General features: G+C 63.9%; 48 protein-coding genes and 5 tRNA genes (2 of these 53 running past the window's edge). 38 read left to right on the top strand and 15 right to left on the bottom strand.

The features are described from left to right. Both miaB and BJL86_RS08930 read left to right on the top strand, forming a co-directional pair. On the top strand, positions 1-1,428 hold the 3' portion of the coding sequence (gene miaB, locus BJL86_RS08935) for a tRNA (N6-isopentenyl adenosine(37)-C2)-methylthiotransferase MiaB (RefSeq protein ID WP_067471298.1). Its footprint begins 75 nt before the window's first position; the window shows 1,428 of its 1,503 coding nt (coding positions 76-1,503); the start codon falls outside the window, past its left edge; it ends in the stop codon at positions 1,426-1,428. 62 nt (positions 1,429-1,490) lie between these two features. Beyond that, the gene (locus BJL86_RS08930) at positions 1,491-2,135 is read left to right on the top strand and encodes an Rv2732c family membrane protein (protein WP_067470929.1); all 645 of its coding nucleotides are present in this window, start codon (positions 1,491-1,493) and stop codon (positions 2,133-2,135) included. 111 nt (positions 2,136-2,246) lie between these two features. On the opposite strand, the gene BJL86_RS08925 is transcribed toward BJL86_RS08930, so the two are convergent. Beyond that, complete coding sequence (locus BJL86_RS08925; RefSeq protein WP_067470931.1) at positions 2,247-3,623, bottom strand: DUF349 domain-containing protein; 1,377 nt, start codon at positions 3,621-3,623, stop codon at positions 2,247-2,249. A 1,015-nt stretch (positions 3,624-4,638) separates the two neighbouring features. Between BJL86_RS08925 and miaA the strand changes: the two genes are divergently transcribed. Further along, a complete protein-coding gene (miaA, locus tag BJL86_RS08920; RefSeq protein ID WP_067471299.1) occupies positions 4,639-5,577 on the top strand; it encodes a tRNA (adenosine(37)-N6)-dimethylallyltransferase MiaA in 939 nt (312 codons plus the stop codon). Further along, positions 5,574-6,320: an IclR family transcriptional regulator gene (locus BJL86_RS08915; protein WP_075844926.1), complete on the top strand. Its 747-nt coding sequence runs from the start codon at positions 5,574-5,576 to the stop codon at positions 6,318-6,320. The genes miaA and BJL86_RS08915 overlap by 4 nt, the downstream gene beginning before the upstream one ends. A 102-nt stretch (positions 6,321-6,422) precedes the next feature. Here the strand turns inward: BJL86_RS08915 and BJL86_RS08910 are convergent, their stop codons facing one another. Continuing rightward, positions 6,423-8,621, bottom strand: a complete 2,199-nt coding sequence (locus BJL86_RS08910) for a malate synthase G (protein ID WP_067470933.1) — start codon at positions 8,619-8,621, stop codon at positions 6,423-6,425. 195 nt (positions 8,622-8,816) lie between these two features. Here BJL86_RS08910 and dapF point away from each other — a divergent pair, with 195 nt between their 5' ends. Both dapF and hflX read left to right on the top strand, forming a co-directional pair. Then, complete coding sequence (dapF, locus tag BJL86_RS08905) at positions 8,817-9,695, top strand: diaminopimelate epimerase (RefSeq protein WP_067471301.1); 879 nt, start codon at positions 8,817-8,819, stop codon at positions 9,693-9,695. 19 nt (positions 9,696-9,714) lie between these two features. Next, entirely contained in the window at positions 9,715-11,109 is a 1,395-nt protein-coding gene (gene hflX, locus BJL86_RS08900; RefSeq protein ID WP_331710362.1) for a GTPase HflX, read from the top strand. On the opposite strand, the gene lexA is transcribed toward hflX, so the two are convergent. Next, complete coding sequence (gene lexA, locus BJL86_RS08895) at positions 11,106-11,804, bottom strand: transcriptional repressor LexA (RefSeq protein WP_197487503.1); 699 nt, start codon at positions 11,802-11,804, stop codon at positions 11,106-11,108. The two genes, hflX and lexA, sit on opposite strands and share 4 nt — an antisense overlap. A 273-nt stretch (positions 11,805-12,077) precedes the next feature. Between lexA and BJL86_RS08890 the strand changes: the two genes are divergently transcribed. Together BJL86_RS08890 and nrdR are read left to right on the top strand one after the other, a co-directional pair. Further along, positions 12,078-12,563, top strand: a complete 486-nt coding sequence (locus BJL86_RS08890; RefSeq protein WP_156515168.1) for a hypothetical protein — start codon at positions 12,078-12,080, stop codon at positions 12,561-12,563. Positions 12,564-12,752: 189 nt separating this feature from the next. Next, a complete protein-coding gene (gene nrdR, locus BJL86_RS08885) occupies positions 12,753-13,211 on the top strand; it encodes a transcriptional regulator NrdR (protein ID WP_067470940.1) in 459 nt (152 codons plus the stop codon). Between the two features lie 43 nt (positions 13,212-13,254). On the opposite strand, the gene hrpA is transcribed toward nrdR, so the two are convergent. Genes hrpA through BJL86_RS08870 form a run of 3 tightly spaced genes read right to left on the bottom strand, consistent with a single transcriptional unit; the run spans position 13,255 to position 18,592 of the window. Next, entirely contained in the window at positions 13,255-17,202 is a 3,948-nt protein-coding gene (gene hrpA / locus BJL86_RS08880) for an ATP-dependent RNA helicase HrpA (protein ID WP_082908267.1), read from the bottom strand. A gap of 12 nt (positions 17,203-17,214) precedes the next feature. Then, positions 17,215-17,895 (bottom strand): potassium channel family protein, encoded by a 681-nt coding sequence (locus tag BJL86_RS08875; protein ID WP_067471304.1) that lies wholly within the window; start codon positions 17,893-17,895, stop codon positions 17,215-17,217. 28 nt (positions 17,896-17,923) lie between these two features. Beyond that, positions 17,924-18,592 (bottom strand): potassium channel family protein, encoded by a 669-nt coding sequence (locus tag BJL86_RS08870; RefSeq protein ID WP_067470942.1) that lies wholly within the window; start codon positions 18,590-18,592, stop codon positions 17,924-17,926. 79 nt (positions 18,593-18,671) lie between these two features. On the opposite strand from BJL86_RS08870, the gene BJL86_RS08865 reads away from it, so the two are divergent. The 3 genes from BJL86_RS08865 (at position 18,672) to BJL86_RS08855 (ending at position 23,932) form a co-directional block, all read left to right on the top strand. Continuing rightward, complete coding sequence (locus BJL86_RS08865; protein ID WP_067470944.1) at positions 18,672-20,675, top strand: APC family permease; 2,004 nt, start codon at positions 18,672-18,674, stop codon at positions 20,673-20,675. Continuing rightward, on the top strand, positions 20,672-22,030 hold the full coding sequence (locus BJL86_RS08860; protein ID WP_067470946.1) for a class I SAM-dependent RNA methyltransferase: 1,359 nt from the start codon (positions 20,672-20,674) through the stop codon (positions 22,028-22,030). Before BJL86_RS08865 ends, BJL86_RS08860 begins: the two co-directional genes overlap by 4 nt. A gap of 87 nt (positions 22,031-22,117) precedes the next feature. Beyond that, positions 22,118-23,932 (top strand): 1-deoxy-D-xylulose-5-phosphate synthase, encoded by a 1,815-nt coding sequence (locus BJL86_RS08855; RefSeq protein ID WP_067470948.1) that lies wholly within the window; start codon positions 22,118-22,120, stop codon positions 23,930-23,932. Here the strand turns inward: BJL86_RS08855 and BJL86_RS08850 are convergent. Continuing rightward, entirely contained in the window at positions 23,929-25,158 is a 1,230-nt protein-coding gene (locus tag BJL86_RS08850) for an HRDC domain-containing protein (RefSeq protein WP_067470950.1), read from the bottom strand. The genes BJL86_RS08855 and BJL86_RS08850 overlap by 4 nt on opposite strands. A gap of 59 nt (positions 25,159-25,217) precedes the next feature. Beyond that, complete coding sequence (locus BJL86_RS08845; protein WP_082908270.1) at positions 25,218-25,817, bottom strand: DUF3000 domain-containing protein; 600 nt, start codon at positions 25,815-25,817, stop codon at positions 25,218-25,220. Between the two features lie 110 nt (positions 25,818-25,927). Between BJL86_RS08845 and hemE the strand changes: the two genes are divergently transcribed. Genes hemE through hemQ form a run of 3 tightly spaced genes read left to right on the top strand, consistent with a single transcriptional unit; the run spans position 25,928 to position 29,154 of the window. Next, positions 25,928-27,016 carry a uroporphyrinogen decarboxylase gene (gene hemE / locus BJL86_RS08840; RefSeq protein ID WP_067470951.1) on the top strand — a complete coding sequence of 363 codons (1,089 nt, stop codon included), beginning with the start codon at positions 25,928-25,930 and terminating at the stop codon, positions 27,014-27,016. A 4-nt stretch (positions 27,017-27,020) separates the two neighbouring features. Further along, positions 27,021-28,478: a protoporphyrinogen oxidase gene (hemG, locus tag BJL86_RS08835; RefSeq protein ID WP_067470953.1), complete on the top strand. Its 1,458-nt coding sequence runs from the start codon at positions 27,021-27,023 to the stop codon at positions 28,476-28,478. Further along, the gene (hemQ, locus tag BJL86_RS08830; RefSeq protein ID WP_067470955.1) at positions 28,459-29,154 is read left to right on the top strand and encodes a hydrogen peroxide-dependent heme synthase; all 696 of its coding nucleotides are present in this window, start codon (positions 28,459-28,461) and stop codon (positions 29,152-29,154) included. The genes hemG and hemQ overlap by 20 nt, the downstream gene beginning before the upstream one ends. Positions 29,155-29,270: 116 nt before the next feature. On the opposite strand, the gene msrB is transcribed toward hemQ, so the two are convergent. Genes msrB through BJL86_RS17850 form a run of 4 tightly spaced genes read right to left on the bottom strand, consistent with a single transcriptional unit; the run spans position 29,271 to position 33,291 of the window. Beyond that, positions 29,271-29,705 carry a peptide-methionine (R)-S-oxide reductase MsrB gene (gene msrB / locus BJL86_RS08825; RefSeq protein WP_067470957.1) on the bottom strand — a complete coding sequence of 145 codons (435 nt, stop codon included), beginning with the start codon at positions 29,703-29,705 and terminating at the stop codon, positions 29,271-29,273. 34 nt (positions 29,706-29,739) lie between these two features. Continuing rightward, positions 29,740-30,945: a glycosyltransferase family 87 protein gene (locus tag BJL86_RS08820; protein ID WP_231887080.1), complete on the bottom strand. Its 1,206-nt coding sequence runs from the start codon at positions 30,943-30,945 to the stop codon at positions 29,740-29,742. A 56-nt stretch (positions 30,946-31,001) separates the two neighbouring features. Continuing rightward, positions 31,002-32,522, bottom strand: a complete 1,521-nt coding sequence (locus BJL86_RS08815) for a hypothetical protein (RefSeq protein WP_067470962.1) — start codon at positions 32,520-32,522, stop codon at positions 31,002-31,004. Continuing rightward, positions 32,515-33,291, bottom strand: coding sequence for a dihydrofolate reductase family protein (locus tag BJL86_RS17850; protein ID WP_067470964.1), 777 nt, complete (start codon positions 33,289-33,291; stop codon positions 32,515-32,517). Before BJL86_RS17850 ends, BJL86_RS08815 begins: the two co-directional genes overlap by 8 nt. Positions 33,292-33,429: 138 nt before the next feature. Here BJL86_RS17850 and zapE point away from each other — a divergent pair, with 138 nt between their 5' ends. Next, the gene (gene zapE / locus BJL86_RS08805) at positions 33,430-34,449 is read left to right on the top strand and encodes a cell division protein ZapE (protein ID WP_067470966.1); all 1,020 of its coding nucleotides are present in this window, start codon (positions 33,430-33,432) and stop codon (positions 34,447-34,449) included. Between the two features lie 27 nt (positions 34,450-34,476). On the opposite strand, the gene BJL86_RS08800 is transcribed toward zapE, so the two are convergent. Further along, the gene (locus BJL86_RS08800; RefSeq protein WP_082908272.1) at positions 34,477-35,058 is read right to left on the bottom strand and encodes a GNAT family N-acetyltransferase; all 582 of its coding nucleotides are present in this window, start codon (positions 35,056-35,058) and stop codon (positions 34,477-34,479) included. Between the two features lie 38 nt (positions 35,059-35,096). Next, positions 35,097-35,171, bottom strand: a tRNA-Val gene (locus tag BJL86_RS08795). A gap of 334 nt (positions 35,172-35,505) precedes the next feature. On the opposite strand from BJL86_RS08795, the gene BJL86_RS08785 reads away from it, so the two are divergent. From BJL86_RS08785 to BJL86_RS08675, 23 genes are all read left to right on the top strand, one after another. Further along, positions 35,506-35,578, top strand: a tRNA-Gly gene (locus tag BJL86_RS08785). 18 nt (positions 35,579-35,596) lie between these two features. Beyond that, a tRNA-Cys gene (locus tag BJL86_RS08780) sits at positions 35,597-35,667 on the top strand. A gap of 41 nt (positions 35,668-35,708) precedes the next feature. Next, positions 35,709-35,780 (top strand) — tRNA-Val (locus tag BJL86_RS08775). Between the two features lie 27 nt (positions 35,781-35,807). Next, positions 35,808-35,883, top strand: a tRNA-Gly gene (locus BJL86_RS08770). Positions 35,884-35,956: 73 nt separating this feature from the next. Then, positions 35,957-38,164 carry an MMPL family transporter gene (locus tag BJL86_RS08765; protein WP_082908273.1) on the top strand — a complete coding sequence of 736 codons (2,208 nt, stop codon included), beginning with the start codon at positions 35,957-35,959 and terminating at the stop codon, positions 38,162-38,164. Positions 38,165-38,307: 143 nt separating this feature from the next. Continuing rightward, positions 38,308-40,389, top strand: coding sequence for a threonine--tRNA ligase (gene thrS / locus BJL86_RS08760; protein WP_067470968.1), 2,082 nt, complete (start codon positions 38,308-38,310; stop codon positions 40,387-40,389). Positions 40,390-40,391: 2 nt separating this feature from the next. Beyond that, positions 40,392-40,976, top strand: a complete 585-nt coding sequence (locus BJL86_RS08755; RefSeq protein WP_067470970.1) for an ATP adenylyltransferase — start codon at positions 40,392-40,394, stop codon at positions 40,974-40,976. A gap of 56 nt (positions 40,977-41,032) precedes the next feature. Then, the gene (gene pgsA / locus BJL86_RS08750) at positions 41,033-41,686 is read left to right on the top strand and encodes a phosphatidylinositol phosphate synthase (protein WP_067470972.1); all 654 of its coding nucleotides are present in this window, start codon (positions 41,033-41,035) and stop codon (positions 41,684-41,686) included. Next, entirely contained in the window at positions 41,687-42,658 is a 972-nt protein-coding gene (locus tag BJL86_RS08745) for a phosphatidylinositol mannoside acyltransferase (protein ID WP_067470974.1), read from the top strand. It begins immediately after the preceding gene. After that, the gene (locus BJL86_RS08740; protein ID WP_067470976.1) at positions 42,658-43,878 is read left to right on the top strand and encodes a glycosyltransferase family 4 protein; all 1,221 of its coding nucleotides are present in this window, start codon (positions 42,658-42,660) and stop codon (positions 43,876-43,878) included. Before BJL86_RS08745 ends, BJL86_RS08740 begins: the two co-directional genes overlap by 1 nt. Then, positions 43,879-44,403: a LemA family protein gene (locus tag BJL86_RS08735; protein WP_067470978.1), complete on the top strand. Its 525-nt coding sequence runs from the start codon at positions 43,879-43,881 to the stop codon at positions 44,401-44,403. A 72-nt stretch (positions 44,404-44,475) separates the two neighbouring features. After that, the gene (gene pdxS, locus BJL86_RS08730; protein WP_156515170.1) at positions 44,476-45,381 is read left to right on the top strand and encodes a pyridoxal 5'-phosphate synthase lyase subunit PdxS; all 906 of its coding nucleotides are present in this window, start codon (positions 44,476-44,478) and stop codon (positions 45,379-45,381) included. Between the two features lie 18 nt (positions 45,382-45,399). Then, positions 45,400-46,221: an acyl-CoA thioesterase gene (locus BJL86_RS08725; protein ID WP_067470980.1), complete on the top strand. Its 822-nt coding sequence runs from the start codon at positions 45,400-45,402 to the stop codon at positions 46,219-46,221. A gap of 40 nt (positions 46,222-46,261) precedes the next feature. Further along, positions 46,262-46,900 (top strand): pyridoxal 5'-phosphate synthase glutaminase subunit PdxT, encoded by a 639-nt coding sequence (pdxT, locus tag BJL86_RS08720; RefSeq protein WP_067470982.1) that lies wholly within the window; start codon positions 46,262-46,264, stop codon positions 46,898-46,900. A gap of 147 nt (positions 46,901-47,047) precedes the next feature. After that, positions 47,048-47,800 (top strand): YebC/PmpR family DNA-binding transcriptional regulator, encoded by a 753-nt coding sequence (locus BJL86_RS08715; RefSeq protein WP_067470984.1) that lies wholly within the window; start codon positions 47,048-47,050, stop codon positions 47,798-47,800. A 30-nt stretch (positions 47,801-47,830) separates the two neighbouring features. Further along, on the top strand, positions 47,831-48,445 hold the full coding sequence (ruvC, locus tag BJL86_RS08710; RefSeq protein WP_067470985.1) for a crossover junction endodeoxyribonuclease RuvC: 615 nt from the start codon (positions 47,831-47,833) through the stop codon (positions 48,443-48,445). Positions 48,446-48,501: 56 nt separating this feature from the next. Beyond that, complete coding sequence (gene ruvA / locus BJL86_RS08705; RefSeq protein WP_067470987.1) at positions 48,502-49,113, top strand: Holliday junction branch migration protein RuvA; 612 nt, start codon at positions 48,502-48,504, stop codon at positions 49,111-49,113. Positions 49,114-49,121: 8 nt separating this feature from the next. Beyond that, complete coding sequence (ruvB, locus tag BJL86_RS08700; protein WP_067470989.1) at positions 49,122-50,222, top strand: Holliday junction branch migration DNA helicase RuvB; 1,101 nt, start codon at positions 49,122-49,124, stop codon at positions 50,220-50,222. A gap of 97 nt (positions 50,223-50,319) precedes the next feature. Then, positions 50,320-50,658, top strand: a complete 339-nt coding sequence (yajC, locus tag BJL86_RS08695; RefSeq protein ID WP_067470991.1) for a preprotein translocase subunit YajC — start codon at positions 50,320-50,322, stop codon at positions 50,656-50,658. A gap of 263 nt (positions 50,659-50,921) precedes the next feature. Continuing rightward, positions 50,922-52,529 (top strand): protein translocase subunit SecD, encoded by a 1,608-nt coding sequence (secD, locus tag BJL86_RS08690; protein ID WP_067471323.1) that lies wholly within the window; start codon positions 50,922-50,924, stop codon positions 52,527-52,529. Further along, a complete protein-coding gene (secF, locus tag BJL86_RS08685; RefSeq protein ID WP_067470993.1) occupies positions 52,529-53,602 on the top strand; it encodes a protein translocase subunit SecF in 1,074 nt (357 codons plus the stop codon). Before secD ends, secF begins: the two co-directional genes overlap by 1 nt. 50 nt (positions 53,603-53,652) lie before the next feature. Then, entirely contained in the window at positions 53,653-54,186 is a 534-nt protein-coding gene (locus BJL86_RS08680) for an adenine phosphoribosyltransferase (protein WP_067470995.1), read from the top strand. Between the two features lie 40 nt (positions 54,187-54,226). Continuing rightward, positions 54,227-56,557, top strand: a complete 2,331-nt coding sequence (locus tag BJL86_RS08675; RefSeq protein WP_067470997.1) for a RelA/SpoT family protein — start codon at positions 54,227-54,229, stop codon at positions 56,555-56,557. An 89-nt stretch (positions 56,558-56,646) separates the two neighbouring features. Here the strand turns inward: BJL86_RS08675 and BJL86_RS08670 are convergent, their stop codons facing one another. Next, positions 56,647-57,671: the 3' portion of a peptidylprolyl isomerase gene (locus tag BJL86_RS08670; protein ID WP_067470999.1), read on the bottom strand. Its footprint extends 1 nt past the window's final position; the window shows 1,025 of its 1,026 coding nt (coding positions 2-1,026); only part of the start codon is in view: it crosses the right edge, with 2 bases visible at positions 57,670-57,671; the stop codon is at positions 56,647-56,649.

The following is a 57,671-nucleotide window of genomic DNA, read 5'->3' as shown; positions in this document are numbered from 1 at the left end:
GTCTTGGACGAGGCCGGGTACGTTCCTTTCGAAGGCGAAGCGGATGAGGACGCTGGTGTGTTGCCGGATCTCGTCGTCTTCAACACGTGCGCGGTGCGCGAAAACGCCGACAACCGCCTCTATGGAACGCTGGGCAACATGCGTCCGTGGAAGGACGTCAACCCTCGACTGCAAATCGCCGTAGGCGGTTGCCTGGCGCAGAAGGATAAGGACGTTGTCGTCGATCGGGCGCCGTGGGTAGACGTCGTCTTCGGTACCCACAATCTGGGCCATTTGCCGTCGCTTCTCGATCGCTCCCGGCACAACGACGAAGCAGCAGTCGAGATCGCCGATTCGCTGCAGCATTTTCCCTCGAACCTTCCGGCGAAGCGCGATTCGTCCTATGCCGGATGGGTTTCGGTGTCAGTCGGGTGCAACAACACCTGCACCTTCTGTATCGTCCCGTCTCTCCGTGGCAAGGAAGTCGACCGCCGGCCCGGCGAGGTTCTGGCCGAGGTGGAGGCGCTGGTGGCCGAAGGCGTTCTGGAAGTCACGCTCCTTGGGCAGAACGTCAACGCATACGGTCGGTCGTTTATCCACCCAGACGAGCCGGCAGATAAAGGTGCTTTCGGAGAACTCCTCCGTGCGTGTGGGCAGATCGAAGGACTCGAACGAGTCCGCTTCACGTCGCCGCACCCGGCAGAATTCACCGATGACGTCATTGCGGCGATGGCGGAGACGCCGAACGTGTGCCCGCAGCTTCACATGCCCCTTCAATCCGGATCGGACAGAGTTCTGCGTTCGATGCGTCGTTCATATCGACAGAAGAAGTTCCTGGGCATCATCGAGAAGGTACGCGCGTCGATCCCGGACGCTGCCATCACCACCGACATCATCGTCGGTTTCCCGGGGGAGACCGAGGAAGACTTCCAACAAACCCTCGAGGTAGTCGAGAAGAGCCGTTTCACCAGTGCGTTTACGTTCCAGTACTCGCCTCGTCCGGGCACTCCGGCGGCTGAGATGGAGGACCAGGTTCCCAAGGCCGTCGTGCAGGACCGTTACGACCGGCTTCTGGAGCTTCAGGAGCGCATCACCCTCGAAGAGAACCGAAAGATCGTCGGCCGCTGCGTTGAGCTGCTCATCGTTGATGACTCCGGTCGGAAGAACTCGTCCACGTCGCGCATGAGCGGCCGGGCTCGTGATGGGCGATTGGTCCATTTCGATCCCAAACCGGCCACCGCGGGCGCAATCGATCGTTCGCTGCGTCCTGGTGACATCATCGAGGTCGACGTGACCGCAGCGGCACCGCACCATCTTCTCGCGGACTCCGGGGTCCTCTCGCATCGCCGTACCAAGGCGGGTAATCATTATGAAGCCGGGGTAGTGCCCACGACCGAGCCGGTTGGAGTCGGACTCGGTCTGCCCACCATCCGATCCGGCGCGGAGTAAAGACAGCGTCCGCCGTTCGTTAGGTCTATCAGCACAGTCAGCAGGAAGTGACGGCAAGAGCCTTGAGTTACGAAGACAATCGGAAAGATCCGATCCAACAGGTTCGCACCACTTTGGAAGAGGCGAAACTGGAGTCCCGGGAGACCGATGCGTTCTGGGCAGGACGCGTGGAAGTCGGACGTCCGTTTCTCGTAGCGCTCGTGCTCATCGTCCTTCTCGCGGGTGTACAGCTTCTTCCACACAGCGAGGGCGTGAGCGGCCTCGACGTATTGTTCTGGACTCAGGCAGCGCAGGATCAGGAAATGTCGCTGCCCTCCCGCGTATTCGTCACCCTGTTTTCGGTCGGCGTGATCATCTTCGGTGCCGTCACCATCTTTACCCAACGCTGGTGGGCCGCGGGCATTGCTTGGTGCACCTCCTGTGTGTCAGCCGTATATGGCGTGTTGGCCATTTGGCTGCGGCAAGATGGGCGAGGCCCGAACCCGGACTTTCAGAACTATGGCGGCCCCGGAATCGGCCTGTATCTTTCAGAAGTACTCGTCATCTGCTTGGCGGTGACGTTCTCGATACTCCTGTGGTCGAAGTCCGAGAAGCAGATCGAAGCCGAGGAGCTCGTCCGGGAGGAAAGTCGAAAGCTCAAGGAAGCAACCGAACGGCAAAGGGAAAGCCACCGCACCGACGGTGAAGGCGACAACTCGGGTCTGTAGACGATCTCTTCCCCGGGTTTCTACAGTTTCGGCGCTCACGGAACGAGTTCGGCCCCGCCATCCGTACCACGGAGGCGGGGCCGAATTATTGGGATCGAACGCTCTTGGCTCCTAGCGGTCTTCGACCGCGGTTTCCGCAGCCTGCGCCCACTCGCGCCATTGCTCGGCCTGTGCGCGGAACTTATCCGCGTCTTTCCTCTTGCCGGCGGCCTCAGCTTTGGCCGCCTGATCCTCGAACGCGGTTACTCGGTCCCAGAACTGCCCTGCACGCGCCTTGACCTCCGGATCATTTCGTCGCCACTGCGACTGTTCCTCGGCGTCGACGCGCTTTTCGAGCTCGCGAATCCGACCCTCGAATTCGGATATTCGACTACGTGGGACCTTTCCCGCGGCCTCCCACCGTTCCTGAAGCTCACGAAGGGCGCGCTTGGCGGAATCTAGCCCCTGTGCGGGGTCGATCTTGGAGTCGTATTCCGCCAGCAGAGCCTCCTTGGCCTTCGCGTTCGACTCGAATTCGGCATCGCGTTCCGCCGCGGCCGCATGTCGCGCATCGAAGAACGTGTCCTGAGCCTTCTTGAAACGGCCCCACAGTTGATTATCGGCCTCCCGCGGAGCCCGACCCGCGGCCTTCCACTCGTCCATAAGCTGCCGGAAAGCACGTGCGGTGTCGTTCCAATCGGTGTTGTTGGCCATCTTTTCCGCTCGCACAACAAGCTCTTCCTTGGTGTTGCGAGCCGTGGCCCGATTCCTATCGAGTTCGGCAAAGTGGGAGCCGCGTCGACGGTTGAATGCCTCGCGAGCTTTGGAGAACCGTTTCCACAGCTCGTCGTCGGTCTTGCGGTCGATACCGCGAATCGTCTTCCATTCGTCGAGAATCACCTTGAGCCGGTCGCCCGCGACCTTCCACTGCGTAGAGGACTCACCGATTTGCTCGGCCTCCGAGGCAAGCTCTTCCTTGCGAGCGATCGCAGTTTCGCGGTGAGCAGCCTTGTCCTTGCGGACCTGTTCCTCGACCTGGGACGAGAATTCGATGATCGCATGAAGGCGAGTTTCCAGCCCCTCGAGGTCTCCGACTACCTTGGCCTCGGGGACGGTTTCCACGAGAGCCTTAGCGGCAGAGCGCGTCTTGCGCGCGTCGGACGGGTGCGTCTCGAGGCGCTGCTCGAGTAGCACCACCTCGGTGGCGAGATCGTCGAATCGCCGCCCGAAATGGTCGAGTGCCTCGTCGGCATTTCCGGCCTGCCAGGAGCCGACCTGGCGATCGCCGGCGCTCGTGCGCACCCAGACCGCGCCGTCGTCATCGACGTGTCCCCACTTCTTCGGGTCACTCTTGGGGGCCGTAGGTGCAGCGTGCGGATGAACGTGCCCCGCCGAACTCTTCGACGCTACGGCTGCAGGAGAAGGGACACCAGGCTTCGGAGCCGCCGGCTTCGGCCGTGAATTGGCTCTAACCTTTGAAGCCTCCGAAATCTTGTCGACGTCAGACATTGCTCTCCTTGTTCCACCGCGCGAAGCGGATCTCCGACCGCGGTATGCGGCTTCGCCACCAAAATGCGTGCGACAACAGTCTCACGACTTTCCAGCCAATATTGCCTTGCACGACGGTGTGTTCGCAGGAGTTTCCCTAGAAGTGGGCATCGCGTCAGAGCTGCGATCCTCACCCACACGTGCGGAAGCCCAATTCAACGCGGCCAAGCTCGCCCGACGGAGGTTTCCACAGCGCGGCTAGTAATCTGGACGGGTGGCATCACAACTCGTCCTCCTACCGGGCGCGCCGGTACTCGTACCCGAACTGTCGGGAGCGGCATGGACGGACGTCTCTACGCTTGTTGACGCCGGTGTGGGCATGCTTCAAGACGCCGTCGCCACCGCCGATCGCAGGATCCTCGTCGTCGCCCAGGGCCCCCAAACAACCGAGCTCGCCTACAGTGCGCATGATCTTCGTCGTTGGGGCGCGCCTTCGGTCGCTGTGGGCTCATCACGCTCCGAACGAGAGTTGAACGATCCTTCTGGGATCCCCGGTGCTGTCCTTATGGCCTGGTGGTGGATTGCGCGAGCGGGCCTCGACGTGGATGTGAAGACTATGACGGTCAGCGCCACGGCGAATGAACTCACGGGCTCGGTCCCATCGGTACTGCGCACGATCCATGCACATGACGGCGTGGTGATGCTCATGGCCGATGGGCCCGCAGCTCTGGCCCCGAAGGCGCCGATCCCACTCGACGAATCAGCGGTAGAGCTGGATAGGAAGCTGACGGCTTTCGTCCAAGGAGAAGACGAACTTCCGTTATTGCAGCAAGACGCAGCGACGTCGATCGGCTGGTATTCGCAACCGATGTGGACGCTCCTTTCCGACTTCGTGGCAGGAGAACCGCCGATATCGGCGTCGCACGCCGCTCCTTTCGGTGTCGGCTATCACACCGCTCGCTGGGCGATCTCCTCCGAGAGGGTAGACCCTCTTCTCCATACGTCAGGATCAAACGGCGTGCCACACGACGAAGAGTTGTCGCGGCCAATCGTCATCGTCGGACCCACGGGGACCGGCAAGTCAGATCTAGCGTTGAACCTTGCCGAGGAACTGGGCGGCCAGATCGTGAACCTCGACGCGATGCAACTCTACAAAGGTATGAATATCGGCACGGCAAAAGTGCCGCAATACGAGCGTCGAGGGATCCCGCACCATATGTTGGATGTACTCGACGTCAACGAGACCGCGTCGGTAGCCGACTATCAGCGCGATGCCCGCGACATCGTCGAACGCATCAGAGCCAGCGGACAGACGCCCATAGTCGTCGGCGGCTCGATGATGTACTACCAATCACTCATCGACGAATGGAATTTTCCAGAGACCGATCCGTCGGTCAGGGCGCGTTACGAATCCAGGCTCGAAGAGATCGGAGTCCAGGCGCTACACGCGGAGCTGGCCGCGAAGGACCCCGAAGCGGCCAAGACAATTCTCGACACCGATCCACGCCGAACGGTTCGCGCTCTAGAGGTCATCGAACTGACCGGGAAGCCCTTTGCCGCGTCCCGGCCCACCATCGGGAAACCTCGTTGGGACGCGCACATTTTTGCTCTCGACATGGAGACCAGCGAGCTCGATTCGAGGTTGGAGCAGCGCACGAGAAGGATGTTCGAGCAAGGCTTTATCGATGAGGTACGACACCTCGTTCCCAAGGGGCTCAGAGATGGAGTCACGGCGAAACGAGCGATCGGATATTTGCAGGTGCTCGAGCTCCTGGACGAATTCGGGGACAGCGAACCAACGGCGAGCGCCGTCGAGGACGCTCTCGATCAAACATTCATCGGCACACGCCGCTACGTTCGGCGCCAGCGCTCATGGTTCAGGCGGGACGCGCGGATCCGATGGTTGGACGCAAACGCGGATGCGACTGGGTCTCTTGTGGACCAGGCACTTCGAACAGTGAGGAAACGCTCGTGAGTACTCGGGAAACGGTGCAGTCGGTTACACGCGCTGCGGCGATCATCGAAGCGGTCGTGTCCGAGGGCGGGATAGTCTCGCTCAAGACCATCGCCGAAAAGACCGGACTAGCCGCGGCGACCGTCCACAGATTGGCTTCGACTCTTGTAGAGACCGGTCTGCTACGGCAAGCTCCTGGCCGCGAATATGTCCTTGCCCCGACTCTCATGTGGGCCGGTGGCGCAGCGCAATCGGTAACCAAGCGCTGGGCCGTGCCCATCCTGCAGCAAGTTGTCGATGCGACTGGGGAGACTGCCAACCTCGCCGCGCGAGAAGGCGACAAGATCGTCTATCTTGCTCAGGTGCCGAGCCCGTATTCGATGCGGATGTTCACCGAAGTAGGCAGGCGGGTCGATCTCCACTGCACCGCAGTTGGTAAAGCACTGTTGGCTAATCGGGAAGATTCCGAGGTGCGTAAACTATTGGCGCGGACAGGGATGCGCCGGTACACCTCTTCGACGATTACCTCTCCTGACGAATTTATCACCGAACTCGATACCGCGCGAAAGAATGGTTTCGCCGGCGATGAATCCGAACAGGAAGAAGGCGTGCGATGCGTGGCGGTATCCCACGGTTCTGGGCGTTCTGCGATCGCGATATCGGTGTCAGGCCCGGAGGCGCGGTTCACCTACGACAAGCGTGAGGGCGCCGCTCAAACGATTGCCTCGGCCATTGCCGCGAGTCCGTTTCTTCCGCCGGACTGACCGGGGCGTCGCTTACTCTCGAACACGACGAAGCGCCCCGGAGAATCGCCATGGTGGACGATAGCTCGCGGGGCGCTGTGCCGCTCTGGTCACCAGCCGTTACTAGCCAAGCGCAGCGGTGTTGTTCGCGCCGTGCTTCGCCTTGAACTCGCGGCGTCGTGCATGCAGAATCGGCTCGGTGTAGCCGGAGGGCTGCTCGCCGCCCTTGAGAATCAGGTCACGAGCGGCGTTGAAGGCCACGGAGTCCTCGAAGTTCGGGGCCATGGGGTAGTAGTTCGGATCCCCCTCGTTCTGCCCGTCGACCAGCTGCGCCATGCGCTTGAGCTCCTCGATAAGGAACTCCTCGGTGATAACGCCGTGGCGCAGCCAGTTCGCGAGCATCTGGCTCGAGATTCGAAGCGTTGCGCGGTCCTCCATGAGGTTGACGTCATGGATATCCGGCACCTTGGAACAGCCGATTCCCTGGTCGATCCAACGAACGACGTAGCCGAGAATCGATTGGCAGGAGTTGTCGACTTCCTGCTTCTTTTCTTCCTCGGTCCAATCGGCAGACGGGGCCAACGGCAGCTCGAGGATGTCCTCGGGCTTGACGCGGCGTCCCGCGGAGCTCAGCTGCTCCTGGACCTCGAGGACGTTCACGCGGTGGTAGTGCGTGGCGTGCAGCGAGGCACCGGTGGGCGAGGGAACCCAAGCCGTGTTCGCTCCGGCCTTCGGCTGGCCGATCTTCTGCTCGAGCATTTCGGCCATGAGGTCGGTCTTGGCCCACATACCCTTACCGATTTGGGCGCGACCACGGAGTCCTGCGGCGAGCCCCTCGTCGACATTGTAGTTCTCGTACGCGGACATCCACGCCGCCGAGCGCATATCGCCCTTGCGGACCATGGGTCCGGCCTCCATCGAGGTATGGATCTCGTCGCCGGTGCGGTCGAGGAAGCCGGTGTTGATGAACACACAGCGAGTGTTTGCGGCCGCGATGGCGCGGGACAGGTTGGCCGAGGTGCGGCGCTCCTCATCCATGACGCCCATCTTGATGGTGTTCTCGGGCAGATCGAGGAGCTTCTCGACGCGGCCGAAGATCTCCGAGGTGAACGCGACCTCGTCAGGGCCGTGTTGCTTCGGCTTGACGATGTAGATCGAGCCAGAACGGGAGTTGCGGTGCGTATTGCCCTCGGCGATGCCGTGCAGCCCGCACAGCGAGGTGACAATGGCATCCATGATGCCCTCGGGGAGCTCATTGCCCTCGGCGTCGAGGATGGCCGGGTTCGTCATGAGGTGACCGACGTTGCGCACGAGCAGCATGGAACGTCCGTGAAGATTGAGCTCTCCGCCGTCAGGCGTGGTGTAGGTGCGGTCGTCGTTGAGGACACGCGTGATCGTCTTGCCGCCTTTTTCGAGCTTGTGGGCGAGGTCTCCGCGCATCAGGCCGAGCCAGTTGCGGTAGCCGTGCACCTTGTCCTCGCCGTCGACGGCGGCGATGGAGTCCTCAAAGTCCATGATCGTAGACACGGCGGACTCGACGACAACGTCGGAGATGCCGGCCGAATCGGATTCGCCTGACGGGGTCGAAGCATCGAAGACGATGTCGATGTGGAGCCCGTTGTTGACGAGAAGCACGTTGGTCGGGGACGCCGCGTCGCCGAGGTAACCGGCGAGCTTGTCCGGATCCGCCAGGCCCGTGGTCGAATCGTCCGCGAGGGTGACCTCCAGCTTGCCGTCCACGATGGCGAAGGATTTAGCGCCGACGTAGCTTCCCGATGCGAGCGGCACGACGTCGTCGAGAAATTCACGGACCCAGGCGATGACCTTGTCACCGCGGACCTTGTTGTATCCCTTGCCCTTTTCTGCGCCGCCATCCTCGGGGATGGCGTCCGTGCCGTACAGAGCGTCGTAGAGCGAGCCCCAGCGTGCGTTCGCCGCATTGAGGGCGAAGCGAGCATTGAGGATCGGCACGACGAGCTGCGGCCCGGCAATCGTAGCCAGCTCCGCATCGACGTTCTCGGTCGTGACCTTGGCGTTGTCGTCCTGGGGGAGGAGGTAGCCGATCTCGCGAAGGTAATCGAGGTACTTGTCCTGGTCGACTGCGCCCGGGTACTCGCGGTGCCAGTTGTCGAGCTTGGCCTGGAATTCCTCGCGGATATCGAGCAGTTCGCGGTTGCGCGGAGCGAGGTCGGTGAAGATCTCGGACACGCCCTGCCAGAACGAGTCGGCGTCGAGGCCGGTTCCGGTAATGGCCTCGTTGTTGACGAAGTCGTAGAGGACCTTGTCGATCTGGATATTGCCGACGGTAATGCGCTCAGTCATGTGCGCTGACCTCCCTGTAATTAGTGGGTTGGATCGCGATGTTCCTACCGCCGAGTTTAATTCGCGAGCTCTAGAGCATGGTAGGTCAGGTTCCGCATTGCGGAATTACTTTGGCCAGGCATTATCATCACGAATATGACGAGTTTCGACCCGAAAGCTATAGCATCGGCAGGCGCGACAGACGACGCGCGGGAGATCAAATTTCTCAAAGGCCACGGGACTGAGAACGATTTCGTGGTCGTTCTTGACGAGTCCGCGTCGCTACGGCTTTCCGAGGTATCGATTCGTTCGATCACGAACCGTCGTTCGGGCATCGGGGGCGATGGAATCCTCCGGGTCGCGCGGGCCGGCGACCTGCACGCGGCAGGAGAACTTGATGCCATTCCCGGTGGTGTCGACGCTGGCGATTGGTTCATGGACTACCGCAACGCCGATGGCAGCATCGCCGAAATGTGCGGTAACGGCGTACGCGTATTCGCGCATGCCCTGGTTGCCACGGGGCTCGCCGACGCCGGGGAGATCCGGGTGGGCACGCGTGCCGGACTTCGTCCCGCCACGGTCAGCGACGTGACCGCCGAATCGGCAACGGTATCGGTGTCGATGGGTGTTCCCGAGGTCCTCGGCGTCTCGACGGTCTCCTTCGAAGGTCACACGTTCGCAGGTTTGGCGGTGGACGTCGGGAACCCGCACGTCGCTGCGATAGTTCCACGTATGACGCCGGAGTCCCTCGCCACCTTGCCTGTCGATGTCTCGCCGAGCTTCGACGAGGGCTTCTTCCCGAATGGCGTCAACGTGGAGATCTCCACTCCGCTGGTCGACGGCGAGGTGACGATGCGCGTGCATGAACGTGGTGCAGGAGAGACCCGCTCATGTGGAACCGGCATCGTGGCCACCGCGATCGCGGCGCTCGCCGACGCAGAGCAGAATGACGGCACTGTGGTCGTCAACGTCCCGGGGGGCCGGGTTCAGGTCGAAATCGTCGACGGCCACGCGCAGATGACGGGACCTTCGCGCCTCGTCGCTCTCGGAACTCTCGGTGAACATTTGTTGAAGGCGGATGACGTGCGAGAATAGACCTCGTATGACGAACCCTTTGCACTCTGATCATGACCCGTCCACCGGCGAACTCCAGTTGGAGGAACGCTCGTCTCTCCGGCGCGTTGTCGGCCTGTCCACCGAACTACAGGACATTAACGACGCGGAGTACCGTCAGCTACGCCTCGAGCGTGTCGTCCTCGTTGGTGTATGGACCGAAGGGTCCTCCGCGGAGGCCGATTCCGCGATGGCAGAACTGGGCGCGCTAGCAGAGACTGCAGGCTCGATGGTGCTTGATGCGGTGATCCAGCGCAGGGACAAGCCTGACGCCGCCACATACATCGGCTCCGGGAAGGTCAAAGAGCTCCGCGAGATCGTCGACGCCACGGGCGCCGATACCGTGATCTGCGATGGTGAACTCACACCGGGCCAGTTGATCGCGCTCGAGAAGGCGGTCAACGTCAAGGTGATCGATCGAACGGCGTTGATCCTGGATATCTTCGCTCAGCATGCGACGTCTCGCGAAGGTAAGGCCCAGGTATCGCTCGCGCAGATGGAGTACATGCTTCCGAGGCTTCGCGGCTGGGGTGAGGCGCTCTCACGTCAGGCCGGCGGTCGCGCGGGGTCCAATGGCGGCGTGGGGCTTCGCGGTCCCGGTGAGACGAAGATCGAAACTGATCGTCGTCGAATCCGTGAGCGCATGGCCAAAGTCCGCCGCGAAATTCGAGGAATGAAACAGGCCCGGCTCACCAAGCGCCACCGCCGGCGGGCTACGCCGGTGCCGTCCATCGCTGTTGCCGGATACACGAACGCGGGGAAGTCCAGTCTCGTTAACGCGATTACCGGCGCCGGGGTGTTGGTGGAGGACGCCCTCTTCGCGACACTGGATCCGACGACACGGCGGGCTGAACTTCCCGACGGACGGGCTGTGGTGTTGACCGACACCGTCGGTTTCGTCCGGCACCTCCCGACTCAGCTTGTCGAGGCATTCCGCTCCACGCTCGAAGAGGTGGTCGACTCGGAGTTACTTGTGCACGTCGTCGATGGCTCCCACGCGTTTCCTATGGCGCAGATCGATGCCGTCCGCGCCGTGATTCGCGACGTTGTGGCCGAACAGAACGCTGAGCAGCCGACGGAACTGCTCGTCATCAACAAGATCGACGCCGCAGACCCGCTGGTCCTTGCCGAGTTGCGCGCGGTGTTCAAGGATGCGGCGTTCGTTTCCGCGACATCGGGCGAGGGGATCGAGGCGCTCCGACATACGCTGGCCGAGTACATTGCCGAAACCGACGTCACGGTGACGCTGGAAATTCCCTACTCCCGTGGTGAGATCGTCTCCCGCGTGCACTCCGAGGGTGCAGTCGTGCACGAGGAGTATTCGGACCAGGGAACGGTGGTTACCGTTCGTCTTCCGGAATCGGTGGCAGGCGAATTGGAGGAGTTCCGCCGCTAGATACGGCGGAACACAATGATTACCTTGCCGAGAATCGTGGCGTAATTACCCGGGATCGGTCTGAAGGCTTCGTTGGAGGGAACCAGCCACACGCCGCCCGATGATTTGTCCAGCGTTTTCACGGTGGCCTCGCCGTCAATCATCGCGGCGACGATGTCGCCGTTCTCTGCCACCTGCTGCCGTCGGACGACGACGTAGTCACCATCAAGGATGCCTGCGTCCCGCATCGACTCGCCGACGACCTTGAGAATAAAGGTTTCGCCCGATCCGACAAGTTCTTCGGGCAAAGGAAATACAGCTTCGATTTCTTGCTCCGCGAGGATCGGTCCGCCCGCGGCAATACGTCCGACGACCGGAACGAAAGCGGGATGCGAGGCGCCACGTGGCAGCTGAGCGCGACGTGAGGGCTGGCGTGACGAACTAGGCGAGCGCACATCGACCGCGCGAGGCTTATGCGCATCCCGAATGAGGTACCCCTTCTTCTCGAGAGCGCGAAGCTGATAGGCCACCGACGACGTCGACTGCAGACCGACGGAGTCGCCGATCTCGCGAATGCTCGGCGGATAGCCGTGCTCCTCGATCGCGTCATTGATGACGGTCATGATCATTCGCTGCCGATCGGTCAGCTCTTCCTTTGCGGTGCGTGCCATGCCGGGTTCCTCACTGGGTAGCTCGAGCGGGCCACTTTCGAACATTGGGCCGGTGTGCGTGTAGCTTCATTCGATAGCATACCGTTCGAATCGTAATTCCGACATACACGTGTTCGATCCGCGTGTTGCTTTCGCGGTTTGGGCTTGAATGCAGGTCAAGGAACCACGAGACCCCAAACAGGGGTAATTCCTCCGGCCACGAAGAGCTTTCGTCGGCGAAATTGTCGGACCCGTTTCGTAGAACTAAGACACGAACAAAAGCGGCACAGATTTTCGAAACGCCGCATCAGACGAAGTGTGGTCCGAAAGGAATGGGAAATGACTATTCACATGGAACGGCCCAGTGTGCCCGAGGAATTGACCGCCGATCGCCAGAACGTCCGTAACTCCGGCCTTGCCGTCAAAGGTTTCAAGCAGGTCGCAGATGAACGTAGCCGTATCGACAACACGACCGTTGCGGCCCTTCGCGATCATGGTCTCCGAAGCCGGTCGGGTACCAAGGCGGAACGGTTCGAACGACTTTCTGTGGGGCGCGATGCAGGGCGCCGCTTCGACCGCTACACATCTGTGGCGAAGCGGGGAGCTTCTGAGCGGTATCTTTTCTCGAGTGCCAATTTCGATCGCATGGCACCAGATGTCTGCATACCGACCAGTGCACGCGGCAGGGACTCAGTTCGGCGCGAAGCGGTCGATTTCCGGGCGCCAACGCAGCGGTCGATCGAGCGTATGCAGACTATTACCGCTGCCGCACTGGGCGTCATCGCCGGCTTCGTTCTCTTCCTGTTTCTCTTGTACGCGAGTTAGAAGAAGCGTCTGCTCGCTGCATTGGGGATGGGACGGATGCCGTGTACTGCGAACCGAGGGGATTGAAGTTACGGGAGTCAGCTCGCCCCAACATCTAGTGGTGAGTATCGGATTAAAGCACCCGGGCGTACCATAGGTTGTAGCCGAGACGGCAGAGACCGTCGTCGTGGAGCTACGAGGAGTCCCGAGATGTTTTGCCCTATGTGCCACAAGGCGGATTCGCGAGTCATTGATTCACGAACGGCCGATGAAGGCCTTGCGATCCGCCGGCGAAGAGAATGCACATCTTGCGGTCATCGATACACCACCATGGAAGCTCCGGTGCTCATGGTGAGTAAGCGCAGCGGCGTCACCGAGCCGTTCAGTCGGGACAAGGTCATTCGCGGAGTCCGTCGTGCATGCCAGGGAAGAGACATTACCTCCGACGATCTGCACATGCTCGCGCATCGGGTCGAACTGGCCGTGCGTGCACAGGGCGTGTCGGAGGTACCGGCGCATGAAGTGGGGCTTGCCATTCTTGAGCCACTGCGCGACCTCGATGAAGTCGGGTATCTGCGGTTCGCTTCCGTCTACAAATCGTTTGAGTCTGCGGACGATTTCGAAAAGGAGATCTCGCTACTGCGGAACGACCGGCCCGTTCGCTCCTGACAGCCGTGACTCTAGTTGTCCGCGGCGTACGGGCGTTCTGGGGCTAGGGAGAGTGTAGACCACGGATTGCCTGCCTGATCTTCTTCTCCGATATCGACCCGGCAGTACCCAATTGCTGCGTATATACGCTTACCCGATATTCAGCCAGGGACCAGCGAAGCTCCCTAGATTGCCGTGAGCCACCCTTTCGATGCGATAGCGCACTGCACGCCTCTTCGACTTCGTCTTCGATCCCGATAACGCGCGCGCGAAGGGCATCGTATTTTGGTGGGTTGTCGACAGCCAACTGGATTCGTGCGTCGATGGACCTCATGTGGCGCTCAAGGTGTTCAAGCCGGCCCCGCGCGTGACGCGCCAGGAATCCACGCCCTACGAGAAACTCGACCTCGGCACGTATCTCGTCGCCAAGCTCATTTTCCCGCATCGACATGAGGGAACGCTGCACATCGAGAAGTACCGCTAGAGCTGGCAATACCTGTGTAATCATACGGGCAACGCCACCAGGAACCTCGGACCTTGCTGCATCCCGTATCTCAGCGAAGCCCGAGGCGGTCAGTGGAGCGCCTCCGTTCGAGGCCAGTATGCGGCCGATCATGACAACGACAGCGTCGGCAACCAATGCATCGATGCCGCCGTACGGGTATTGCGTCAGTGCCAGCCGCTGGGCCGGGGGACGGCCCTTGAGTAGCTGAGTTGTCGATACCAGTCCCGGGCGCAACATCTCGATCACGGCACGAGTCATTGCCGCCGAACGCTTCTGCGGAGTCGTGCACACCGTCTTGTGAATGCCGTCCGATTCGACGACCAGAGCCGGGTACGCGACGGCACGGACGCCACCGATGTCGCGGGACACCTCGTCGGGAAGATCGCCGATAGACTCGGCCGTCCATTCGCGGAACGGCCCGTCGTCGTCAACAAGCGAATTGACGAGTTGATCCTGGGACCGCGCCGAAAGTTCTTTTTGCAGCGCGGTGAGCGAATAGCCCGAGGACACGGGGTCGCCGTCGGCGCCGATGACCTCGAACCTCATACGCAGATGGTTGGGCAAAGCCTCCGGATGGAACTCCGAGGCCGGAATGGTGGTCCCCACCCGTGCCGAAAGCGCTTCGCCGACGGACACCGCGAGCGGAGCCTTTCGTGGCGTGATGTCCTCGACGAGGAGATCAGCGAACGAGGCGGCCGGCGCCGCAAGGCGGCGGTACATCTTGGGCAATGTGCGGATGAGCTCGGTATAGAGCTCCGCCCGAAGCCCCGGCACGAGCCATTCGAAACCCGCTGGGCGCACGCGGGCGAGCTGCGCCAACGAAATCTTCACCACGACGCCGTCAGTCTCGGACCGTGGATCGTAGGTGTAATCGAGGTCGAACGTGAGATCGCCCTGTTTCCACTGCGGCGGGAAATCTGCCTCCGAGGGCACCGTGCCGGCGCCGCGCACGTCGCTTTCCGAGAGAGTGAGGGCGGCCTTCTCGTCCTCGCTTGCGGACTTGATCCACGAATCGAAATGACGCCCCGATACGACGGATTCCGGAACCCGGTGAAGATACCAGCTGACGAGCTGTTCGTCGTCGATCACGACGTCGGCGCGGCGAGCACGCGTCTGTAGCTCGCGGGCACGTTCCACGAGTTCCCTGTTGGCACGGACCTCAGTGGATTTGCTCGTCCAATCCCCATCGACGAGCCCATGCCTGACGAAGAGCTCCCGTGCCAGTTGCGGGTCCACGCGGGACAGAAGAATCCGGCGCCCCTCAACGACGGGCAGTCCCAGCAGCGTGACCTTCTCGTACGCCATCGCCGCACCCTGTTTGGACGACCAGTGAGGCTCGGAATAGTTTCGCTTCACCATGTGCTCGGCAAGCGGCTCGACCCACATCGGATCGATTCGGGCGACGTCGCGGGCGAACAGTCGGGAAGTCTCCACGAGCTCGGACGCCATGATCCATTTCGGCGGCTTCTTCGCGACTGAGGACGAAGGGTGGATCAGGAATGAGATGCCGCGAGGTCCGGCGAACTCCCTGGTCTCCTCCTTCCGAGCGCCGATCGATGATAGGAGCCCGGCCAGAAGAGAGCGATGCACGTCGTCATCGGAAGCGGTGAGCGAACCCGCGTGCCATCCGTGCTCGCGGCACACCGTGGTGAGCTGGCGGTTGAGATCTTGCCACTCGCGGATACGGAGCCAGTGCAGATACTCGGCCTTGCACATTTTCCGAAACGCACTGCCGGAAAGTTCGGCCCTCTGCTCGACGACGTAACGCCAGACGTTGAGGTATCCGAGGAAATCGGAGGTCTTGTCCCGGAAGCGGCTATGCATCGCAGCCGCTTTATCGCGTTCTTCGGCGGGCCGTTCGCGCACATCTCCGACAGTCAGCGCCGAGACGACGACGATGACTTCGGCGAGCGCGCCGTTGTCGCGGCCGGCCAGAAGCATCCGCGCCAGGCGAGGGTCGAGCGGGAGCGCCGCGATCTCGCGACCTCGTTTGGTGAGCGACGGCGCCCCACCGTTGGACGTGCGCAGCGCGCCGAGTTCGTCGAGCAGCGACAGGCCGTCTTTGATCGCCTTGGAATCGGGCGGGTCGACAAACGGAAAAGACGCGATCTCGCCGAGCCCTAGGTCGGCCATCTGCAAGATGACCGAGGCGAGGTTCGTCCGCAGGATCTCAGGGTCGGTGAACTCGGGCCGGGAATCGAAATCCTCCTCCGAATACAGGCGGATGCACACGCCCTCGGTCACGCGGCCGGAACGCCCCTTACGCTGATTCGCCGATGCCTGCGACACGGGCTCGATCGGCAGTCGCTGCACCTTCGTTCGCGTGGAGTACCGCGAAATACGGGCCAGACCCGTGTCGATCACGTAGTGGATACCCGGAACGGTGACGGAGGTCTCCGCAATATTCGTGGCCAGCACCACGCGCCGCTTCGAATGCTTACGAAAGGCCTTGTTCTGCTCGGCCGCACTGAGGCGAGAGAACAGGGGGAAGACCTCGAGATCGCGGAAACGGCGCCCCTTGATGGCCTCCTCTGCGTCTCGGATCTCCTGTTCGCCGGACAGGAATACGAGAATGTCTCCCGAGCCTTCGCCGAGAAGCTCCGCCACCGCCGAACAGAGCGCGTCCATGGGGTCGACGTCGACGGTACGGTCGTCGAATTCCTGGACAAGCGGGCGGTACCGTACTTCGACCGGGTACGTGCGCCCGGAGACCTCGATGATGGGGGCCGGTCGGCCGTCCGCGCCGGCGAAGTGCTCGGCGAACCGCTCGGGATCGATGGTCGCGGACGTGATGATGAGCTTGAGATCCGGGCGCTTGGGCAGGATCGACGCGAGGTAGCCGAGGAGGAAATCGATGTTGAGGCTACGTTCGTGAGCCTCGTCGATGATGATCGTGTCGTAGGCGCGCAGGAGCCGGTCACGCCTGATCTCGTTGAGGAGAAGGCCATCTGTGAGTAGCTTGATCGCGGTGTTGCTACCGGCGCGGTTATCAAAGCGAACGGCGTACCCGACCTCGTCCCCGAGTTCGACGTCGAGTTCCTCGGCAATGCGCGCGGCCACCGAGCGTGCGGCGAGCCTGCGCGGCTGCGTGTGCCCGATAGCGCCGCGGACGCCGCGACCGAGCTCAAGGCAGATCTTGGGAATCTGGGTGGTCTTACCCGAACCCGTTTCGCCCGCGATGATGACGACCTGATTGTTGCTGATCGCATCGGCGATATCGTCGCGCCGGGCGGATACCGGCAATGACTCCGGATACGAAACCGTGGGAAGGGTCTCCCTTCGCCGTCGAAGCTCGTCTGAGGCGGCATCGATCTCTTTGCCAATGGCGTCTAACTCGTCGGCCGCGGACGCCTTGCCGATACGGCGCGAAAGACGATGCTCTTCGAGAAGCGTGACCTTAGACAGTTCGGCCCGAAGCGCCGAACGTTTGGCATCGAGTTCTGGGTTGCGCGGGGCATTGCCGGAAGGCCGGCGTCGTTGCGAGGAGCGGCGAGATTTTGCGGGCATGACCTCGCAAGCTTAACGCGAACCGGGCGGACTGCAGATATCGAGGAGGTGCTCGCGCAGACTGTCGAGCGCGTCGACCTGCACGACGAAGAGCATCTCGTCCCCGGGTTCGAGCGGGACGTCGTCATCGGGAACGATGACCCTGCCGCCGCGAAGAATCGACACAAGCGCCGAATCGGTAGGCAGGCGAAGCTTGGCCACCGCGCGGCCACCGAAGGCGGTGTGGTCCGGGAGCGTGTAGGAGACCAGGCGGTTGTGTCCGCCTCTGAGCGTGAGCAGTTCGACGACATCGCCGACGGCGACGGCCTCCTCTACGGCGGCAGCGATGAGCCGCGGGGTCGACACCGCGACGTCCACACCCCAACGCTCACCGAATAGCCACTCGTTGCGCGGCTCATTGACGCGCGCGACTACGCGGGTGACCGCGAACTCGGTCTTCGCGAGCAGGCTGAGCACGAGGTTGGCCTTGTCATCACCGGTCGCGGCGACGACGACATCGAACTGCGACAAGCCGATGTCCTCGAGCGATCCGAGCTCGCACGCGTCTGCAGTGGCCCAGCCCGCGCCGGGGACCGGATCGTTGGTGGCGACATCGACCCGGCGGTCAATGAGAAGAACCTCGTGACCGTTGGCGAGAAGCTCTCTGCCGATGGAGCGGCCGACAGCCCCCGCGCCGGCGATGGCAACCTTCATCGCGCCGGTGGTGGAGCTCAGGTACGCATCAGTCATCAAAGAGTCCTTCGCGGTCGAGTAGCCGCGGTCCGTGGAGATCCACCGCGTCCGCCGTCACTGCCAGGTGTAAAAGGTCTTCTGCCTGAATCAGCACGGTCGCTCCGGGAAGGAAACAATCCCCGTAGCGGGTGATGGCGACGACCTTGCAGGCGGCGGCCCGCTCGATATCGCGGACACTACGGCCGACGATCGGCGCCGTGGCCTCACGAACGGCGAGGACGACCGAGCCGGTCGGGTCGGCCCACGGCTCGGCCTCGGGCGCACCGGTGAGGAACCGGTAGAAGCGGCGGGTCGTCCACGGTGTGGTGGCGATCGTCGGAATCCCGAGACGCTCGAACACTTCGGCGCGACGTGAATCGTAGATGCGGGCGATGACCCGCTCGATGCCGAAGGACTCGCGGGCGACGCGCGCGGCGATGATGTTGGAGTTGTCCCCCGAGGACACCGCAGCAAAGGCATCGGCATCAGCCGTGCCGGCACGCTCGAGCACCGCGCGATCGAAGCCCATACCCGTAATGGTCTTTCCACCGAACGCGGGACCGAGGCGGAGGAATGCGGACTGGTCCTTGTCGATGACGGTGACATCGTTGCCAGATGCCGACAGATCTCCGGCCAAGCCCGCGCCGACACGGCCGCACCCCATGATGATTACGTGCACGCGTACACCGTACCCCTACATGCGGCACGCCCACGCCCCTCTGGCCCACGCGCGAGCTAGGGCATAGTCTTCTACCTTGATGAGCAGGCTCAGTTCGGTCGCGACCGCAGGCAAACGCCTGGTGTTCGGACGACCCTTCCGCACCGATCGCGTGGGCAAGACAATGCTGCCCAAGCGACTCGCGCTCCCCGTATTCGCCTCCGACGCGATTTCCTCGGTCGCCTACGCACCCGAGGCGATCTTCATCATGCTCTCACTCGCCGGCGCGGCGGCCGTCGGGCTCGCCCCGTGGCTCGCTGTTGTCGTGGTGGCGGTGCTGCTCATCGTCGTCGCTTCGTATCGGCAGGTGATCTACGCCTACCCGGGCGGTGGCGGTGATTACGAGGTGGCCCGGCGCAACCTGGGGCCACTCGCCGGGCAGGTCACCGGGGCCGCGCTATTGGTGGATTACGTGCTCACTGTGGCGGTGTCGATTTCCGCGGCCGTGGCCAATCTGGGCTCCGTCGTGCCGTTCGTGTCCCGGTACTCGGTGGTTTTCTCGGTCGTCGCGATCGTCCTGCTCACCGCCGTCAACCTGCGGGGTGTCCGGGATTCCGGGCGCACGTTCGCCGGTCCGATCTATTTCTTCATCGCATCGATCGCGGTGATGATCGTGTGGGGGCTCGTCCAGTGGGCGTTCCTCGGGGTGGATCTACAGGCCGAGTCCGCCGGATTGAGATTCGACTCCGACGCGGCCGAGCAAAGCAGGTTCGCGCTCGCATTCCTCGTGCTTCGCGCGTTCGCGTCCGGTTCGGCGGCTCTGTCCGGTGTGGAGGCCGTAGGGCACGGCGTGCCCATGTTCCGCAAACCTCGTGCGCGCAACGCCGCGCTGACGCTTTCGCTGATCGGAGGGTTGACCGCAACGCTGTTCCTCGGCCTCGTTGCGCTCGCCGAGATCACCGGGGCAACAATGTCGGATACCCCGACAGTGCTTGTAGGGGCGGGGGAGGACTACCACCAGAAGACATTGATCGTGCAGCTCGCCGACGCCGTGTTCGCGGGCATGCCATGGATCACCGGCGTCATCGTCGCAGGCACGGGCCTCATCCTCGTGCTCGCGGCAAACACCGCGTTCAACGGTTCGCCGATCCTGGCGTCTGTGCTCGCCCGAGATAAGTACCTCCCCAACCAGCTGTCCAATCGCGGCGACCGGCTCACCTACTCGAATGGCATCATCGGGCTCGCTGTGTTCTCGGTGCTCGTCACGGTCCTTGTTCAGGCCCAGGTGTCCACGCTGATCCAGTTGTACGTGGTCGGAGTTTTCACCTCGTTCACCCTCGGCCAGTGGGGCATGGTCCGACATTGGACCGGCGAGTTGGCCGAGATCACCGTGCGCAGGCGCCGAAGGCGGCTCTACCGGGCACGAGCCATCAACGCGCTCGGCTTTGCCTGCACCTCCGTCGTTCTCGTCATCGTCATCATCACCAAGTTCACCGCCGGGGCATGGCTCGTCATCGTGATCATGGCCCTCCTCGTTTTCGTCATGCGGGCCGTTTCCAGGCATTATTCTCAGATGTCGACCAGGCTGCGTGAATCGGAGAAACGGCCGGTGCTGCCGTCTCGAATCCACTGCATCGTTCTCGTGTCGAACGCCTCATTGCCGACATTGCGTGCCATCGCCTATGCGCGCGCTACGCGGCCCGACTACCTCGAGGCCGTGACGGTGAGCGTCGACGTCGCAGCAACCAAGGCGCTGGTCACCGCCTGGGAGGAGAAACGTCCGAAGATTCCGCTCAAGGTGATCGAGGCACCCTACCGAGACATCAACACGCCGGTAATCGACTACATTCGTAGAGTCCGGGCGGACAATCCGCGGGACGTTGTCGCGTTGTACATCCCCGAATACGTCGAGGACAACTGGTGGGAGCGAGCGCTGCACAATCAGTCCGCCAGGCGATTGAGCCGCAAACTGCTGCACGAACCAGGCGTGATGATCACTTCGGTGCCGTGGCAGATGAGTGGACTCGAAGGCTCGGAACGCGACGACGTTCCCGGCGGCGCCGCCTCGCCCGCGAATCAGTCAGCAGCCGAGGAGAACCCGTGACCGAAGGCACCATCACCGTCACCGCCGACGCGATCGCCCACGGCGGCGAGGCCATCTGCCGCAACGAAGGTCTCGTCGTCTTCGTTCCCGGGCTGCTCCCCGGCGAGACCGCTGCCGTGCGTATCACGTCGGCCAAGAAATCCTTCGCGCGCGCCGAGATCGTCGAGCTCGTCTCCGCTTCGCCCGAACGCCGACCCATCGTGTGCCCTGCCGCAGCCGCGGGTGCCGGTTGTTGCGACCTTGCCTATACGACCTCCGCGCATGCCCGAGCGCTGAAGACCGAGATCCTCCGAGATCAGCTACGCAGGCTCGGCGGTTTTTCCGCCGCGGAATGGGAACCGGTTCTGGATGACGTCGGAGTCCGCGACATCGGGCCCTCCGCGCACCCGGGAGAACAGGACGAGATGCAGCGCTGGCGCACGGTCGCCCGCTGGCACTCGGATTCATCCGGGCGCATCGGGGTACGACGAGCGGGCAGCCACCGCGTCGTCACCGAGGACCGTTGCAGCCAGGTCGTTCCGGAAATCGCCGCAGCAGTGGAACTGATCGAGAGCGCCGGAGCGCCGAAGGACGCCGAGATCGTCATCGCCGCCGGCATCGATGGGGACGTGGCCGTGCAATGGCGACGCACCGAGAAGCCCGGATCGCCCCGCCGCGGCGGAACGCGGGGGCGGGCCCAGCGTCGACGTGCGCGTTCGGCCACCGCCGCGTGGAAGGCGCTCGACGGGCGAGGCGGGCTGCCGACAGCCGTAGGCCGCGCTCTGGAACACGAACTCATGCCGCCATGGATATGGCATCTCGAGGCCTCGGCGTTCTGGCAGGCACACCGCAGCGCCCTGGTGGCATACGCAGATGTCGTGCGCGAGTCTGCGGCCGCACTGGTTCGCGGCGGCAGGGAGGAGCTGCGCGTCTGGGATCTCTATGGGGGCGTGGGCGCCCTGGGCTCGGCGGCGCTCGATGCCGCCACGTTCGCCGGTGGCAGAGCACGCGTAACCGCGGTGGAAACTGCCGCCCCCGCCGTCATCGCCGGCAGGGATACCGCCCGCCGAATCGGTGCGGACCTGGACATCGTCTCGTCGGATGTGCGCTCGTGGCTCGAGGGCAGCGCGGATGTGATGCCGGACCTGGTGATCACGGATCCACCGCGCGCGGGGCTCGGCGCCGACGTCATCGGCGAACTGTCCCGTTCCAACCCGGGCACGATCGTCCACATCGGCTGCGATATCGCCTCCTTCGCGCGGGATCTCGGGCTCTTCGCGGACGCCGGTTTCGGCGTCGAGCGCATCCAGGGCATCGACGCTTTTCCCGGCACTCACCATCTCGAAGCCGTCGCGGTGTTGTCTGGCCGCTCCTGATACGCCACCGTCGGCCCTGCCACGTAGACTCGAACTCCGACGGAAACGACGCGCGACGAGCCGAAAGAGGAGGACCATCCAGGGCCCATGGGTGCACTCGAACGCATGAACTCCCCGGCCGACCTCCGTGCGCTCTCCCCGCACGAACTCGCCCCGCTCGCCTCCGAGATCCGCCAACTCCTCGTCGAGCGCGTCTCCGCGACCGGCGGCCACCTCGGCCCTAATCTCGGAGTCGTCGAACTCACCATTGCCGTGCATCGCGTGTTCTCCTCGCCACGAGATCCAATCCTTTTCGACACCGGGCACCAGGCGTACGTGCACAAAATCCTTACCGGCCGAGCCGGAAATTTCGGCACTCTGCGCGCTGGGGGCGGGCTATCCGGATACCCCTCGCGTGCGGAGAGCGAGCACGACGTCACCGAGTCCTCGCACGCCTCCGCATCACTGTCGGTCGCGGACGGAATGGCCAAGGCCTTCGAGCTGCGTGGCGAGAACGACCGCACCGTCGTCGCTATCATCGGCGACGGCGCGCTGACCGGGGGGATGGCGGCCGAGGCGCTCAATAATTTCTTCGTCGCGGCGCATCGGCCGCTCGTCATCATCGTTAACGACAACGGCCGCTCGTACTCGCCAACTATCGGCGGGCTCGCCGCGCGAATCGTTTCCCGCGGCGCGAATCAGGTCGCCGGGGAGCTCGGTTTCGACTGCATCGGCCCGGTCGACGGCCATTCGCTTCCCGAACTCGAGGACGCGCTGCGCCGCGCCAAGGATTCCCGTCGCACCGTTCTCGTCCACGTGCGCACTCTCAAGGGCCACGGCTTCGCGCTCGCGGAGGGAGACAGCGCCGAGCTCATGCACTCCACCTCCGCAATCGATCCGGAATCCGGCACACCGCTGCACAGCGCGCCCGGCACAACCTTCACCGACGTGTTCGGGGACGAGCTCTGCGCGCTCGCCGAGAGCCGCAGCGACATCGTCGCCGTCACCGCGGCGATGGCCGGACCCACGGGTCTCACCGCGTTCGCCGAGCGGTTCCAAGACCGCTTCTTAGACGTCGGAATCGCCGAACAGCACGCCGTCGCCTCCGCGTCCGGCCTTGCCCTCGGCGGCATGCATCCGGTGGTGGCGATGTACTCCACGTTCCTTGGGCGTGCCTTTGACCAGTTGTTACTCGATGTCGCTCTGCTCGGTCAGCCTGTTACCTTCACTCTCGATCGCGCCGGAATCACCGGCCCCGACGGGCCCAGCCATCACGGGATGTGGGACCTGGCACTCGCCGGAATCGTCCCCGGGCTGCGCGTGGCCGCCCCGCGCGACGAACCGACGCTGCGGCGTGCGCTGCGCGAGGCGACGGCGCATTCCGAGGGCCCTACCTTGGTTCGCTATCCCAAGGGCGAGGTTCCCACTCCGGCGTCGATTTCCGCTGTTCTCCCCGGCGGCGTCGAGGTGCTTCGCCGCGCCGACCGCGCCGACTCTACATCTGTCGTGCACGACCCTTCACGTATGACGACGGAGGAGGCGATTCCCGATCCGGCCGTCCTCATCGTCGGCATCGGTATTATGGCCGGGCAGGCGCTCGACTGTGCCCACGCGCTCGAGGAACAAGGAATCGATGCGGTCGCGGCCACCGCGCTGTGGGTGCTCCCCGTGCCTGAGGCGTTGGTGGAGCTCGCCGGCCGGGCGAGCTTGGTCGCCGTCATCGAGGACGGGGCCGAACACGGCGGCGTCGGAAGCTCGATCGAGGCGGCGATGTCGTCGCGCGGCGTGGATACTCCGCTGCGCCGTTTCGCTCTGCCGCAGGAATTCATCAACCATGCCTCGCGCGCGGAGATCCTTCGTGCCGCCGGGCTGGACGGCGCCGCAATCGCAGACCGCATCGCGGTCGAGCGGAGTCGGCGCTAGGCCGTGGCGTCCCGGGCGGCAAGCAACGCCGGCGTCACCAAGCGGATTTGGCATGGAGCCGCGCCCGCGTCCGCCAAGGCGGTCTCGATGACGTCGACGGGATCGTTCCCGCGTCGGCCTGGCGCGTTCGTTCCCGCCTCGGCCCACACCCATTCGCGCAGCATCGCCGAGGGCAGCAGGGTCTGCATCTCGATCTGCGCGATCTCGGACAATTCGGCGAGCTGTTCCCGTGCCTGAGAAAGGAGGGCGTTGGCGCCCGGCGCCTTGACCTTCCACTGGCGGTGCGAGGGCCGGTCCGGGGTGTCGTCTCGCGCGGCGCGCTTGGAGGGCAACTTTTTCGGCGGGATGGCGTCCGCTTCCTTCACGGCCGCGGCGAAGGCTGGGATCACGGCGTCGACATCCGAGCCTGAGAAACCGTCGATCTTCTCGAAGGCGTCGAAGGACCGTGCGTCGGTACGTGCGGCCTGAATGATCGACCTGTCACGCACGATGCGATGCACGGACACGTCGTTGCGGAAGGCGATCTCCTCGCGGGCCTCCCACAGCGCCCGGGCACGGGCGTACTCGCGGGGCGAGCGAAGGCTCGACAGTTTGGACAGCTTCCGCCACGGCTCATCCGTCGGGGGAGCGGGAGACCAGGCCTCCATCTGACTCATCGCCGAGTCGTACCACTCGGCTCGGCTCTCGTGCGCCAGCGAACGCGGGTAGTAATCGGGGATCGCTATGGGCACTGTTTCGGTGTCCTCGAGGAGCATTGCCAGCAGCTCGGGCATGTAAAGCACATCGCCTAGCGCGTACTCCAGCCATTTTGCGGGCAGCGGCCGCCGTGACCAGTCCGCCCGCGAATACTCCTTGGCCAGATGAACCCCGAGGTACGACTCGACTAGCCAGCCGAGACTGAAACCGGTGGTCGACAGCACCTTCGCGGCGATCTCGGTGTCGTGCAGCCGCGTCGGTTCGACGCCGAGAGCGCGGAGCGACGGCAGATCGGCGCGGCAGGCGTGCAGGCACATGGGCCGCGCCGAGAGCGCGTCCGAAAGCTCGCCGATGTCCTGGCCGGTGGCTTCGGGATCGATGAGCATCGGCTCGAGACCATCGATGACGACCTGGATGAGGAACGCGCGTTCGCCGTACCGATACGACGACGCGCGCTCGACGTCAGCGAAGACAATGGACTCGCCCGGGGTCGCGGCTATCTTCGCTGCCGAATCCGCGAAAGTTGCCAACTCGGCCTGAACAGGCGGAATGGACGTTTGTTGTCTCACGACGTCGGAGCGGGGACCGGCTATCGGGCCGGGCCGGCGGGCCTGGTCGAGGCCTCAACGACGCCTTCGGGAAGCATTCCGGCGGCGGCCGCCAGCACCCCGGCGAGCGCCTCCACGTGATCGGAGATTCCCGAGTGCAGAGGCGTCCACGACGCACGCAACTCCAACTGATGGGTTTCCGGGGGACCGGAGATATCTCCATATCGCACGGAGGTCGTGCTGGTCACGGTTCCACCGAGCGCGGTGTATCCGGTCGCTGCGCCATCCAGCGCCTCGGTCAGCCACGACCACGCGGCCTTCGGAAGTGCGGGGTCCGACGCCATATCGTTGTCGATGTCGGCTTGGATGTAGGCGACCAGGCGCAGCGATCCCTGCCACGCTTCATCGCCGGCGGGGTCGTGGAGCAGGATGAGGCGGCCGAAGGCGTCGCCTTCGGAGAACTCGGGAACGTCGCCCTGTTCGGACTCGCCGTGGAGCACTTCCAACCCCACTGCGTAGCTATGCGCGGCGAGCCGCTGTGGAGGCCTGATGGGCGCCACAGAAAGTTCCTTACGCACCTTTGCCGCCGACATCGCCTCGACGGCGTCGCGAAACAGTTCGGGTGCATCCGAGATTGGCATCGAAGTCACGCCGCTGACGGTACGGCGCACGTCTCCGCCTCCGGTGGAGGCGCGCCGTTACAGAAGGAGAGGTCGCCGCGGACGGGCCACCGGTGAGACAATGGCGGGCGATGAACACCTCAGCCCAAGATTCCGCGCCGTCCGACTCCGCCACCCGGCCTTATATGGTCGAATCGACTGTGGGCGGAGCTGATCGCGTCCCGCTCTGGTTTATGCGCCAGGCCGGTCGTTCGTTGCCGGAATACAAACGCGCCCGCGAGGGTACGACGATGCTCGAATCGTGCCTCATGCCCGATCTGGCCGCCGAGATCACGATGCAACCGGTCCGCCGCTACGGCGTCGATGCGGCGATCTTCTTCTCCGATATCGTCGTTCCCCTGTACGCGGCGGGGGTCGGCGTCGATATCAAGCCGGGAATCGGGCCGGTCATGGATGCGCCCATCCGCTCGCTCGAGGCCGTGCGCGCGCTTCCCGTGCTCGAGGCGGAACAGATCGACCCGGTCGCGAAGGCGGTGTCCAAGGTGCGCGGCGAACTCGACGACTCCGTGTCGCTCATCGGCTTCGCCGGCGCTCCGTTCACCCTCGCGTCCTACCTGGTCGAGGGCGGCCCGAGCCGCAACCACGAGCACACCAAGGCGTTGATGTACTCGGAGCCGGAGGTGTGGGATGAGCTCATGTCGTCTCTCGCGAGTATGACGACGCACTTCCTCAAAGCCCAGATCGCCGCGGGTGCCGACGCGATTCAGCTTTTCGACTCGTGGGTCGGCGCGCTCGACCGCGCCGATTTCGAACGTTTCGTCGCACCGTATTCACGCGAGGTTCTCTCCACCCCGGAAATCGCCGCCGTGCCGCGCACGTACTTCGGAGTCGGCACCGGTGAGCTACTGTCCTCGATCTCCCAGCTCGGCGTGAGTACCGTCGGCGTGGATTGGCGGGTCCCGCTTGACGTCGCCCAGACGCGCGTCGAAGGGGGCAAAGTGCTCCAAGGCAACCTCGACCCCGCGTTGCTCCTTGCCGATCCCGACGTGCTCACCGCGAAGGTCTCCGAGATCCTCGATGCCGGACAGCGCGCGATCAACGCCGGCGCCACCGGGCACGTGTTCAACCTCGGTCACGGGGTATTGCCGGACACGAACCCCGATGCACTCGCACGCGTCGTCGACACCGTGCACGCCTTCCGCTCCTCCCGTGCCTACTGACCCCGTGGCAGCTCCTCGTTTTGCCGTGATCGGCGGGGGCATCTCCGGCCTCGTAGCCGCCCTTCGCCTGGCGCAGGCCCTGCCGGAGGCGCGCATCGATATTTTCGAGGCCGCCGATCAGGCCGGCGGCAAGCTGCGCACGATCGACCTGGGATCTGGACCGGCAGATGTCGGCGCCGAGGCGTTCGTCGTTCGGCGCCCCGAGGCGCTCGATCTCGTATCCGAGCTCGGGCTGGACGCTGCGGTCCGCAAACCAGCGGGCAGGTCGCCCGCTCTGTTCTCGGGCGGGCGGTTGCGTCCGCTCCCTCGGAATCAGGTGTTCGGCGTACCGGGCGGCACCGACGGCCTGGATGGGCTTCTCACCTCCGACGTCATACGCACCATTGACGCCGAACCCGGCAACCCTGCGCCGTGGCGGATCGGGCAGGACATCTCGGTGGGTGCGATGGTCGCGGAGCGGCTCGGCCGGGAGGTGGTCGATCGCCTTGTCGACCCGATGCTCGGCGGCGTGTACGCGGCCACCGCCGACGCCCTCGGGGTACGCGCGGTCGCTCCGGCGCTCGCGTCCCGCCTCGACGCGCAGGCCGAGGAGACGTCGAGCGGCGGCGACGAAGGCCGCGCGAGCCTCGTCGATGCCGTCCGCTCGATCAAGTCGACAACGGTGGGCGGGCAGGTGTTCGCCGCGCTCGACGGCGGCTATCGACGACTGATCGATGCCCTGGTCACTCGCATTTCCGTCTCAGGGCGAACCGCACTCCACCTCGGGGTGCGGGTCGACTCAATCACTCCGGAGGGGAGCGCGGCGCGGCTGGCGATTTCCGGACAGGCCGAGAAGGCTCCTCAGGTTTACGACGGACTAGTGTGCGCCCTACCGTTCCATGCCGCGCTACCGCTTCTTGCCGGGCTGTCCGAAGCCGCGGCAGAACCGCTGCGAGAAATCCCGTATTCGTCGAGTGCCGTGGTGAGCGTTGCGCTCGCACCCGGGGTCGAGGTTCCCGACCTCTCGGGAATCCTCGTTGCCGCGGATGCGGGACGGGCGGCCAAGGCGATCACGCTGTCCTCACGCAAGTGGGACCATCTCGACCGTTCCGCATCGGGGAGGGGGCATGTGTTGCGCGTGTCCTTCGGCCGGCTGGACGATGATTCGATCCTCGACCTCGACGACGAAGCTCTTTGCGCGCAAACACGAATCGAACTCGCCGAGATCGCCGGGATCGACGCCGCGGGCGCCGAGATGCGGCCCACGCGATGGACGCACGGACTGCCCGTTCCCGGGGTCGACCACCAGCGGCTGATCGACGGCGCTCGTCGCGGCCTCGATGACCAGTCCGTGCCGGTTGTCCTCGCGAATTCGGCGATCGCCGGTGTCGGCGTGCCCGCCTGCATATCCGTGGCGCAGACCGCTGCGGCGGACCTGGTCGCCAAGTGGCAGGATGAGAGCCATGGCACGTCTCGACTATAAGAAGCTCAATTCCACTCTTCGCTACCTGATGTTCTCGGTCTTCACGGTCCGAGCCGGGGAACTCGGCCCCGATCGCGAAAGAGTGACCAAGGACCTCGACGAGTTCCTCGCCCGCTGGGAGGACTCCGATGTGGTCGTGCGCGGTCTCTACAACGTTTCGGGCCTCCGCGCCGAGGCCGACTTCATGTTCTGGACCCACGCCGAACACATCGAGGACCTGCAGAAGTTTTACAACGATTTCCGTCGCACGACCCTGCTAGGAGCGGTGTCGGACCCGTACTGGTCCAACGCGGCACTCCATCGCCCCGCGGAGTTCAACAAGTCCCACATCCCGGCTTTCCTCGCGGACGAGGCGCCGGGCAAGTACATCAGCGTGTACCCGTTCGTCCGGTCCTACGACTGGTACCTCCTCCCGGACGAGGACCGTCGCCGGATCCTCGCCGAGCACGGCAAAGCCGCACGTGAGTATCCAGACGTGCGCGCGAATACCGTCCCGGCTTTCGCGCTCGGCGACTACGAATGGATCCTCGCGTTCGAGGGGCCGGAGCTCGACCGGATCGTCGACCTCATGCGCATCATGCGAGGCACCGAGGCGCGGCTTTACGTCCGCGAGGAGATTCCCTTCTTCTCAGGCCCACGCGTCGAACCTGCCGAGCTGATCAGTATCCTTCCCTGACGTCGGAGAAGCCGGGATTACCGGCCTGCGCCGCCCCCACGCGTCCTCTTAAACCACTACGCCGCTCCTCGATATCCGAGGGAGCGGCGTAGTGGTATTTAAAGGGTGGGGTGCTGCTAGGCCTCTTCGAGGGTGAGCGAGATGCTATTGATGCAGTACCGCAGGTCGGTGGGGGTGTCGTAGCCCTCCCCTGCGAAGACATGGCCGAGATGGGAGTGGCAGTTCGCGCAAAGCACCTCGGTGCGTGTCATGCCGAGCGAGGTGTCGCTTCGCTCGATGATCGAGTCTCCCGCAAGTGGAGAGAAGAATGACGGCCAACCGCAGTGGGAGTGGAATTTCTCGGTGCTGCGGAACAGTTCCGCGTTGCAGGCGCGGCAGCGGTAGACGCCTTCGGTCTCGGTGTCGGTGTACTCGCCGGTAAACGGAGCTTCGGTTCCCGCTTCTCGGAGTACCCGGTATTCGTCCGGGCTGAGACGTTCCCGCCATTGCGCGTCGGACAAGGCGATCGCGGCGGCTGATTCGGGGGTGAGGGAAAGATCGTTGTCGCTCATGGCGCCGAGGGTACGCCCGCTGGGGACGGTACCGCTAGGTTGCCGCGGGCGTCTTCACCGACGGGGTGATGTGTTGGCGCCTTTCGGGGTCGAAATAGCGCCAGAGCAGCACCACGAGGATCGTCACGATGATGAGCAGCCACCCGAAGGTCGGATGGAGAAACTCGACGAGCCGGCCATGGAACGGCCAACGCTCGGATTCCCACATGTCCATGGTGAAGAATCCGTACGCCGCGACCCACGCGGCCGCGTTTCGGACAAGGGACTCACGCAGAACGACCGTGAGCATCAGCGGGATGAGAACCATCGAGTAGTACATTTGCCCGAGTGAACTCACGAGGAACACCGCGGCCATGACCACGCCCGAGGTGGTCGACAGCCATAGGACCTCATGGTTGTGGCGATACCCCATGAGCAGGTACACCGCGACCGCGGCCATCACGATGACCAGGATCCGCAGTGCGAGAATGAGCGGTTCCGGTACCCCGAAGTAAAGTCCGGCTCCGGCAAGAGAGGAGTTGTAGTAGTCGCGCACCTCGCTCATATAGGGAGTGATGATGTCGAAGTACGACTTTCCGTCGGACGTCAGCCACCAGCCGGCGGCGAATGCGACCAGCGGGATGGCGACCGCTCCGACGAATGGCTGCCATTGGCGCCGGAGCAGCGGAAGCAGAAGGAGCGGAGCGAGCATCGGTTTGATGGCTAGCGAAAGCCCCATCGGTATACCTGCCGCCCAGAGACGTCGTTCGTGGAGTAGCACGAAGAACGCGGCTTGGCAGAGGAAAATCAGTCCGTTGATGTTCGTGAACACAAGTGTGTTCGTCACCGACTCGGTACAGAACACGGCGAGGAACACCGCCGGTGTCGCGTAGCTCGACAGCGAGATTTTGAACAGACGCAACAGCAATAGGACCGCGCCGATAATGCACAGGGCATTGAATGCGATGAAGATCCACCGTGCATAGGTGTACATGTCGATCATGCCGAAGGGAGACAGCAGCACGGTCGCGCTGGGCGCATAGAGGTAATGTGGATCAACAACCTGGAGGTTTTCCACGTATACAGGCCCACCATCGAGGAAACGCCTGGTCGCCGCGTAAACCGTTCCGAAATCATTGGTCACCGAACCGTTGACGGCGCGAATGACGACCCGGTGGATCATCGTCAGGATGGCGAGCGGCCACAGAATGGTTCTGAGGGTCCGCTGCCACGGCGGAGTTGCTGTTATTGCTGTCGACACGGGGAGTAATTTACCGCTACCTGCGCATGATTGTCCGTGGGCATTGCGGCGCGCCGCTATGCCGGACAGGCTGTGGGTGCGGCGGCTGCCGGATCGACGAGGAACTCGTTGATGCCGTCGGCGATGCAAGTCCCGGTTCCCGCTGCAGCAGATCCGAATCCGCCATAGCGTAGGGGGATCGCTCCCGCAGCGCCCGCTGCGGTAAGGGCCGCAGACCCAGTGCCGGCCGGGTCGCGGCCTGCCAGTGGGTCCCCACCAGTCGTGCCGAGGACGAGCGCAGGAACCTGGGGCAGTGTCAGCGGCTCGGCTTCGACAACCGGCCAGTCATTGCACAGTCCGGCTCTGATCGCCATGGAGCGCCCGAAGGTGGGGAAGCGCGCGCTTAGGTCGTCGATCAACGCGCTGCGGTCCTCGGTGGATGCGCGCACGGGGAAATCTGTGCACGTGGAAAATAGTTCGCGAGTACCAATATCGGAGGTCGGTACGGTTCCCCGGGGCGGGTTGCCGTCGGCCGCGGCGGCAAAAAGCTCGAACATCCTGTCGCGGTCATTGGGTACTGAATTCTGGACGCCGGACAGGGCGCTCGCCCCGTAGCGAAGTGCAGCGGCTCCGGCGGGGCTCGACTCGAAGCTCTCGAACGGTGTCGTCGAGGCGGGAACGGGCGCCGATAGACAATCGTTGGCCTCGCACTGACCTGCCCAACTAGCGAGCGCCATCTGTGTTCCTTCGGCCTGTGCCGAGACCTGTTCGGTGAGGTCCTCGCCGAAGCCGGCGGGGGAGTCGGCGACGATCGCTGCCACCGAATCGGGGTTGTCGCTTGCGTAGCGAAGCGCAGAGCGGATGCCCGAGCCCGCCCCGCCGAGAACGAACGTGTCCAGGCCCAGACGCTCGGCGACGATATCGATGTCGCCCGACGAACCTCGTGCACCGAATTCCAGAGCGAGCTCGCCGGTGGCGTCCTGACACCCCCTGGCGACCTCGGTGGCGGTGCGGCGAGGCTCCGGATCCGTCGGCGCCGCATCGGCGGCGACGAGTTCGTCCCCGGCGACGTCCACGGGTGGCTGGCACGTGTCGTGGCCGATGAGCTGGGTTCTGGACTCGATCACAACCACCGGCCATGAAAGACCGTCGGCAAGCGCGCGGGCCCAGGTGTCGACGACCGCCGAGAATGATCTGTCCGCCCCCGAGGCGATAACCAGCGGAGGCTTGGCTCGATCGGCTTCCTGCGACGTCACCAATGCCGCGTAGAGCTCCTTGCCCTCGCTGGCCAGGGCATCGCCGGGTGAGAACGACAGGCATTCTCGTGTGACATCGGCCGGAACCTCTGAATCGAGGTATCGGCACTCCCCGAACTGGGCATTCTCACTGATCCGAGAGAGCCCCTCGGACCACGCTTCCGGGCTCGGCGGTGGTTCGGAAGGGGGTCCGGCGGAACCGTCGTTCGCAGCGGATTCGCGTCCGTCGACGACGGCGAGCGGCGGACCGGAGGACGGTCCGGGCGCGCAGCCCGAGACGAGCGCCGCGGTGAGCCCGACCGCGGCTAGGATTCGAAAGAGCCGAGAGGGGAGTTCAGTCATTGTGGTCCACGATCCAACGAGTGTAGAGGCCACCGTCGTCCGAACTGAATGCCGACACGACGTGAAGTCGGCGTTGCCACGGGTGTGTGTCCGCGCCTTCAGGGTTCGGAAGCAGGTGAACGCCGGACGGGAAGTGGAGGTGCGGGGACATGCTCAGCACCAGTTCGTCGAGGAGACCAGCTCGCAAAAGGGCCTCCAAGAGATGGGGACCGCCCTCGCAGTCTATTTCGCCTCCGTTCTCGCTTCGCGCGAGTCCGATTGCGCCCGGAAGTAATTCGTCAATGCCTCCCGATACGACGCGAACGTCTACCCCGTTCTCCTTTGCGTAGGTACGGTGCTCGGGCGCGGCGCAAGATTCGGGGACGACGAGACTCATTTGGCCAGCGTCTCGAGTAGCTGCCTGTTGCGCTTTCGAGACGTGATCGATGTCGGTCCGGCGCAGGGCGCGTGACACTATCCATAGCGGGGCCGGTGAGGTGCTCGTTCGTAAGTGCGATAACGCTGGGAGAACGGTGGCCGGACCGTACCCTTCGTGCCGGGCTGTCGCCGCGCCGACGAGGATCGTGCCGGCCCGTGCCCGCATACCATGGAAGACCGCCTGGTCCATTTCCGTACCCAGGCCGGCAGACGCCCCCTGCGCGGTGACGGCCCCGTCCAGCGCAGAAATAAACGTTGCCCGCACGGGATATACGGCTTCACTTCCGCGATGAGGCGCAAGGGTATTCCACAGCGCGAGCGCCCGGCCCGGATCGGATATCTCGGCACTCATCTGCGCTGGCTGGTGCAAAATCAGGCCAATCCTTCCTGTTCGGGCCCCGAGGGTAAACGTCCGAATCCGCTCGTGCCCAGCGCCTATAACGAGAGGGGAAATCCGGATATCCACCGCTCTCGCGTTAGGCTTACTTTCATGGTCTTACGCCTCGCCGACATTACCCCAGATGTCTCACCCGATGAGCTTGTCGCTCAGCTCGTGCCACCGTCCATGTTCGACGAGGTGAGCTTCGACTCCTACATCCCGGATCCGGGCGAACCGAGCCAAGCCGAGGCCCGCGATGCGTGCCGCGCCTTCGCCGAGGAAGTGGTCAAGGCCAAGACCGGGAAGAAGAAGGGTCTTTTCGGCAAGAAGAAGCCGGTCGAGGGCCGCGGAATCTATCTCGACGGCGGATTTGGTGTCGGCAAAACGCACCTTCTCGCGTCCATCTTCCACGCGTGCCCCGCGCCGAAGTCGTTCGGAACATTCGTCGAACTCACCAACGTGGTCGGCGCGCTCGGCTTCAACCGCGCGGTCGAAGAACTGTCGACGCGTTCAGTGCTGTGCATCGACGAGTTCGAGCTCGACGATCCCGGCGACACCATGCTCGTGTCCCGGCTACTCGCCGAACTATCCGCCGCCGGGGTATTCATCGCCGCGACGTCGAACACCCTGCCGGGCCAGCTGGGCGAAGGGCGTTTCGCCGCGGCCGACTTCCTCCGCGAGATCCGCAAGATCTCGGGGCTGTTCCAGACGCTTCGCGTCGACGGACCGGACTACAGGCACCGCGATCTGCCGCCGGCGCCCGATCCGATGAGCAACGCCGATCTCGAGGCCACGGCGGCGGAAGTCGAAGGCTCGACCCTCGATGACTTCGACGAGCTGTGCCGGCACCTAGACAAGCTGCACCCGTCCAAGTACAACCGCCTCGTCGGCGGGATCACGCAGGTGTGCCTCGAAAACGTGCACCCCGTGGAGAATCAGGCGATCGCGCTGCGCGTCGTCGTGTTGGCAGACCGTTTGTATGACGCCGGAATTCCGGTTCGCAATAGCGGCGCGAAGCTCGACGAGATCTTCACCCCGGAGATGATCAACGGCGGCTATAAAAAGAAGTACCTGCGGGCCACGAGCCGCTTGCTCGCGCTTTCGCGCTTCCAGCCGGGCGACACCCACTAGGCGGCGGCGCACGGGCGTTTCGAGTCTCTACAGAGGTAGTTCGTAGACGACGTCGTGGCAGTTCTGGCCACCAACGAGGAAGGTGCGCCGCCCGCGATCGACGAAGCCGATCTTTTCATAGAAGCGTCTCGCGCGGCCATTGTCGACGTTCGTGCCCAGCCACAGCGAGTCGAATCCGCGCTCTCTTGCCACGACAGCGTGTGCGTCCATGAGCGCTGTGGAAAGTCCCGTGCCGTGGGCACGCGGCGCCGCGTACACCTTGGATAGGTACATCGGCCTCTCAGCCGTAATAAGCGCTGCAGCGTCGTCATCGTCACCTCTGCCGGGGATGCCAAGCGTGTAGGCAAGGGGATCGCCCACGGCATCTCGCGCCAGAAGCACCACGTTCTCTGGTTCGGCAATGTAGCGCCGAAATGCCGAGGGCGTGAGATTTTCCTCGATGAACGCGGCCATATCGGCCTTCGTTAACTCCGGCGGGCACGCCAGCGGAAAGGTCAACGACGCGAGGGAGGAAAGATCGGAGGCGTCGAATTCTTCTGCGGCTAGAATCGGCGCCGCGGAGTTCGGGGAAAGGCGTTGTCCGCCGTCATTCGAAAAGGTTCTGTCCACGCCGGGCGAGCTTACTCGCGCCGGGGGGAGGGGGATTGTGGTGGTCCTAGCTGGGTTCGAACCAGCGACCTTTCCGGTGTGAACGGAACGCTCTTCCACTGAGCCATAGGACCGCGATGCGAGGCGGCTACACGCCGCGTGCAACGGTTCATCAATTTAGCATGTGCGCGCGAGGGCTCCCAAACCCGCCTTTCGCGCCATCACGGGCGAGCTGTGCAAGAGATCTGCCCCGGAATCGGTGCGTGCGGCGAACGGGCGGTGAACGACGGCGAAATGCTCGCCGAAAACGACTAGAATAGTGGGCACGCGCCGACCGGGGAACTGGAGAATGGCGAGCGACACGCCCTGAACGCAGGGCGATTTGCGAAGCGGTTGGCCATTCGACTAGATTACTTTCTCGCTGGTCAAAAACGACCGGGCGAGAAATTGCCTGGCCCGGACGAGTGTGCGGATGTAGCGCAGCTGGTAGCGCATCACCTTGCCAAGGTGAGGGTCGCGGGTTCGAATCCCGTCATCCGCTCTGGGTAACCGACCCGTCGGTGGAGTGGCCGAGTGGTGAGGCAGCGGCCTGCAAAGCCGTCAACACGGGTTCGATTCCCGTCTCCACCTCGAAGTGGAAGCAGCGATGCTTTTGCTCCAAGGTAAGACACGCGCGATTAGCTCAGCGGGAGAGCGCTTCCCTGACACGGAAGAGGTCACTGGTTCGATCCCAGTATCGCGCACCGCGCCGGCCCAAAAGGCTGGCGTTTGCGGATGTAGCGCAGCTGGTAGCGCATCACCTTGCCAAGGTGAGGGTCGCGGGTTCGAATCCCGTCATCCGCTCCAGTTAGGGCTCCCGCCGGAAACGGCGGGAGCTTTTTTCATTTGCCCTGGGTATGCCGCACGTAGAGTGGGCCGCATGTCCCTACGCTCCTCGAACGATGCCGCGCCGTCTGATTCTGCGAGGTCCGGCGGGTCCGGCGAGGGCAATCCGCGCAGGCGGCCGGTTGTGTGGGTTGTGGTCGCCGTGTCCATTGCTTTATGGCTGGCGCTATCCGCGCTGGGTGGGCCGTTCTTCGGTCGCATTTCCGAGGTTGCCGCCAACGACCGCTCGACGTTCCTTCCTTCGTCCGCCGAATCCACCGAGGCGGGCGATTGGGTCGACCGCTTCCGCGATTCGGATGCGGTACCCGCAGTGATCATCGCCGAGCGCCCGATTGGGGAATCCGTCACCGACGGCGATCGGGAATGGCTCGAAAGCTCGGTGGACGCGGCGAAGGGCGACGGGGTGATCACCGAGCCGCTGTCGCCTCCGATCGCCTCCGAGGACGGATCGGCGTGGCAGATCGTTGTCAGCGTCTCGGACGCGACGACAGGGGAGGACGTCTCCGAGCTTCGCGGCCTCCTCGACGACACCGCTCCCGACGGGCTCGAACACTTCGTCACGGGACCGGCGGGATTCACCGCTGATCTGCAAGAGGGGTTCGCCGGCATCGACGGCCTTCTCCTGTTGGTCGCCGTCGCGATGGTGTTCGTCATCCTCGTGGTCGTCTACCGCTCGCCGGTGCTCCCCGTTGTGGTTCTCCTGACGTCGATGGCCGCGCTTTCCGCGTCGATCCTGCTCGTGTGGAACCTGGCCAACGCCGGGTTCATCACCATCAACGGGCAGATCCAGGGGATCTTGTTCATTCTCGTAGTCGGTGCCGCGACCGACTATTCGCTGCTCTACGTCGCCCGATACAGAGACGAGCTTCGGCGCGCCCGCACCGCTCGCGCCGCGACGGCGAGGGCCCTTCGAGGTACAGCCGAGCCGATAGCGGCCTCCGGGGGCACGGTCATCGCGGGGCTGCTGTGTCTCCTGCTGTCCGACCTTTCGACGAACAGCGCGTTGGGACCCGTCGCCGCGATCGGCATCGTCATGGCGATCGCCGCAGCGCTGACATTTCTTCCCGCCCTTCTTCTCCTCGGTAGCCGTTGGGCCTTCTGGCCGTTCGTCCCCACCTATCGGGAGGAACGTGAGAAGCCGTCGGACCGTTCGACCGAGGTTTTTGAGGAAAAGGGCGTGTGGCCCGCGATTGCGCGCGCCGTTCGGCGACGCCCGAGAACGGTGTGGATCGTGATGATCGTCGTTTTCCTCGTGCCGCTGCCGGCGGCATTCGGGTTTTCCGCCAGCGGAGTCCCGCAAAGCGAACTCGTCCTCGGTGACGCCGAGGCGAGAGACGGGCAGGCCGCGATCTCGCGTCATTTCCCGCAGGGAAGCTCCAGCCCGACCTACATCGTGGTGGACGAGAACGACGTCGATGTCGTCGCATCCGAAGTCTCCGTGGTTCCCGGGGTCGACTCCGTTGCGGTCACCGCAGACACGCCACGCGGTCTGGTAGAAGCTGATGGTCCGGGAACCGTCGACACCGACGCAGTCACGCTCATCGACGGGAAGGCACTTGTAGAGGCGACGCTGTCGGAGCCGGCCGACTCGATCGCCGCCGAAGACACCGTCACCGCAATGCGCGAGCGCCTCTCAACCGTCGCGCCCTCGGCGCTCGTCGGTGGGGAAACGGCGACCGACTTGGACACCAACACCACTGCGATCCGGGACCGGACGGTGATCATCCCGTTGATCCTCGTCGTCGTCACCGTGATCCTCATGGCGCTGCTTCGGGCCGTGGCCGCGCCGCTGCTCCTCGTCGCGCTCACCGTCGTCTCTTTCGGAACCGCGCTCGGGGTGTCCGGTCTCGTGTTCGACGGAATCTTCGACTTCCCCGGCGTGGATCCGTCGGTACCGCTCTACGGATTCGTGTTCCTCGTCGCTCTGGGCATCGACTACAACATCTTCCTCATGTCGCGGGTGCGGGAGGAGTCGCTCACCCACGGAACCCGCGCCGGCGTGCTTCGCGCGCTTGTCTACACCGGCGGAGTGATCACCTCGGCGGGCGTGGTGTTGGCGGCGACATTCGCCGCGCTGTCGGTCATTCCCATCATGTTCCTGGTCCAGCTGTCGTTCATTGTCACGTTCGGCGTGCTGCTCGACGCGATCCTCGTCCGTTCGCTGCTCGTGCCGGGACTCATTTACGACATCGGGCGACCGGTGTGGTGGCCGTTCACCAAGGCGATACCGCGGGACCAGTAAACTTGCGCCGCGTAAGATTCATTCGGGTTTCATGCGTCCGCACCCTCGCTCTCACCAAGGAAAGCGAGGGTGCGGACCGGGCCGGGCAGCACCGTATCCTGCCAGGGCATGAGCACACACGAACTAGGAGATGAGCTCTAGAGATGAGCGAGCAACTGCAGACCACGTCCGGACCGGCCGAGAGCCAAGTCCGCACGCTCACCATTCCCGCCGGCGAACCGGCGGGGAAGACTATTGCCGAGGCCGGTCTGCAGACGAAGGGCGCCGACCAGATCGTCGTCGTCCGGGAGCGAGACGGATCTCTTCGGGACCTGTCCTGGGTCCCCGACTCGGACACCGAGGTCGAGCTCGTCGCCGCGAACACCGAAGAAGGCCGGTCGGTCATCCGCCACTCCTGCGCCCACGTGCTGGCGCAGGCCGTGCAGGACATGTTTCCCGAGGCGAAGCTCGGTATCGGGCCGCCGATCGAGAACGGCTTCTACTACGACTTCGACGTCTCAGAGCCGTTCACCCCAGAAGACCTCACCGAGCTCGAAAAGCGGATGAAGAAGATCATCAAGGCCGGTCAGCGTTTCTCCCGCCGCGCCTATGATTCCCTCGATTCCGCACGTGCGGAGCTCGCCGACGAGCCGTACAAGCTCGAACTCATCGAGGACAAGGGTCGGGCGGACGCAGGCGAAGGAGCAGCAATCGATACGGGAGAGGTCATGGAGGTCGGCGCGGGCCAGCTCACCTCTTACGACAACCTCAATCCGCGCACCGGGGAGCGCATCTGGTTCGACCTGTGCCGCGGCCCTCACGTGCCGACCACCAAGTTCATCCCCGCTTTCAAGCTCACTCGTGTGTCGGCGGCGTATTGGCGCGGAGACCAAGCCAACGCGGGTCTGCAGCGCATCTATGGCACCGCATGGGAGTCCACCGAGGCGCAGGACGAGTACCTCGTGCGGCTCAAGGAGGCCGAGCGCCGCGATCACCGACGCCTCGGCTCGGAGCTCGACCTTTTCAGCTTCCCCGACGAGGTGGGTTCGGGCTTCCCGATGTTCCATCCACGCGGCGGGATCATCCGCAACGAGATGGAGCAGCATTCGCTCCGCCGGCACCTGTCCGCCGGTTACCAGCTGGTCAACACCCCGCACGTCACCAAGGGCGATCTGTTCCGCAAATCCCAGCACCTCAACTGGTACTCGGAGGGCATGTTCCCCCCGATGATGCTCGACGACGAGACGGATGACGAGGGCAATGTCACCAAGCCGGCGCAGGACTACTACGTCAAGCCGATGAACTGCCCGATGCACAACCTCATCTTCGACTCCCGTGGGCGCTCCTACCGCGAGCTCCCGTTGAGGATGTTCGAGTTCGGCACGGTCTATCGATACGAGAAGTCCGGCGTCATCCACGGTTTGACCCGCGCACGCGGGTTCACGCAGGACGACGCGCACATCTATTGCACCGAGGAGCAAATGGAGGCCGAGATCTCCACGGTGCTCCAGTTCGTGATCTCGTTGCTGCGCGATTACGGCCTCGACGATTTCTACCTCGAGCTGTCCACGAAGGATCCGAAGAAGTACGTCGGCGAAGACGACGTGTGGGAGCGCTCGACCGAGACTCTGCGCCGGGTCGGTGAGGCGTCGGGCTTCGAGCTCGTTCCCGATCCCGAAGGCGCCGCGTTCTATGGCCCCAAGATCTCCGTGCAGGCGCGGGACGCCATCGGACGTACCTGGCAGATGTCTACCGTGCAGCTCGACTTCAACCTGCCGGAGCTGTTCGACCTGCAATACACCGCGTCCGACGGCTCGAAGAAGCGTCCGGTGATGATCCACCGCGCGTTGTTCGGATCGATCGAGCGTTTCTTCGGCGTGCTCCTCGAACACTATGCCGGCGCGTTCCCGGTGTGGTTGTCGCCGACACAGGTCGTGGGTATCCCGGTCGCCGACGAGTTCGCCGATCACCTACAGGGCGTGATCACCTCGCTGCGGGCACGCGGGATCCGCGCCGAGCTCGACGACGGTTCGGACCGCATGCAGAAGAAGATTCGCACGCACACCACCGGTAAGGTTCCATTCATGCTGCTCGCGGGCGCACGCGACGTCGAATCCGGTGCGGTGAGCTTCCGCTTCCTCGATGGGACCCAGTACAACGGGGTCCCGGTTTCGCAGGCAGTGGAGACCATCGCCCATTGGGCCGAGTCCCGCCGCAACGATCAACCGACCGAAGAGAACCTGTAGGTATGACGTCGCACGACGCAGAATCCGGGCAGTCCGCGCGCGACTCAGTCGTCGACACGGGGGCGGGAGAGGCCGACCGTCTTTTCCGCCTCTGGGCGCCCTATCGCATGGCGTACATCGCCGAGCCGCCGAAGCCCGTGGAGGGCGCGACCGGGGAGCCTTTCCTCGACATCCCGAAGATGAGGGACGAAGACGGTCTCGTCGTGGCGCGCGGCGAGAACGTATACGTGGTACTCAACCTCTACCCGTACAACCCGGGGCATGCGATGGTGATCCCGTACCGCAAGGTCGCGGAGCTCGAGAATCTCACGGCCGCCGAGTCCGCCGAACTCATGGCGTATACCCAGCACCTCATCCGTGTCGTAAAGTCGGTCTCGCGCCCGGACTCGTTTAATGTGGGGCTCAACCTCGGTGGAGCGGCCGGAGGCTCGCTGGCGGACCACCTTCACCAGCACGTCGTCCCGCGTTGGGTGGGCGACGCGAATTTCATGACCGTTCTCGGTGGCACCAAGGTGCTTCCACAACTTCTCGGCGAGACGCGACGACTGCTCGCCGAGGCCTGGCACACGGTCCCGGGACGTCCCTAGCGAACCCATGAGGTTCCGCTGCGAGGCCAACGGGTCGAATTAGGTAAAGGTAGGAGATGCTCAGCGAACACGGCAGAAGTGGCGTCAATAAGGTCGCCCCGCGGATCGCCGGCGTCTTCGTCAAGGCGGGCATCACGCCGAATATGATCACCCTGGTGGGCATGGCGGCGACCGTGGCCGCGGCCCTCGTGCTGTTCGGCAACGGCTACCTGTTCGCAGGGGCCATCGTCATCGGTCTGTGCACTCTGTTCGACCTCCTCGACGGCGCCGTGGCCCGCGCAGGAGGTACAGGTAGTCCCTACGGCGCGCTGGTTGACGCGGTGTCAGACCGCATTGCCGACGGCGCGATTCTCGGCGCGCTCTTGTGGTACGTCATCCACCGCGAACCGGACAATTCCATGGCGATCGTGATGTTGCTCATCGCGCTCACTTTCTCGCAGGTCGTGTCCTATTCGAAGGCCCGCGCGGACGCCGGCGGACTCGCCACTCCCGGTGGGCTCATGGAACGGGCCGACCGGTTGGTCATCGTTCTCGTCGGGGCGGGCCTCGAGGGCCTCGGCGTGCCATGGATGCTCGAGCTCGGAGTGAGCATCGTGGCCATCGGTTCAGTGATCACCGTGGTCCAGCGCGTCCTCGGTGGCCGCGCCTCTTACCTCAAGTCCGAGCCCCAAGCCGACGGTGGACGTCCCCCGCACGAGAAGGAACAGTAGATGGCGCAGGCTTCGGAACACCCCGCGAACGAGGCGACGCTCGCCGAACGTGCCTCCGATCTCGGCTACGCCGCCGGCTGGATGGCCGTGCGCGCGCTCCCGGACCAGGTTGCCCGCGGACTGTTCAACGCCGGTGCCGACGTGGCCTGGCGGCGGATGGACGACAACTCGCAGCTGCGGGCCAACCTCGCTCGCGTGCTCGGTGTCCGTCCTGCCGCCGTGCCCGAGTGGTTGATTCGCGAATCGATGCGGTCCTATGCACGATACTGGCGCGAGGCGTTTCGACTCCCGACGATGAACCGGAAGGCCCTCGTCGACAACATCACCGAGCATATCGTCGGACGCGAGAAGCTAGATGCCGCCCTCGCCAAGGGCAACGGCCTCATCTTCGCACTTCCACACTCGGCCAACTGGGACCTCGCCGGTCTGTGGCTAACCACGCACTATGGCGGCTTCGCCACGGTCGCCGAGCGGCTCAAACCGGAATCGCTGTACCAGCGTTTCGTCGACTACCGCGAAAGCCTCGGATTCACCGTGCTTCCACTGACAGGCGGCCAGACAGCGTCGTTCCCCGAGCTCAAGAAGGTGCTCGCCGATAACGGAATCGTGTGCCTCATGGGCGAGCGGGATCTGCGCCGCACCGGTGTCGAGGTAGATTTCTTCGGCGCCCGCACACGCATGCCGGCGGGACCGGTAAAGCTTGCCCAGGAAACCGGAGCAACGCTGATGTACGCGGAACTTTTCTACTCCGACGACACCTACATGCGCATCGTCGCCAACGATCCGATCGATGTGAGCGGTACGGTCGAGGAGGGCACCCAGCTCCTGGCCGACGACTTCGCCGCCGGGATCGCTCGCCATCCGCAGGACTGGCACATGCTTCAGCCGCTGTGGCTCGAGGACCTCGACGCCGATCGGCAGGCATTTCTCGCGGGCTCCGAGGGAGTTGGCAGTTCCGGAGATCGGACCTGATGCGCATCGGTGTCGTCTGCCCGTATTCGTTCGACCATCCCGGCGGGGTCCAGATCCACATCTCCGATCTCGCTAAGGAGATGCGCGGACAGGGCCATGAGGTATTCATCCTCGCCCCAGGCGAGCGCGGTACGGAACCGGACGAATTCACCACTTTCGTCGGCAAAGGCGTGCCGATTCCGTATAACGGTTCGGTTGCCCGCCTGTCCTTCGGCTACCCCACGTGGCGTGCGACGAAGAAGTGGATTGCACGAATCGAGCCCGATGTTCTCCACATCCATGAGCCGAACGCGCCGAGCACATCGATGTTCGCGCTCGCTATGGCAACCGGACCCATCGTCGCGACGTTCCACACCTCGACGGCGTCCTCGCTCGTGCTCAAGACTTTCGAGGGCGTGTTGTCACCGTTCCTCGAGAAGATTCGCGGCCGCATCGCGGTCTCCGATGTCGCGCGCCGCTGGCAGGTGCAGGCCCTCGGCTCCGATGCCGTCGAGATCCCCAACGGCGTGGACGTCTCCTTCTACAAGGCGGCACGCGACTCCGTGGCCCTCACAAGGGACCGTTCCGATGACGACGGAAGGACGCGTCCGCCCGCCGTCACCTTTCTCGGCCGCTTCGACGAACCCCGCAAGGGGCTGGGCGTGCTTCTCAGGGCGTGGCCGGCGGTTCGCGAACGGATTCCGGATGCGCAGCTGTGGGTGATGGGCGGCGGCGACAAGAACGAGGCACTGGCTTTGCTCGGAGACACCGGGGGCGTGCACTTTCTCGGCCGCGTCGACGACGAGGACAAAGCCCGCACTCTCGCCGAGGCCGACGTGTACTGCGCTCCGAACACCGGGGGAGAGAGCTTCGGCATCGTGCTTGTCGAGGCAATGGCGGCGGGCACTGCGGTTCTCGCTTCCGATCTCGACGCGTTCCGCCGAGTGCTGCGCGACGGCGAATGCGGTCAACTGTTCGCCACCGGCCGTTCCGAATCCCTTGCCGAACACCTCGTGGCGCTGCTCGAGGAACACACGCGGCGAGCGGACCTCGTGGCCCGCGCCACCGAGGCTGTCGAGGGCTACGACTGGCCGGTGGTGTGCACGCGCGTGCTTCGCGTGTACGACACCGTGCGCGCGCCGGGGGAGAAGGTTCGCGTGTCCGGCGGCGCTCGCTTTCGTGACGTCGCGGGGGCGAACCCATCCAGCGGTCGCGGACGGGGCGAAAGGGGAGAGCACTAGATGTGGTGGATCCTCGTAATCGTCCTGGCGGTCCTCGTGGCGTTGGCATCGCTGCTCGCCTATCTCACCGCGCATCGCCTCGACCGTCTGCACATCCGCACGGACCTGGCAGCGGCCGCCCTGCACGAGGCGTTCCTCCGACGTCATACCGTGGCGGTAGCCATTGCCGAGGGACTCGGCCCCGAGGACGAGCGCGCCGCCGAATGGATCCGTAGCTGCATCGGGCGCGCCAAACACCGCTCGGCCGACAGGTTCACCCCAGGAGCCCCCCAGACCGGCATCGAGCAGACGGAAAACGATCTGACCAGTGCTCTATCGGTTCTGCCGCCGGAATCGATGGGGCCGCATCTGCGCGCCGAGGCCACCGATGTCGGGGATCGACTCGAAATGGCTCGGCGGTTCTACAACGACGCAGTTCGGGACACACGCCGGCTACGGGAGAAAAAGGTCGTGTCCTGGTTCCGCCTTGCGGGATCGGCGCCGATGCCCGAATACATCGAGCTGGTCGATCCGTCCTACAATTAGACGTCTGGCCTTGCCGTGAACACCGGCGGGGCAAATCGATTCTATGTGAATAGCGTTTACCGAGGAGGCACCTTGAGCACCGCGAACGAGACCCAGAACGAGCGAGGCACAGCCCGCGTCAAGCGCGGTATGGCCGAGATGCTCAAGGGCGGCGTGATCATGGACGTCGTGACCCCGGAGCAGGCGAAGATCGCCGAGGATGCCGGTGCCGTCGCCGTGATGGCGCTCGAGCGTGTTCCCGCTGATATCCGTGCGCAGGGCGGCGTGGCCCGCATGTCCGACCCGGACCTCATCGACGGAATCATCAACACCGTGTCGATTCCAGTGATGGCGAAGGCGCGCATCGGCCACTTCGTCGAGGCGCAGATCCTGCAGTCGCTGGGCGTCGACTACATCGACGAGTCAGAGGTGCTCACCCCGGCCGATTACTCGAACCACATCGACAAGTTCGACTTCACCGTCCCGTACGTGTGCGGTGCGACCAATCTCGGGGAGGCGCTGCGCCGCATCACCGAGGGCGCGGCAATGATCCGTTCGAAGGGCGAGGCCGGCACGGGCGACGTCTCCAACGCGACGACCCACATGCGCCAGATCCGCGGCGAGATCCGCAAGCTCTCCGCGCTGCCCGAGGACGAGCTCTACGTGGCCGCCAAGGAGCTTCAGGCGCCGTACCCGCTGGTCGCCGAGGTTGCTCGCGAGGGCAAGCTGCCCGTCGTGCTGTTCACCGCCGGTGGCATTGCGACGCCCGCCGACGCGGCTATGATGATGCAGCTCGGCGCCGAGGGCGTGTTCGTCGGATCCGGAATCTTCAAGTCCGGCAACCCGGAGCAGCGCGCGAAGGCGATCGTCGAGGCCACCGCGAACTACGACGATCCGGATGTGCTCGCTCGGGTCTCCCGCGGACTCGGCGAGGCCATGGTCGGCATCAACGTCGACGACCTTCCCGAGCCTCACCGTCTCGCCGAGCGCGGCTGGTAGCCCGAGGAGAGCGCAGCGATGCCTTCACTTTCTCAGGTCACCGATATCGAGAGGATCGACCGGGACCTCTACCGCGGTGAGCCGATGGATTCGCAGCTGATCCGCACCTACGGCGGACAGATCGCGTGCCAGACGCTTACCGCGGCGGTGCGCACGGTAGAGGCCGACCGTTCGGTTCATTCGCTTCACGGATACTTCCTGCGCGCGGGCGACCCGAAGAAGTCGACAGTATTCTCTGTGGATCGGGTGCGTGACGGTCGTTCCTTCAGTACTCGTCGGGTATCTGCTCTTCAGGAGGGCGAGGTCATCTTCTCGATGAGCGCCTCGTTCCAGGTTGGCGGCCAGGAAGGGTTCGAGCATCAGGATCAGATGCCCGAGGTCGTCGGCCCAGAGGACCTGACAAATATCCGCGACCTCGATCTCAGCGGGCAGCCGAGGGCGTTTTTCGATGAATGGACCGAATGGGATATCCGCTTCATCCCGGCCGACCAGCAGAAGCTATACCCGGTACTCGCGGCCCAACAGCGCGTCTGGTTCCGCTACACCGGCGAGCTGTCCGACGACCCGAATGATCACGTGTGCGCCCTCGCCTACATGTCGGACATGACTCTGCTCGGCTCCGCCCGGGTCCCGCATCCGGGAGTGGAAATTCAGGAGGCTTCTCTCGACCACGCCATGTGGTTCCAGCGTCCGTTCCGGGCAGACGAGTGGTTGCTATACGACCAGACCTCGCCGTCGGCGACGCTCGGACGTTCGCTCACCCAAGGCCGCATTTTCGATTCGCACGGCAACCTCGTCGCCGCAGTCACCCAAGAAGGACTCACCCGCACGGGCGGATGAACCGCCGCGCAGACGTCCGCGACATAGACATAAGGAACTCATGCCCCAGGCTTCAACCGCCCGCATCGGCGTCCTCGCCGTTCAGGGCAATTTTCGCGAGCACATCGCGCACCTGGACGCGTGCGGCGCGGAGACAGTTCGCGTTCGCCGTCCGGCGGATCTCGAGGGCATCTCTGGCCTCGTATTCCCCGGAGGGGAGACGACCGCGATGTCCAACCTCATCCGCCTGCATGAGCTCGAAGCGCCACTGCGCTCGGCACTCGCCGGTGGGCTACCGGTCTACGGTTCCTGCGCGGGCATGATTCTCCTCGCCGGTGAGGTCCTCGACACGCGCGACGATGCCATCAACTTCTCCGCGCTCGACATCACGGTCCGTCGGAACGCGTTCGGGCGTCAGGTCGACTCTTTCGAGACCGAAATCCCGTTTGACGGCGGAGACCGCATTCGCGCGGTCTTCATCCGCGCCCCGTGGGTCGAAAAAGTCGGTCCCGAGGCGAAGGTGCTCGCCGAAGTCACCGATGCTTCGGGCGCCCCGGTGGCCGTGGCGGTTCAGCAGGACAACGCGCTCGTCACCTCCTTCCACCCAGAACTCACCGACGACCTGTCGGTTCACGAGCACTTCCTGCAGATGGTCAACTTCCGTGCCGAAGGGCCGGGACGCCCGAGCGCTGTGCCGTAGCCATGCGCTTGCTCCCGTCACGTTTAGACTGGAGGGAAAGCGCTGCACGGTTTCGCCGAAAACTCTGCCCAGGCAGCACGATGTTTTCGCATCCGATGCGCGCGCGAACACTTTGACTTAGCACGTTTCATTGACAAGGAGGCGCTCATGTCGGGCCATTCCAAGTGGGCAACCACCAAGCACAAGAAGGCGGCAATCGACGCCAAGCGCGGCAAGCTCTTCGCCAAGCTCATCAAGAACATCGAAGTCGCGGCGCGCACCGGCGGCGGGGACCCAGCCGGAAACCCAACGCTGTACGACGCGATTCAGAAGGCCAAGAAGAACTCGGTCCCGCAGGACAACGTCGAGCGTGCCCGCAAGCGCGGAGCGGGCGAGGAAGCCGGCGGCGCCAACTGGGAAACGATCATGTACGAGGGCTACGGACCGGGAGGCGTCGCGGTGCTCATCGAGTGCCTCACCGATAACCGCAACCGCGCGGCCGGCGAGGTCCGTACCGCCATGACACGAAACGGCGGCAATATGGCCGATCCGGGTTCGGTGGCCTACCTGTTCAGCCGCAAGGGCGAAGTCGTTCTCGACAAGGGTGAGAAGACCGAGGACGACATTCTCATGGCGGTCCTCGAGGCCGGCGCCGATGAGGTCAACGACCTGGGCGAGCAGTTCGAGATCGTCTCCGAGCCGACTGATCTGGTCGCGGTCCGTAGCGCGCTGCAGGAAGAGGGCATCGATTACGATTCCGCCGAGCTCGGCTTCCGTGCATCGGTCGAGGTCGAGGCGGATGCGGAACTCGCCCGCAAGGTCTTCAAGCTCATCGATGCACTCGAGGACTCGGACGACGTGCAGAACGTCTACAGCAACATCGATGTCTCGGACGACGTTCTCGCCGAGCTCGACGCGTAGCCAATCACCGCTTTCAGGAGAATGTAGACGATGCGCGTCATGGGATTCGACCCCGGGCTGACGCGCTGCGGCATGGCGCTCGTCGAGACTGGAAAGGGCCGACACGTCGTCGCATTGGATGTCGACGTGGTCCGCACCCCCTCGGATGAGCGACTCGAGCATCGCCTCAAGTCGATCTTCGAGGCGGCTTGCGAGTGGATGGACGTCCATCAACCCGACATTCTCGCGATCGAAAGGGTGTTCGCGCAGAACCAGCGAAGCACGGCGATGGGGACCGCTCAGGCGGCCGGAGTCGTTGCCCTGGCCGCGTCGTATCGCTCGATCCCGGTCGACTTCCGTACACCTTCGGAGGTCAAGGCCGCCATCACGGGAAATGGGCGCGCGGACAAGAAGCAGGTGACGACGATGGTCACGCGCATTCTCGGCCTGCAGAAACCTCCGCAACCGGCCGACGCTGCCGATGCTCTCGCGTTGGCCGTGTGCCATGCCTGGCGCGCCCCTGCCGAATCGCTGACCTCTGCACATTCAGAGGCTGGTCAGGGACCTTTGTCAGGGTATGAGGCTAAGGTGGCGGCCGCGCTCAGTCAGCGTGCCGCTGCTGGAGAATCCGCGGTACGGCAGCGCCCCTCGAATAAGATTCGGTAGCGCAAGGGGCAAGTCGGTATGTTGCACGACGGAATGAGGAAGAGGCACACGTACGAATGATTTCCACGTTGAGGGGCCGAGTCCTCGAGGTCGCTTTGGGGCACTGCGTCATCGAAGCCGGAGGAGTGGGATTACTCGTGCTCGCGACTCCGGCCGCGCTATCGACGCTGCGCCGTGGGGAAGATGGATTCCTCCACACGACTCTAGTTGTGCGTGAGGATTCTTTGACGTTGTACGGATTCGAATCCGCGGCAGCGCGCGAAGTCTTCGGGCTTGTCCAGGGAGTCAGCGGGATCGGCCCCCGCATCGCTTTGGCGGTTGTGGCCACTATCGATCCAGCCGACCTCGCGGCGGCCGTCGCGAACGAGGACGTAAAGACGATCCAGCGCGTGCCTGGGGTCGGCAAGCGAACTGCCGAGAGGATGATCCTCGACCTGCGCGAGAAGCTCGACGCATATGCGGATGCTGGTGCAGCGGCCGAGGTCTCGAAGGGAGAGACAATCAACGGAGGCGGACGCAACACGGAGGTGGTCACCGCGCTCGAGGGACTCGGCTTCCCCACAAAGGACGCTGCTTCGGCCGTTGCCACGGTCTCGGAGGGCGAACCGGACGCGGATCCGGCTGCCCTGCTTCGACTCGCGCTCAAGCAGCTCGGACCCGGTAAGTAGGGGAGATCATGTCGCAATTCCACGACGGCGATATAAGTGATTCCGAGTCGGAGCTCGATGTCACCGCTACGTCGATAACTCCTTTCGATTCCGACGCGGAAACTGCGCTGCGTCCGCGTAGCCTCGACGAGTTCGTCGGCCAGGATTCCGTTCGCGAGCAGCTCCGCGTCGTCCTGTCCGCGGCGAAGGCTCGTGACGAGGCCCCTGATCATCTCTTGTTCGCTGGGCCGCCCGGACTCGGCAAAACCTCGCTGGCGATGATCGTCGCTGCGGAGGTCAACGGCGCTTTACGCCTCACTTCCGGCCCGGCGCTGGTTCGCGCCGGAGATCTGGCGTCGATCTTGACGAACCTACAGCCCGGGGATGTTCTCTTCATCGATGAGATCCATCGTATGGCTCGCGAGGCCGAGGAAATGCTGTACCTCGCCATGGAGGACTACCGCATCGACGTGATGGTCGGCAAGGGGCCCGGGGCAAACTCCATCTCCCTGGATATTGCACCATTTACCCTGGTCGGAGCTACGACTCGGTCCGGCTCTCTCACCGGACCGTTGAGGGATCGCTTCGGGTTCACCGCCACGATGGACTTCTACGAAGATGCGGATCTGGCCCATATCGTTACCCGAACTGCGGGGATACTCTCGGTTCCGCTCGAGGAGCGCGCGGCTGCGGAAATCGCGCGACGCTCCCGCGGAACACCACGCGTGGCCAATCGTCTCTTGCGTCGCGTGCGCGATTACGCCGAGGTCAAGAGCGATGGACGGATCACGCTGGAACTGGCCGATTCCGCGCTTCGGGTGTACGAAGTTGATGCTATCGGCCTGGACAAGTTGGACAGGGCCGTCTTGCGATCCCTTATGCAGATCCACGGCGGCGGCCCGGTGGGGCTCGGGAGTATTGCCGTTGCCGTAGGCGAGGAACGCTCGACGTTGGAAGAGGTCTGCGAGCCATACCTCGTGCGAGCAGGGCTCATGGCGCGTACTCCGCGCGGACGGGTCGCCACTCCTGCTGCCTGGGAGCACATGGGGCTACGGCAGGCGGAATATACGCAGCGCGCCCCGTCACGCGAAGGCCCGGAATCCGCTGACGAAGATGCGCTGTTCCGGTAGTAGACCGCCCGCGCCCACGTGTGCTGTTGCTCACGCTAAGGCGGTAGGCTTTCGCGGGCGTAGGAAAATTTGTCCTTAGATTTGGAGTGAAAAACCAATGGAACTATTGCTGCCGCTTCTCATTGTGGTGCTCTTCGGCCTGATGGTCATGCAGATGGTTCGTCAGCGGAAGACGATGAAGCAAGTTCAAGAGCTTCAGAACGACCTGCAGCCCGGCGATCTGGTGATGACGACGGCCGGCCTGCACGCAAAGGTTGTCAGTACCTCCGAGGCGACTCTTGACCTCGAAATCGCTCCGGGTGTCGTGTCGACCTGGGATCGCAGGGTAATTCGCGAGCGGCTCACCCCGCAGGAGCCGACGGCCGCCCAGGACCTCGGAACCACAGAGTCCCCTGAGAACCCGGACAGCCCAACGGGACCCGATTCCGAGAAGTAGTTCCCATCCGCGCCGCGCCGCGCAAAGTGTTTGCGTTCGGTGCATTTGGAGCGGGTAGAGTAAACGCGCCTCGCTTGCCGATCGCTGCTGCGGGTAGGACCCAGGATGTAGCCCCGATTTTCGGGGCGGGCCCGCGGTGATGAGCTGCCTTCCGAGGGACGCATCGCCGTTGCCGGCCACTTAGTGCAAGGAAAGACACCTCTACGTTGACTGCACCAAAAACGAACCGACGTAAAGACTCGCGACCACGTCCGTGGTGGTTGATGTCGATCTTCGGCCTTGTCACGATTTTTCTTTACCTACTCGCGTTCATGACGTCGACGGGCGCGTTCGCTCCCAAGTTGGGTATCGACTTGCAGGGCGGTACGCGGGTGACGCTCGTGCCCCGCGGTCAGCCCGACGAAGAGTCGATGCAGCAGGCTACGGACATCATCCGTGAGCGAGTCAACGGACTCGGCGTCTCCGGCGCCGAGGTCGTTCTCGACGGAAGTAATATCGTCCTCACGGTCCCGGGCGAAGACGCGACGGCCGCGCGCGACCTCGGCGAGACATCGAAGCTCACGATCCGCCCCGTGGTGCAGGTTGTTCCGATGGCCGATCCGTTCAATTTCGAACCGACACCGGACACCGCCGGCGATCAAGAGGCCGCGGAGAAGGCGATCGAGGACGCGCGGGCCGAGCGCCAGGGCGACGATCAGGCCGCCCTCCAGCAGAAGCTCAACACGTGGAACTGTCCGGAAACCGATTTGCTCGCCGGAGTCGATAATCCGGACCAGTACCTCCTCGCATGTGGCGACGGGCAGAAGTACCTCCTCGCACCGCAGCCCAGAGTCGACGGCGCCCCTGAAGGGCCGGCGGGCTATCTCGATGGTGAGAAGATCCAGCGAGACTCCGTCAGCGCGGGATTCGACCAACAGCGTGGACAGATCCAGGTGGCCTTCCGTTTCAACGGTGGCCCCGTCAACGCGTCGATGACCTGGTCACAGCTCACTCAGGAGTACCTGAACCAACAGGTCGCCATCCTCATGGACAATGAGGTCATTAGCGCGCCGGTTATCCAGGGCGTAACTCCACCCGGCTCCCAAACCTCGATCACCGGTTTGGACGATATGGATACCGCCCAATCACTGGCCTCCAACCTCCGCTTCGGCGCACTTCCGGTCTCGTTCGAAGAACCAAACGTCGACAATGTCCCCGCGAGCCTGGGACAGGCCTCGCTTGACGCCGGCCTCCTCGCGGGCGCGGTCGGTCTGCTCCTCATCCTCGGCTACTCGCTTCTCTACTACCGGGTCATCGGCTTCCTTGCCTTCCTGTCGCTGATCTTTGCGATCGTGCTCACGTACGGAGTGCTGGTCCTGCTGGGTAATTGGATCGGATACACCCTCGATCTCGCGGGCGTCGCGGGCGTCATCATCGGTATCGGTATGACCGCAGATTCGTTCGTCGTCTACTTCGAACGAATAAAGGACGAACTCCGCGAAGGACACCGATTCAGATCCGCGGTACCTCGCGGTTGGAAGAACGCCTCCCGCACCATCGTCACAGGCAACATGGTGTCCGTTATCGGCGCAGTGGTCCTTTACGTACTGGCCATCGGCGAGGTTCGAGGCTTCGCGTTCACGCTCGGCCTCACCACGATCATGGACATATTGGTCGCGTTCACAATCATGTGGCCGCTGGTCTACCTCGCGTCCACGAAGCCTGTCTTCTCGAAGAACTCGATGAACGGTCTCGGCGCCATGGAGGATCTCCGCGTCAAGGCTGTCGCCGAGCACCGAAACGAGGCCGCGCGACGCAACGCCGCAGCCGAGGATGCCGCGACCACGGCCGGCAGCACACCTTCTTCTCAGTCCAAGGGGGACGACGCCTGATGAGCACCACAGTCGATCAGCCGAAAGACTCGGCGGACGCCCCCGTCCCCAATGACACGGCAAAGAAGGAAAGCTGGCTCAACCGCCTCTACACGGGTACAGGCGGCTTCCCGATCGTGCAGAAACGCAAGTTCTACTACACGATCTCGCTGATCATCCTCCTCGTGTGCCTCGGCAGCATCGTTTTCCGCGGCTTCTCGCTCGGCATCGATTTCGAGGGCGGCACCAAGCTGTCCGTGCCAGCGGAGGGCGTCGATACCGAGGTGGCTTCCCAGATCGTCTCGGATGCGACCGGGGAAGAGGTTGCCGAGGCGCAGCTCATCGGCGCCGGCGGCGGCCGACAGGTCGAGATCCAGATGCCGTTCCTGAGCACGCAACAGATCACGGATGCGAAGAACGCACTGTTCGAGGAATATCAGCCGATGAACGCCGCGGGCGAGGTCTCACCCAATGCCATCGGTGACTCGAACCGCTCCGAATCATGGGGTAGCGCGGTCACAAAGCAGGCGATCATCGCGCTCATCGCGTTCGTCGCCATCGTGTTCGTCTACATCATGATTCGATTCGAGGCAGCCATGTCCGCAGCCGCGATGGTGTCGATGTTGTACGTCCTCGTGTTCACGGCGGGCATATATTCGATCGTCGGGTGGGAAGTCACCCCGGCCATGGTCATCGGCCTTCTCACGATTCTCGGCTTCGCGCTCTACGACACCGTGGTCGTCTTCGACAAGGTGCAGGAGAACACCGCGGGCATCAGACACAGGTCGAAGTTCACCTATGCCGAAGAAGCGAACCTCGCCGTCAACCAGACGCTGATGCGATCGATCAATACGACGGTGATCTCGCTGTTGCCGCTCGCGGCGCTCGTGATCATCGCGGTCGTAATTCTCGGTGTCGGGACGCTGCGCGATCTCGCTCTCGTTCAGGTCGTGGGCATTTTCACCGGCACATTGTCGTCGATCTTCCTCGCGACGCCGCTGCTGGTCGATATCAAGACCCGCCGCAAGGACATCAAGAAGCACGACGAGGCAGTACTGCGACGGAGGCGGCAAGCCGAAACGGCTTCCGCCTAGTCACCGAGCACGACAGGTTCATCGGACACCACACGAGGATGGTCTCGGCTATGAGCGATTTCAGTACCGCGAACGCGCTGATCGAACGACACGCACGCCGCGTGCCCGATTTCCCGCAGCCCGGAGTCGAGTTCATCGACCTCACACCGGTATTGGCCGATTCGGAGGCATTCGACTGCGTTATCGACGCGCTCGGCGGAGAGTGGTCGGGCATCGACCTCGTAGCGGGGCTCGACGCGCGGGGCTTCCTCCTCGGCGCGGCGGTGGCGATGCACCTGAACACGGGCGTACTCGCCATCCGCAAGTCGGGCAAGCTACCGCCCCCGGTGTTCTCTCGCACATACCAGCTCGAATACGGCGAAGCGACGCTTGAAATCCCGGCCGAGGGCGTTGAACTGGCAGGTAGACGAGTTCTCGTTGTCGATGACGTGCTCGCGACCGGCGGCACGGTCGCCGCTGCGGTCGAGTTGCTCGAAGAGGCGGGCGCAGAAGTCGCGGGTATTTCTGTGGTGCTTGAGGTCCCCGGATTGGGCGGTCGCGATAAACTCGTCGGACACAACGTTCGCTGCCTTTCTGCCGGATAGGTCGCGAACCGACCACGTCGTGTTAGAGGGGGAGGCCTAAATGACCGTCGCAAATCCTGGTCCGAACCCCGAAGACAGGCGCACCCAGCCATTGCCCGTGGCCAACCCCAAGGCCACCAGAGGCGTGTACGCCCGGTGGGCCCGGAGGATGACGGCGCCGCGCACATCTCCCACGCCCTTGGTGCTCGAACCGCTGCTGCGCGTCCACAGGCGATACCATCCCAAGGCCGATGCCCAGCTGCTCGCTCGCGCCTACAAACTCGCCGAGCACAAGCACGAAGGGGTGCTCCGCAAGTCCGGCGACCCGTACATCACCCATCCTCTCGCCGTCGCGACGATTTGTGCGGAGATGGGCATGGACACCACGACCCTCGTCGCGGCACTTCTGCACGACACGGTCGAGGACACCGACTACACCCTCGACCAGCTGCGTGCCGATTTCGGCGATATCGTAGGCCACCTCGTCGACGGCGTGACCAAGCTCGACAAGGTCAAGTTCGGCGAGACTGCCGAGGCGGAGACGATCCGCAAGATGATCGCGGCGATGGCCAAGGACCCGCGTGTGCTCGTGATCAAGGTGGCCGATCGCCTTCACAACATGCGCACGATGCGGTTTCTCCGCCCGGAAAAGCAGGCCAAGAAGGCACGCGAGACCCTCGAGGTGATCGCCCCGCTCGCTCATCGTCTCGGCATGGCGACCATCAAGTGGGAACTGGAGGACCTCGCGTTCGCGATCCTCGAGCCGAAAAAGTACCAGGAGATCGTGCGGCTCGTCGCAGACCGCGCGCCGAGTCGGGACGTGTACATCCGGACGGTGAAGGACCTCCTCACGAAGGAGCTGCGAACCTCGCACATCCATGCCACCGTCGACGGCCGGCCGAAGCACTACTGGTCGATCTACCAGAAGATGATGATCCGCGGCCGTGCGTTCGACGAGATCCATGATCTCGTCGGAATCCGGATACTCTGCGACTCGGTACGTGACTGCTATGCGGCGGTCGGCGTCGTGCATTCCCTGTGGGCGCCAATGCCTGGACGGTTCAAGGACTACATCGCCGCCCCGCGGTTCGGTGTGTATCAGTCCCTGCACACCTCCGTCATGGGCCCAGAGGGCAAGCCCCTGGAGATCCAGGTCCGCACGAACGAGATGCACCATGCCGCCGAGTACGGCATTGCCGCGCACTGGCGCTACAAAGAGACCAAGGGCCGCCACGACGGGGACGCCGCGGACATCGATGAGATGGCGTACTTACGCCAGTTGCTGTCGTGGCAGGCAGAAGCCGAAGACCCGAGTGAGTTCCTCGACAGCCTGCGCTTCGCGATCAACTCGAAGGACATCTTCGTTTTCACGCCTAAGGGGAAGGCGATCAGCCTGCCCCAGGGCGCCACGCCTGTGGATTTCGCATACGCGGTCCATACGGAAGTCGGGCACCGATGCATCGGCGCGAAGGTAGACGGCAAGCTCGTCGCACTGGAGAAACCGCTCACCAACGGCGTCACCGTCGAGATCTTCACCGCGAAGGACGCGAGCGCCGGACCGAGTCGAGATTGGCAGAACTTCGTCGTTACGGGACGCGCGAAGACCGCGATCCGCCAATGGTTCGCCAAGGAACGACGCTCGGAGGCGCTCGAACGCGGCAAGGAGCAGATCGCCCGGGAGATCCGGCGCTCCGGCGCACCTATCCACCGGCTATTTTCCAACGACTCGCTTACCGCGGTAGCCAGGGAGTTGTCCTACTCCGACGTCACCGCCTTGTATACGGCGGTGGGCGAGGGGCACCTGTCCGCCACTCACGTGCTGTCCAAGTTGATCGCCGATTTCGGCGGCAGCGAAGAGGTATCCGAGGAGCTCGCCGAGCGTTCGTCGAACAAGAAGGTACCGAAGGCCAATCTCAGCGAGCGAACGACGGCCTCTGGCGTGCTCGTCGACGGGCTAGACGATGTCGTGGTCAAGCTCGCACGCTGCTGCACGCCTGTGCCCGGCGACGATATCCTCGGTTTCGTCACCCGGACCGGCACGGTCAGCGTGCACCGGACTGATTGCACCAATGCCGCGGAGCTCAAGCGCGAGGCCGAACGACTGGTCAAGGTCGAATGGTCCGGTGCGGAACCGGACGGGCTGTACCTCGTCGCGGTGCAGGTGGAGGCTCTCGACCGGCAACGGCTACTTTCTGACATCACCAAGGCGATCGCGGACGAGAATGTGAACATCTTGTCGGCGACCCTGCAGATGAAGGACGACAACAGGGTGACCATTTCGCGGTACTCGTTCGAGATGGCCAACCCCGGCCACCTCGGGCAGGTGTTGTCGTCGGTGCGGCGAGTCGAGGGCGTGTACGACGCCTACCGCATCACGAATTCCGCGAACTAGTGCGGGCGCGCCCAAGTTCATAACGAAACGACAGAACCCGGTCCGAGAATGAATCTCGAACCGGGTTCTTCGCGAAGAAGTGAATGCGGTTAGGCAGGGGCCTCGGCCATCTGCGCATCCTCGCTCAGCTCGGGCTTCTCCGGGGGAGTCGGCACCTCTTCTTCGTCGGTGACGACGGCCTTTTCGATCTTGACTTCCTTCTTGGGAACCTCGGAGTCCGGGTTCTGCGGGTCGTCACTCTTGGTGCCCTCGTCGGCGATCTTGTCGAGCGTCTTCAGGCCCTCTTCGCCGATGTTGCCGACGACGGAGTACTCCGGCGGCAGGTTCGAATCCTCATAGACGAGGAAGAACTGCGAGCCTGCGGAGTTGGGCGCCTGTCCCTTGGCCATAGCCACCGTTCCCCGCGGATAGACGGAGGTCTGCCCGTCTGCGCCGGCCTCGAGATCCGTCGGCGGTTCGTCCTGCACGTTGTATCCGGGCCCGCCCAGACCGGTGCCGGTCGGGTCGCCGCACTGGAGGACGGATAGTCCGCCACCCATCGCCGCAGCCTGGTCCGGATCCGTTTTGGTCAGGCGGTGGCAGATGGTGTCGTCGAAGTACTTCTGGTCGACCAGACCCAGCAGGCTCGCCGTGTTGCACGGGGCCTTCGCGCGGTCGAGGGTCAGGTCGATGTCGCCGCTGTTGGTCGTGAGGTCGACGTCCGCGGTGCCGTGGCGGTACTGGTCGCCCTCCGGCGCGTCGGCGGAGACCTTTTCCTTCTTGGCGATCTCGATCTTGTCGTTGAGATCCTCGTACTGCTCGCGAGTCGCCTCATCCGCCTGATCAATCTGCTCCTGCGGAATCGGCTCCATCTGATCGTCCGCGGACGGCGCATAGTCGCACTCCGCCCAGTCCGCGAGATATGCGTCCATCGCCTCCTGCTCGGCGGCGATCTGGTTCTCGTGCATGTTCTCGCGCACCTTCATCGTGACGCCGGTCGCCACGAGACCCAGCACGATGACCGAGGCCACCGCCACGAGGGTCATGGTGGTCCGCTTCTCGCGCTTCTTCTGTGCAGCGAGCTCGTCGCGCAGCCGTTGCCGCGCCTCAGCCCGGCGTTCCTCATTCGTGGACA

This window comes from Dietzia timorensis (assembly GCF_001659785.1).
GTDB lineage: Bacteria > Actinomycetota > Actinomycetes > Mycobacteriales > Mycobacteriaceae > Dietzia > Dietzia timorensis.
This window is presented reverse-complemented; position numbering and strand designations above follow the sequence as displayed.

Excerpts from the sequence above, each read along its gene's own strand:
- zapE (WP_067470966.1), top strand. The coding sequence starts at position 33,430 with ATGGTCTTACGCCTCGCCGACATTACCCCAGATGTCTCACCCGATGAG.
- secD (WP_067471323.1), top strand. The coding sequence starts at position 50,922 with ATGTCGATCTTCGGCCTTGTCACGATTTTTCTTTACCTACTCGCGTTC.
- BJL86_RS08735 (WP_067470978.1), top strand. The coding sequence starts at position 43,879 with ATGTGGTGGATCCTCGTAATCGTCCTGGCGGTCCTCGTGGCGTTGGCA.
- thrS (WP_067470968.1), top strand. The coding sequence starts at position 38,308 with ATGAGCGAGCAACTGCAGACCACGTCCGGACCGGCCGAGAGCCAAGTC.
- BJL86_RS08675 (WP_067470997.1), top strand. The coding sequence starts at position 54,227 with ATGACCGTCGCAAATCCTGGTCCGAACCCCGAAGACAGGCGCACCCAG.
- BJL86_RS08740 (WP_067470976.1), top strand. The coding sequence starts at position 42,658 with ATGCGCATCGGTGTCGTCTGCCCGTATTCGTTCGACCATCCCGGCGGG.
- BJL86_RS08925 (WP_067470931.1), bottom strand. The coding sequence starts at position 3,623 with ATGTCTGACGTCGACAAGATTTCGGAGGCTTCAAAGGTTAGAGCCAAT.
- BJL86_RS08890 (WP_156515168.1), top strand. The coding sequence starts at position 12,078 with ATGACTATTCACATGGAACGGCCCAGTGTGCCCGAGGAATTGACCGCC.
- BJL86_RS08855 (WP_067470948.1), top strand. The coding sequence starts at position 22,118 with ATGGGTGCACTCGAACGCATGAACTCCCCGGCCGACCTCCGTGCGCTC.
- ruvB (WP_067470989.1), top strand. The coding sequence starts at position 49,122 with ATGTCGCAATTCCACGACGGCGATATAAGTGATTCCGAGTCGGAGCTC.
- lexA (WP_197487503.1), bottom strand. The coding sequence starts at position 11,804 with ATGTTCGAAAGTGGCCCGCTCGAGCTACCCAGTGAGGAACCCGGCATG.
- BJL86_RS08815 (WP_067470962.1), bottom strand. The coding sequence starts at position 32,522 with ATGACTGAACTCCCCTCTCGGCTCTTTCGAATCCTAGCCGCGGTCGGG.
- secF (WP_067470993.1), top strand. The coding sequence starts at position 52,529 with ATGAGCACCACAGTCGATCAGCCGAAAGACTCGGCGGACGCCCCCGTC.
- BJL86_RS08755 (WP_067470970.1), top strand. The coding sequence starts at position 40,392 with ATGACGTCGCACGACGCAGAATCCGGGCAGTCCGCGCGCGACTCAGTC.
- hemQ (WP_067470955.1), top strand. The coding sequence starts at position 28,459 with ATGGCACGTCTCGACTATAAGAAGCTCAATTCCACTCTTCGCTACCTG.
- hrpA (WP_082908267.1), bottom strand. The coding sequence starts at position 17,202 with ATGCCCGCAAAATCTCGCCGCTCCTCGCAACGACGCCGGCCTTCCGGC.
- BJL86_RS17850 (WP_067470964.1), bottom strand. The coding sequence starts at position 33,291 with ATGAGTGCCGAGATATCCGATCCGGGCCGGGCGCTCGCGCTGTGGAAT.
- ruvA (WP_067470987.1), top strand. The coding sequence starts at position 48,502 with ATGATTTCCACGTTGAGGGGCCGAGTCCTCGAGGTCGCTTTGGGGCAC.
- BJL86_RS08910 (WP_067470933.1), bottom strand. The coding sequence starts at position 8,621 with ATGACTGAGCGCATTACCGTCGGCAATATCCAGATCGACAAGGTCCTC.
- nrdR (WP_067470940.1), top strand. The coding sequence starts at position 12,753 with ATGTTTTGCCCTATGTGCCACAAGGCGGATTCGCGAGTCATTGATTCA.
- BJL86_RS08725 (WP_067470980.1), top strand. The coding sequence starts at position 45,400 with ATGCCTTCACTTTCTCAGGTCACCGATATCGAGAGGATCGACCGGGAC.
- BJL86_RS08865 (WP_067470944.1), top strand. The coding sequence starts at position 18,672 with ATGAGCAGGCTCAGTTCGGTCGCGACCGCAGGCAAACGCCTGGTGTTC.
- msrB (WP_067470957.1), bottom strand. The coding sequence starts at position 29,705 with ATGAGCGACAACGATCTTTCCCTCACCCCCGAATCAGCCGCCGCGATC.
- hemE (WP_067470951.1), top strand. The coding sequence starts at position 25,928 with ATGAACACCTCAGCCCAAGATTCCGCGCCGTCCGACTCCGCCACCCGG.
- BJL86_RS08845 (WP_082908270.1), bottom strand. The coding sequence starts at position 25,817 with ATGCCAATCTCGGATGCACCCGAACTGTTTCGCGACGCCGTCGAGGCG.
- BJL86_RS08765 (WP_082908273.1), top strand. The coding sequence starts at position 35,957 with ATGTCCCTACGCTCCTCGAACGATGCCGCGCCGTCTGATTCTGCGAGG.
- BJL86_RS08680 (WP_067470995.1), top strand. The coding sequence starts at position 53,653 with ATGAGCGATTTCAGTACCGCGAACGCGCTGATCGAACGACACGCACGC.
- BJL86_RS08715 (WP_067470984.1), top strand. The coding sequence starts at position 47,048 with ATGTCGGGCCATTCCAAGTGGGCAACCACCAAGCACAAGAAGGCGGCA.
- pdxT (WP_067470982.1), top strand. The coding sequence starts at position 46,262 with ATGCCCCAGGCTTCAACCGCCCGCATCGGCGTCCTCGCCGTTCAGGGC.
- ruvC (WP_067470985.1), top strand. The coding sequence starts at position 47,831 with ATGCGCGTCATGGGATTCGACCCCGGGCTGACGCGCTGCGGCATGGCG.
- BJL86_RS08875 (WP_067471304.1), bottom strand. The coding sequence starts at position 17,895 with ATGAAGGTTGCCATCGCCGGCGCGGGGGCTGTCGGCCGCTCCATCGGC.
- pgsA (WP_067470972.1), top strand. The coding sequence starts at position 41,033 with ATGCTCAGCGAACACGGCAGAAGTGGCGTCAATAAGGTCGCCCCGCGG.
- BJL86_RS08745 (WP_067470974.1), top strand. The coding sequence starts at position 41,687 with ATGGCGCAGGCTTCGGAACACCCCGCGAACGAGGCGACGCTCGCCGAA.
- yajC (WP_067470991.1), top strand. The coding sequence starts at position 50,320 with ATGGAACTATTGCTGCCGCTTCTCATTGTGGTGCTCTTCGGCCTGATG.